Below are 57,671 nucleotides of genomic sequence, written 5' to 3' on the forward strand. Positions count from 1 at the left end.
TAAGCGGACTAAAACCATCGGTCTCTGTCCTGGTAGCCACTGTCCGCGCCTTGAAGATGCATGGCGGTGGACCTGCTGTGGTGCCTGGCCGTCCGCTTCCTGACGAATATACCAAAGAAAATCTGGAACTTTTAGAAAAAGGCTGCGCCAATATGATTCACCTGATCAATGTTATTAAAAAATCAGGCATCAAGCCGGTAATCTGTATCAATGCTTTCTACACCGATACCAAGGAAGAACATGACCTGGTGAAGCGGATCGCCGAACAGGCCGGCGCCCGGGCCGCCGTCTCCCAGCACTGGTTGCAGGGTGGCGACGGAGCCCTGGAGTTAGCGGATGCCGTTATCGATGCCTGTAAGGAAGAAGTCAATTTCAACTACCTGTATCCGCTGGAAATGCCTTTGCGGCAACGGGTGGAGACTATCGCCAAGGAAGTATACGGAGCCGATGGCGTCGATTGGGCGCCGCTGGCTGAAGAGAAAGCCAAGAAGTTTGAAGCTGATCCTGCGTATGCCGACTATTCCACCATGATGGTGAAGACCCACTTGTCCCTGTCCCATGAACCAACATGGAAAGGCGTTCCCAAGGGATGGAGATTGCCAATCAGGGACGTATTGGTTTACGGCGGCGCCAAATTCCTCTGCCCGATGGCCGGTGCTATCAGTCTGATGCCGGGAACAGGTTCCGATCCCGCTTATCGCCGGATTGATGTGGATGTCAATACAGGCAGAGTCAGCGGACTGTTCTAGCGGGTTGATGGAAAAGTAAATCGCGAAGATGTTCCGATCGTGCAACGCGGCAGACTTCGTGAGGAGAGGAGCGTGTACAATGGCGGATGCAGGGATAATCCCTTCTTCCCAATTTGTCGGTGAGGTCCAGACTAAATCCGGTCAAAATATCAACCTTTGTTACAATTGCAAGAAATGTGCCGGAGGCTGCCCAGTGAACTTTGTCATGCAGCCGTACAATGCGGATATCCTGAAGCTGATTCAGCTGGGGGAAAAAGAAGCGGTCCTCAAAAGCAACAGCATCTGGCTGTGTGTGGGCTGCAAGACTTGTGCGGCACGGTGTCCCAACGGTATCGACACCTCGAAAATCATGGATGCGCTGCGAGAAATGGCGCTGGCGGAAGGGTTTTCCGGCTGTGAAACAAAGACTCCGGCTTTCCATCAGTCCTTCTTGATGATGGTTGGGCAAATGGGGCGCGCGTATGAAGCAGGCCTCATCGGCATTTACAAGCTGAAAACATTCACTTTTACTCAAGACATGGGCGTAGGCATCAAATTCATGACTAAGGGCAAACTCAAACTTTTGCCTGACCGTATCAGGCGGGTGGGGGAAATCAAGCAGATTTTCCGCAAGGCGAAGGAGGCGGAGAGAAAATGAAAATGACCTATTATCCCGGATGCTCTCTCCATTCCACTGCCAGCGAATACAATGCCTCGACCGGATATGTATTCAAAGAACTCGGCATCGAACTTACCGAAATCGAAGACTGGAATTGCTGCGGGGCTTCCAGCGCCCATGCGACAAATCATTATTTATCGCTGGCGCTGCCTTTGCGCAACCTTGTCCTGGCGGAACAGGCCGAAAACGATGTTCTGGCTCCCTGCTCGGCCTGTTATAACCTGCTGAAATATACGGATCACCAGATTCGTCAACAGGCGCCCGAAGCCGAAGGCATCAACGGCGACCTTGAGAAGATCGTGGGGAACAAATACGGGGCGACGATTCAGGTCCGCCATCCGTTGGAAATCCTGAGCAGCAAAGAAATGCTGCGAGCCGTCAAAGCTAAGACCATCCGTCCACTTGCCGGCCTCAACGTAGTGACCTATTACGGTTGTTTGCTAACGCGGCCCAAGGACGTAGTGGCCTTCGACAATCCCGAACATCCCCAGAGCATGGATAAACTGGTTTCAGCCCTGGGGGCGGATGTTAAAAAATGGTCTTACAAAACCGACTGTTGCGGCGTCGCCCTCAACCTGCCCCGTACCGAGGTGGTGGAGACGCTGGTTGCCAAGCTCATTACCGAGGCGCAGCGCGCCGGGGCTCAGGCCATTGTAGTCGCTTGCCCGATGTGCCACGTCAACCTGGACATCCGCCAGACCAAAGTGGCCAAAACAATGCCTATTTTCTACTTTACCGAGTTGATGGGCATCGCTTTCGGTGCTCCTGCCCCCCAAGCCTGGCTGCGTAAACATGTGATCGATCCCATGTCTGTACTTCCTGTGGCCGAGAGGGGAGGAAAATAGTATGGCAAAAGTTAGCAGCATCGGTGTTCAAGCACCGCCTGCGTCAACCAAGGAGAAAATCGGCTCCGTCCTCGTCTTAGGCGGAGGAATCGCCGGAATGCAGTCCGCTCTGGATCTTGCCAATGGCGGATATCTTGTGCATATGGTCACAGATGAACCGTCGATCGGCGGGAAGATGGCCCAACTTGACAAAACTTTTCCGACCAATGAATGTTCCATGTGTCTTTTAGGACCGAAGATGAGTGACTGCCTGAGCCATCCTAATATTATCATTCACACTCATTCGGTGTTGGAGAAGCTGGGAGGAGAAGCCGGTAACTTTACCGCCCAGGTGCGGAAAAAAGCGAGATTCATCGATATTGACGAATGTACGGCCTGCGGCGACTGCGTCGACGCCTGCCCCGTTAAGGTGAAGGATGGCTTCAACCAGGATCAGGGTCTTCGTAAAGCGGTATATAAGCTATTCCCGCAGTCGGTGCCAAACCGGTTCATGATCGACAAGCGCGGTGTTCCACCGTGCCGCTCCACTTGTCCGGCCGGAACGAATGTGCAAGGGTATGTGGCTCTCCTTTCTCAGGGAAAATTCGCCGAAGCACTGGAAGTCATCCATCGCCGTCTGCCTTTTGCCGGTATCTGCGGCCGAATTTGCCACCATCCGTGTGAAGCGGAATGCAACCGGCAGGAAATTGATCAACCGCTGGCAATCGCCACCCTAAAACGGGCGGCCGCCGACTATGGCTGGGAGGAACTCGCCAAAGCCGAATCACAAACATATACTCCCACCCGCAAAGAGCGGATAGCGATTATCGGAGGCGGACCAGCTGGGCTGACAGCAGCCTGCGACCTTGTGGAAAAAGGCTATCAGGTTACCCTCTTTGAAGCACTGCCCAGTCCGGGCGGCTGGTTGAAATACGGGATTCCCCAATACCGGCTGCCAGAGATCGTTGTCCAACGGGAAATTGACATGCTTTTAAGGCATGGGATTGAAGTGCGCAATAACACTCGCGTGGGCAGCGATATTACATTAAAAGAGCTAAAAGAGCAATATAATGCAGTCCTTATCGCCGTTGGCGTGCAAAAGAGCCGGGATCTGCCGCTTGAAGGCGCCGGTCTTGCCGGGGTTCTTCCCGGAGTTGGCTTTTTACGGGATATCAAACTTGGCCAAAACCCGCGGGTCGGGAAAAAAGTCGTTGTTATCGGCGGCGGCAACGTAGCAATGGATGTAGCTCGTTCAGCGCTGCGCCAGGGCGGAGAAGAAGTCCATGTCGTCTGTTTGGAGTCCCGCGGCGAAATGCCGGCCCATGTCTGGGAAATCGAAGAAGCCGAAGATGAAGGAGTCATCCTGCATCCCGGCTGGGGCCCGAAAGCAATTGTCGGCAGCGGCGGGAAAGTCAGCGCCGTTGGCTTCAGAGCCTGCAGCGCCGTTTTCGACGCCGAGCGGCGATTTAATCCCCGCTATGACGAAACACGCACCATCCTTCTCGACGCAGACACGGTGATCATGGCTATCGGCCAGGCTGCAGACCTGGAATTTCTGCAGGGCCAAAAAAAAGTCACGACCGCCCGGGGAATTGTTGCTGCCGATTCGCTGACCAAGGCGACCGGTGATCCCGCCATTTTTGCCTGCGGCGACATAGCTCACGGCCCAGCGTCAGTAATTGAAGCGGTTGCGAGTGCCCATGAGGCAGCCATATCCATTGACCGTTATCTAAACGGCGCCCAAATCGCCGCCAACAGGGAAAAGCCACATCAAGACAAACTCACTCTCCCGGAAAACACCCCGGTACACCCCGTCGACCGCCTGTCACAGGCCTTTGCCCCGGCAAGCCTTCGCAGTAGAGACTATCGCGAAGTGGCTCTGGGCATGAGCAAAGAAGAAGCAATCGAAGAAGCAAGCCGCTGTCTGAACTGTGGAATTTGCTCCGAGTGTTTCCAATGCGAAAAGGCCTGTAAAAAACAAGTCATTCACCATGATGATACCGATGAAATGCTTGACCTGTCCGTCGGCGCTCTCGTGCTGGCTCCCGGCTTCGATATTTTCGATGCAAGCCTCAAGGGTGAATACGGCTACGGCATTTACCCCAATGTGTTGAACAGCCTTGAATTTGAACGCCTGTTGTCTTCTACCGGTCCTACCACAGGCCATGTGGTGCGGCCGTCGGATGGTGCTTCTCCCCGAAAGGTTGCCTTCATCCAATGTGTAGGCTCTCGTGACTGCGGTGACAACGGAGCGGAGTACTGTTCTTCCATCTGCTGTATGTATTCTACCAAAGAGGCGCTTATTGCCCGGGAGCACGACGCCAATGTCGAACCGGCCATCTTCTATCTGGATATGCGTTCTTACGGGAAAAATTTCGACAAATATGTTGAAACCGCGAAAAAAGGTGGCGTCCGTTACGTTCGGGCCATGATATCCAGCATAAAAGAGGATCCGGTAACCCAAAACCTTTTCATTAAATATATCAACGAAACCGGCGATATTGTCGAGGAAGAGTTCGAACTTATCGTATTGGCCGTTGGGGTGCGTCCACCAAAGACGGCTGCCCCTCTTCTGGCGACGCTGGGGATAGAAGCTCATCCTTACGGTTTTGCCGATACTGATGATTTCAGCCCTACCGAAACATCCCGCCAGGGTATCTATGTTGCCGGCGCTTTCCAGGGACCGCGGGATATTCCGGAGACGGTCATGACCGCCAGCGCGGCCGCGGCCAAAGCGGGGGAACTGCTGGCGGACGCCCGCAACACTTTGCGGCGTCTCAAAGCCTATCCGCCGGAGCGGGACGTCAGTGAAGAACCGGTGCGCATTGGTGTTTTTATCTGCCAGTGCGGCATCAACATAGCTTCGATTGTCAACGTTCCGGATGTCGTGGCCTATGGACAAAGTTTGCCTGATGTTGTTCACTGTCAGGATAATCTTTATACCTGCTCTCAGGACACCATCAAAAGGATGAAGGAAATTATCGAAGAGAAACAGCTTAATCGGGTGGTTGTAGCCTCCTGCACCATGCGGACCCATCAGCCGCTTTTCCGGGAAATGCTGCGGGAAGCTGGCCTCAATCAATTCTACTTCGAAATGGCCAATATCCGTGACCAGTGTTCATGGGTGCATCGCAGCGAGCCGGTCGGCGCGACGGAGAAGGCTAAGGACCTGGTGCGGATGGCGGCGGCCAAAGTGCGTCACCACGACCCGCTTTACCTGCATCCTGTGCCGGTGATTCCCTCGACGCTTATTATCGGCGGCGGGGTTGCCGGAATGACTGCTGCTTTATCGGCAGCCAGTCAAGGATTTACCGCCTATCTTGTCGAGAAAGAAGCGGAGCTCGGCGGCCATGCCCGTGAGATTTACCGGGATCTGGAGGGGAACGACGTTCAGCAATATCTGCACCAATTGACTGCAGCTGTTGCAGACCATCCCCTGATCAAAGTCTTTACCAATACGCAAATCACGAATTTCTCCGGTCACGCCGGACACTTTATCACCTCTGTGCGCAGTGGCCAAGACGAAACGGCGACGGACATAGAACATGGCACCGTGATCGTCGCGACCGGGAGCGAAGAACGTGTGGCCGCCGGATATCTGGCAGGCGAAGATCCCCGCGTCATTACCGGCAGCTCCTTTGAGAAACTGCTTGCCGCTGGTCAGCCGGTGGAAGCCAAACAGATTGTCATGATCCAATGTGCCGGTTCCCGCAATGAGGAAATTAAGTACTGCAGCCGCACCTGTTGCGGTCAGGCCATCAAAAATGCTCTGCTGCTGAAAAAGCGGCAGCCGGCAACCGACATTTATATCTTGTACCGGGACATCCGCACCTATGGTTTTATGGAGAGCCAGTACAAGGAAGCCCGGGACATAGGAATTCGCTTTATTCCTTATACCGAGCAGCAAAAGCCGGAGCTTGCCAAAGCAGGCAGCCGATTGAGCCTCACTGTACACGAACCGAGTCTTAAAAGGACCATTAATTTAACCCCTGATCTTGTGGTACTGGCGTCGGCCACTGTACCGTCAGACACGGCGCGCAGCCTGGGGACCATGCTGAAGGTACCGGTCAATGAGGACGGCTTCTTTGTCGAAACCCACGCCAAATTAGGTCCAATTGATTTTCCCTCCCAGGGCATTTTCCTCTGCGGTGGAGCACATTCGCCCAAGTATCTCCATGAATGTATCTATCAAGCCCAAGGGGCGGTGGCGAGAGCCAGTACCATCCTGTCTCAGGATAATCTGATGGCAGGCGGGGTTGTGGTAAACGTCGATCCGGATAAATGCGCCGCCTGTCTCACTTGTGTGCGCATCTGCCCCTATAGCGTGCCCCGTATTGGCGAAGACGGCAAAGCCTGTATCGAGGCTGTCCAGTGCCACGGTTGCGGCAGCTGCGCCGGGGAGTGTCCGAACAAGGCAATTCAATTGCAGCACTATAAAGATAATCAGATCTTGGAAAAGGTCCGCGCTCTGTTTAAGGAGGTATCCGCATGAGTACATTTGAACCGAAGATCGTTGCCTTCTGCTGTTACTACTGCGCATACTCGGCGGCCGATCTGGCCGGTTCCATGCGCCTGCAGTATCCAGCCAACATTCGTATGATCGATTTGCCTTGCTCCGGTAAGATTGAGCAGAACCTGCTGCTCACAGCTTTTGAAGAAGGAGCTGACGGCGTATATGTCGCCGGGTGCATGGAAGGAGACTGCCATTTCCTGCGCGGCAATTTCCGGGCCCGCAAGCGCGTGGAGTATGTGAAGAAGCTTCTTGATGAACTGGGAATCGGGGGAGAACGGCTGGCAATGTATAACCTGTCGGGATCCATGGGACCACGCTTCGCCGAAATCGCCAAAGAAATGACGGAACGAATCCGGGCCCTTGGCCCGAGCCCATTGAACCGTGCTGCCGTGGCCATGGCGAGTGAACCGTCAACACCAAGTTTGTCGGAGAAAGGGGGTGAAAGCAGATGATTATTGCTCAGCAAAAACCCATCGGCGAAATAGAGAGTTATATTGGCGCCGCCAAAAAAATATTGGTGGCTGGGTGTGGGGGCTGCGTCACCGTCTGCTTGTCAGGCGGACAAAAAGAAGTAGATATTCTGGCCACCTGCCTGCGGATTTTGCGCAGCAAAGCAGGGAACCCCGTCGAAGTGGTCAGTGAAACGTTGGAACGCCAATGTGACAAGGAATATGTGGAAAAACTGGAAGCTCTGGTCAAAGATGTTGATTGCGTTGTATCTCTGGCCTGCGGGGTCGGCGTACAGTATCTGGCGGAACGCTACCCGGACAAATATGTTGTGCCTGCCCAAAACACCAAATTTATCGGAGGCACCACCGAGCACGGCGTCTGGGAAGAGCGCTGCGGCCTGTGCGGGGAATGCATCCTGGCAAGCACCGGCGGCATCTGCCCGGTGATCCGGTGTTCCAAGAGTATTTTGAATGGTCCGTGCGGCGGGTCCAGTAACGGTAAGTGCGAAATTGACCCGGACACCGCCTGTGCCTGGGCCCTGATCTACGAGCAACTCAAGCGGCAGGGCCGGGAAGCTTCCTTGTGCGAGGTTTTTCCGGTGAAAGACTGGTCTAAATCCCGGGACGGCGGTCCGCGCAAGTATGTTAGGGAGGATGTGCTCCTATGAGTGAGCAGTTGACGAAAGAGTTGACAACCGAGAGCAAGCTGGAAAAGGGTTTTGCCAGAGGGGAATTTATTGTGACGTCAGAAATTGGCCCCTTAAAAGGAGCCTCGGCCCACAATATCATTGAGCATACCGAAGAAGCGAAACTCAAATGTGACGGCTTCAATTTAACCGACAATCAAAGTGCGGTGGTTCGGCTCTCCAGTATTGCGGCTGCTGTGCATGTTCTCAAACATGGCGGCAATCCGATCATTCAGATGACCTGCCGGGACCGGAACCGCATTGCGATTCAGAGCGATTTATTAGGAGCCTACAGCCTGGGAGTTCGCAATGTTCTGTGTTTAAGCGGCGACCATCAGTCTTTTGGCAACCATCCTACAGCCAAAAACGTATATGATATTGATTCGATTCAGCTTATCGCGCTGGTCAAAAAGATGCGCGATGAGCAGCAGATGCTCAGCGGCGAAACAATGAAAGCGGCTCCCAGGTTTTATATCGGAGCCGTTGAAAGCCCGTTCGGCGATCCTGTTGAATTACGGGTCATGCGTTTAGCTAAGAAGGTTCAGGCTGGTGCACAATTCATTCAGACCCAGGCTATTTTTGACATCGAAAAGTTTAAATACTGGATGAGCCTGGTCCGCAAAGCCGGTATCGACCGGCAAGTGAATATTATGGCAGGCGTCCTGCCGGTCAAATCAGTTCGGGCGTTACAATATATGAAGGAAAATGTGGCTGGGATGAGTATTCCGGACGAATTGATCGACCGGATGACAAGAGCTGAAAACCCTCAAATCGAGGGGATCGCCATTGTTATTGAGCTCATCAAACAATTGCGGCAGGTCGAAGGAGTCAAAGGCATTCATATCATGCCTGTGGGCTGGGAAGCCGCTTTATCCGATATTGTGACAGGCGCCGGCTTGCTGCCCCGTCCAATATTGGACTAAGAGCCGCACTCCCCGGGGCAAGGCCTTTTCTCCCGCCGGAAGCCTGCTTGCAGATGTATATACATATATACTTTTCTTGGGAGACTGTAGGATGTCTGGCCGTCCGGAGGATTTCGCGGGATCAATACAGTTAAAGCCCTGGTTTTTCGATACTGATACGAAAGGATAGAGGGCACATGCATGCAAGTGAATTGCGACCGGATAATCTGAAACAAGCCTATCAATCGGCATACACCAAGGCCTGCGAGGATTTCCAGCGTTGGAATCCCGTGGATATGGCAGCAAGCAGCGGAACAAGTTTCGCTTGCGCCACCAGTACCTTCTCCATTGTTTATGCCGGCCAAGGCTATCAGGTCAGTTTTCCGTCAGGTGAGGTTGTCTATGCAGACAGAAACGATGCGGTACCGGTTACAGAAAAGATAATCCTTTTGCATTATTTAATCCGGGCCAGTGGGCAGGCGATAGCGAATTCCTGGATTTCCTTTAAAGAAATCCCTGTGGTCGGCATGTTATATTTAGAGCCTTTTAATAAGCGGGTTACCAACTATCTTATTGGCGTTTTCGGCAATCAACCGCAACTGTTGCTGCAGGCCGGGGAACTGCTGGGAGCAAGCGCGTGCAAGTTCGGCAACTATGGCATTAAGCTGAATGCCCTGCCGCGTTTACCTATCATTTACGCTCTGTGGGCTGGCGATGAGGAATTTCCGCCAAGGGCAACGGTGTTGTTTGATGCCACTGCGCCTTACTACCTGCCCACAGAGGATCTGGTTGTCGCCGCCGGTTTTTGCGTCGGCAAACTGGCCCAGGCGGCAAGAAAGCTGCCTGCTGCCGAGGTACCTGACCTGGGAACAGTATAACTCGGAAATACCCAAGGAAAGTGTTGGATCACTAAAGGAGGTAATCCCCGTGAAAATCGCCGTATCCGGTAAAGGCGGTGTAGGCAAGACAACGGTAGCGGCTAATCTCGCCAGATTGTTTGCCAGCCAGGGCTACAAAGTATATGCGGTTGACGCCGATCCAGATTCAAGCTTAGGGAGCGCCATCGGTCTTGACGATGAGATTATGGCGATCAGCAAACCCCTGATTGAAATGCAGCAGGTTATTGCAGAACGCAGTGGCGGCGGGGCATTTTATACTCTTAATCCTCAGGTGGATGATATTCTTGATGCTTATACCATTCAATCAGGCAATATCCGATTCTTACGCATGGGAGGTATCAAACAAGGGGGCTCTGCCTGCTATTGTAGGGAAAATTCATTTTTACACGCAGTAGTTGATGCGCTGCTGCTTGGCAAGCAGGATGTGGTTGTGCTTGATATGGGGGCAGGCATCGAACATTTGACGCGTGGCACATCCAAAGGAGTTGATGTCATGCTTGTAGTTACGGAACCCACCAAAAATAGTGCGCAAACAGCGAAGGTAGTAAGGCATCTGGCCGATGAAATTGGCGTAAAAAAAGTAAAAATAATCGGCAATAAGATTCGTAGTGAAAAGGAAGAAACTTTTCTGAGGACCCAATTTGAGGCCGGCGAAATTATTGGTATGTTGCCGTTTGATGATTCGATTCTCGAAGCAGCCATGGGCGGGCCAGTGGATGTGACGGACAGCAGTCAGCCGGTTGGCGCTCAAATGCGAATGATGTATGACTGTATTCTTCAAGGGGGGTAAAATAGTCTGACCTGCAGGCAGATTGCCGCTGTAAAATCAAGGCCTCAAAGACTAGTTGTTTATTATCGGTTTACCAACAGTTAGGGGAGGTAGAAGAATGTCGGAATTTGAAAAATGCACAGTCGACCCCGCCGCGCGGGAAATGCTCGTCAAAGCGAAAAAAATAGGATTCCTAACCAGTTTTGACCGGGCCAAGGCTCAAGAGCCCCGTTGTAATTTTGGCAATGCCGGTATTTGTTGCCGGATTTGCCTGCAGGGGCCATGCCGGATTATCCCGAAAAAATTGGGCGCCAATAAAGGGATCTGCGGTGCTTCCGATTATACCATTGTGGCCCGTAATACCGTCCGTTACATCGCCGGCGGAGCGTCGGCCCACTCTGATCATGGGCGGCATATTGCGACAGCGGTGCTTCATGTAGGGGAAGGCCATGCCAAGGATTATAAGATCACCGATTCGGCCAAATTGCTCAAAGTCGCCAAGCGGATTGGCCTGGCCACAGAAGGAAAATCAATTCATGAAGTAGCCGTAGCGGTGGCTTCCGAAGCCCTAAAGGATTTCGGCCGCCAGGATAACGCCCCCTGCACTTGGATTGAATCAACAGTTACCGAGGGTCGCAAGACAAAGTTTAAGGATACTACGATTATGCCTTCCAGCATCAATGGTTCGATTGCTGAATTGTTACATCAGACTCACATTGGTAATGATGCCGATCCTGTAAATATTATTTTCAGCGGCTTGAAAGTGGCCTTAGGAGATTACGACGGCATGCAGCTTGCCACCGATCTGTCCGATGTTTTGTTTGGTACGCCGACTCCGACGGTGACCGAAGCCAACCTAGGGGTCCTTGACCCGGAAATGGTTAACATCTGCGTACACGGCCACAATCCGCTGCTAAGCCAGGTGGTTGTCGATACGGCCCGGGAAATGCAGGAAGAGGCTAAAGCTGCCGGAGCTAAGGGCATCAAATTATCCGGCATTTGCTGCACAGGCAACGAGGTTTTGAGCCGCGCGGGGGTGGCCATCGCTACCAACTTCGCCACTCAGGAATTGGCAATTATGACCGGGCTAGTTGATGCCATCGTGGTCGACGTGCAGTGCATTATGCCCAGTCTGCGCAGTCTGTCCGAATGTTTCCACACCAAAGTCGTTACAACAATGCCGATCAGCAAAATCCCCGGTTCTTACCATTATGAATTTGACGAGGAAAATGCCGTTGAAAGCGCCCGGGCAATCATCCGTCTGGCCATTGAAACCTATAAACGGCGCGATCCGGAGAAAATCGAGCGCCAGGAATACAAAAATAAAGTTGTCGCCGGCTTTAGCCTGGAAGCTATTCTGGAAATCTTCGCTTCTGTCAACCCGGATAACCCCATCAGTGTATTGACTGAGGCGATTAAAGCCGGGGAATTAAAAGGGGTCGCTTTGTTCGCCGGCTGTAACAACCTCAAAGGAACTCACAATCAAAACCATGTGGAAATCGCCAAGAAAATGGCGGCCAACGACGTATTTATGGTAGCTACCGGCTGTGCCGGCCAGGCTTATGCCATGAGCGGTCTTTTGACCCCTGAAGCGGTTGAGGCATATGCGGGTCCCGGACTCAAGGCCTTCCTAAACCGTATCAGCGCAAAAGCCGACTTGAAGACGGCTTTGCCGCTCATCTTCCATATGGGGTCCTGTGTTGACAACTCCCGGGCCACCAATCTACTGACCATGATGGCTAACGAACTGGGAGTGGATACTCCGGACGTACCTTTTGTTGCGTCGGCGCCTGAGCCGATGTCTGAAAAAGCGGTAGCCATCGGCGCCTGGAATGTCGCCATGGGCATTCCGGTGCACATCGGCGTAATAGCGCCAACTACCGGCAGCGACCTCGTCCACGGTGTCGTGACTCAAATCGCCAAAGATGTGTTCGGCGGCTATTTCATCATGGAAACCGATTATGCCAAAGGGACCGACAAGTTGTTGGCCGCGCTGGAGGAACGAAGCTGGAAACTGCGAATTCGCAATGCAGCCAAAGTAAAATATGCCGAACGTGAAACCGCTAATTAAGAGGTCACAGTTTAGGTAACTGGGAGGGGGAATATATAGATGTCAAATGCATTGTTTAAGGCTGCTTATGATGGAGCGATCATCGCCACAAGCTACGCCCAAATACTTCTGGAAAAAGCCATTAAAGAACATGGGGCCGAGACCCCGGTGAAATACCCGGATACAGCTTACCGTTTGCCGGTTATCACAGCATTAAGCGGTGAGGAAGTCAATGTTCTTGGCGATTTACCGCCTATTTTGAACCGTATACGGTCCAGTCACATCCGGGAAGAATTGAATTTCGATAATGCGAAATTGAACGGCGAGGCCACGCATTATGCTGCCGATATCATCGAGGCTCTGCGCTATTTACACGGGGCCAAACCGGAGTCGGCTCCCTGGACCGGATTTCTGTCTGATCCTATTTTGAGGAAATTTGGTGTGCCGCTGGTTGACAACACTATACCGGGTGTTGCGGTTATCATCGGTAAGGCCCGTACCTCGAAAGAAGCGGCTAAACTGATCAAAAACCTGCAATCCAAAGGTATGATGCTGTTCTTGGTTAACGAGATTATCGAACAGTTGCTGGAGGAAAATGTAAAGCTGGGTATTGATTATATTGCTTTTCCTCTCGGTAACTTCACGCAGGCCATTCATGCTGTCAATTTCGCCTATCGCGCCGGCCTGGCCTTTGGAGGGATAAAACCCGGCCAACGCCAGCAGCAGCTTGATTACCAAGCCCGTCGGGTATTCGCTTTCGTGCTGGCGCTGGGTGAACTGGATGAAGTCAGAATTGCCGCCGAAATGGGCGCTATTGGCATGGGCTTCCCGGTAATTACCGACCAGACGCTGGTGGAAGAAATTCCTGATTGGTTCGTTTCCGAGCCGGATTATGACAAGATGGTAAAACTGGCGCTGGAATTACGGGGGATTAAGATCAAAATTGTCGATATTCCTGTTCCCATTACCGTGGGTCCCGCTTTTGAGGGTGAAACCATTCGCCGCGCCGATACCTATCTTGAATTTGGCGGCGGCAAGACAACTGCATTCGAATTGGTGCGGATGGTTGGTCCTGACGACATCGAAGATGGCAAGATTACCGTCATTGGTCCGGAAATAACCGACATAAAAGAAGGAGACCGCCTGCCGCTGGGGATTATGGTCAGTATCTACGGGCGGAAAATGCAGGAAGATTTTGAAGGAGTGCTTGAACGCCGCATTCACTATTTCGTCAACTATGGTGAAGGCTTGTGGCATGTGGCTCAGAGAGACCTGGCCTGGCTGCGGATAAGCAAAGGCGCGGCTGAGGCCGGCTTCAAGATCCGCGATTATGGTGAGATCCTGATCGCGAAATTCAAGTCAGATTATCCGTCAATTGTTGACCGGGTTCAGGTAACGCTGATTACCGATCAAGCCTTAATAGACGAGAATTTGAAGCTCGCAAGGGCAAAATATGCTGCCCGTGATGACCGTTTGCGCGGACTGACCGACGAATCGGTGGAAGATTTCTATTCCTGCATCCTGTGCCAGTCCTTCGCGCCGAATCATGTATGTATAGTTACCCCTGAACGGGTTGGCTTGTGCGGCGCTGTCAGCTGGCTTGACGCCAAAGCCTCCAATGAGATCACTCCTACCGGGCCGAATCAGCCGATTGCCAAAGGGGCTTGTATTGATGCGGAAAAGGGCATGTGGCAGAACGTCAATGAATATCTCTACAACAATTCAAACCGGACATTGGAAGAGGTCAACCTCTATACCCTGATGGACCGTCCGATGACTTCCTGCGGTTGCTTTGAGGCTATTATCGCCATTGTGCCGGAAGCTAACGGCATCATGATTACCACCCGGGAATTCAGTGGTGATACTCCTTGTGGCATGTCATTTTCGACACTGGCCGGTTCGGTTGGCGGGGGATTGCAATCTCCGGGCTTTATGGGCATTGGCCGCCGTTATATTGTAAGCAACAAGTTTATTCCGGCTGACGGCGGTATCGGACGCATTGTCTGGATGCCGAAGGAGTTGAAAGAATTCCTCCGGGCGGATCTGCTGGAGCAGGCCAAGAAACAAGGCCTGGATGAAGATTTTTTTGATAAAATCGCAGACGAAACCGTTGGCACTACGATCGACGAAATTCTTCCTTTCCTCGAAGAAAAACAGCACCCGGCATTCGCCATGGACCCCATGATGTAAGTTGTAGACGACTTTGATCAGGGAACTGCCGATTGGGCAGTACCAATATTTATCTACACAAAAGAGAAAGGGGACAACAGTATGGCTTTAACAGGATTAGATATTTTCAAACAACTTCCCAAAAAGAATTGTAAGGAATGCGGGGCTCCAACCTGCCTGGCTTTCGCTATGTCGCTAGCCGGAGGAAAAGCGTCGCTGGAACAGTGCCCATACGTATCGGAAGAGGCGAAAGAAAACCTGGGTGCAGCAGCAGCTCCCCCCATCCGGCTGGTTACTGTGGGTGTCGGTGAAAATGCATTAGCCCTGGGAGATGAAACGGTTATTTACCGGCATGACAAAACCTTTTGTCACCCCACCGGCTTTGCAATCACCGTAAATGACACTCTGCCCGCCGGTGACGTAACAGCCAAAATCACCAGAATTAACGATCTAAAAGTGGAAAGGGTCGGTCAGCAACTGGCAGTTAGCGCTATCGCCATTATCAATGCGTCGAAGGATGCCGCGACTTTTAAAGAAGTCGCCGCCAAGGTCGCCGCCCAAACAACCTTGCCGCTGATTCTTGTCAGCGAAAATGTTGCCGCCCTTGAAGCGGCACTGCCGGTCATTGCGGACAAGAAGCCCCTAGTCTACGCCGCGACAGCCGACAACTATCAAAAAGTGGTCGAACTTGCCAAAGCCCATAGCTGCCCGGTTGTTGTAAAAGGCAGTACTCTGGCGGATACGGCTGACCTGGTGGAAAAAATTGCACCCTTGTACAAGGAATTGGTGATCGACACAGGAAGCCGGGGCACCTCCCAAGTCCTAGCCGACCAGACTCAAATCCGCCGGCTGGCGATCAAAAAGAAATTCCGGCCCTTCGGCTATCCGACAATTACCTTCACGACTTCCGAGGACCCCCGGGAGGAAGTCATCCAGGCCAGTGTTTATGTAGCTAAATTCGGCGGCATTGTTGTCTTGAAGGCCGATGAAAAGTCGCAGATTTTGCCTCTTCTGGCATGGCGGCAGAATGTTTATACCGACCCGCAAAAGCCTATTGCGGTCGAGGCCAAAATTTATGAAGTTGGGGCAGTGAATCCCGACTCTCCTGTATATATCTGCACGAATTTCGCCCTTACCTATTTTGCGGTCGAAGGAGAAGTTTCCGGCAGTAAAATTCCCGGATACATTTTGCCTGTCGATACTGACGGTACCTCTGTCCTTACTTCATGGGCCTCAGGTAAATTCAGCGCCGACTCTATTTCAGACTTCCTGGAAAGCTCAGGAATTAAAGCGAAAGTGAACCATAATACTTGTGTTCTTCCCGGGTATACCGCGGTACTCAGCGGCAAACTCAAGGAAAAATCCGGGTGGAATGTACTGGTTGGACCACAGGAAGCTGCAGGTATTCCTGCTTTTGCCAAATCTCATTTCGTATAATAATAACAGGACAAATCTGCGGCAGCAAAATACGAAAAGTATGTTAACACCAATGTAGTATTTGTGACCAGCCAGAACCCTTGCCTTTGGGCAATTATTAGAGCGGAGGTTCTATCAGTGAAAAGATCTAACGCACCAGTGCAAAGGTATAACATACTCTTTCAACCCGATAATATTTTGGTTGAAGTGGACGCCGGTGTTGACTTACTAACAGGGGCCCGAAAAGCAAACATTGAGATACAATGCAGCTGCGGCGGAGGCGGTACATGCGGTAAATGCTTACTGCGAGTGGTAAGCGGGTCAATCAAATCCAAGGGACATTCAACCCGCGACGGGTGGTCGGTTGCCTGTCAGACCTGTGTCGCGGGGGATGTAGTTGTTGAAATACCGGCGTCTTCCCGGGTTGCTTCGTCTCAGGTGTTACTTGATGACCACTGCGATATGCTGACAGACGGGCCTGATTTACAGTCGGCGTTTCCTTTTGATCCATTATGCAAAAAGGTTACGCTCCAGATACCTCCCCCCAGCATTGTGGATCCCAGCAGTGATGCCAGCCGAATGCTGTTTGCTCTACAAAAAGCCACAGGACTGAAAAACGTTCAACTGGAGCTGGAGCAAGTGCGAACCCTGGCTGAAACTCTGCGCGGCTGCAATTGGTGCATTGATGTAACCTATGCGTCCGTCGGGGAAGCAGTCCGTATCATCAGCATTGATGCTCCAAATGGCAACAGCCGGCTCTGGGGGATTGCGGTAGACATCGGCACTACAACGGTAGTGGTCTATCTGGTAGACCTGCTTTCCGGAGCGGTAACCGGGAAAGCGGGAACGCATAATAAGCAAGCGCAGTTTGGTGATGATGTGATCAGCCGTATTATCTATACCGATGAAGAAACGGATGGGCTAGAAGTGCTTCAACAGGCCGTAGTAGATACAATCAACGGCCTGATAGCAACCCTTGTCGCTAAATATCGCATCGAAGCAAGTGACATCCGCGCCGTGGTTGCGGCGGGAAACACAACGATGGCCCATCTGTTTTTCGGTATTGATCCGCGGTACATCCGCCTGGAGCCGTATGTTCCGGCCGTCAGCCAGTTTCCGGTAGTAAAAGCCAGGGAACTGGGTCTAAAGGTTCATTCCGAGGCGGTGGTCTATAACTTTCCGGCGGTAGCAAGCTATGTCGGCGGCGATATCGTAGCCGGGACACTGGTCAATGGCATGGCCGAAGAGGACGCTGTGACCCTTTTTATCGACATAGGAACCAATGGAGAAATGGTATTGGGGAACAAAGAATGGTTGGTAAGCTGTTCCTGCTCCGCCGGTCCTGCCTTTGAGGGGGCAGGCATTACCAACGGTATGCGGGCCACCCAGGGGGCCATTGAACGTGTTGTCATTGATAAAAAGACCTATGAAGTGACGTATTCGGTTATCGGCCAAGGGAGGCCACTGGGCATCTGTGGCTCGGGACTAATCGACGCTCTGGCCGAAATGCGGGAAGCCGGAGTGATTGACCGGGCCGGCAAGATGCAGGAACTGCCTACACCGCGTATCCGCAAAGCAGAGGATGGCATTGAGTTTGTGCTGGCTTGGGCCGATGAGGCCGATCGCGGCCTGGATGTAGTGATAACCGAGGCAGACGTAAAAAACCTGCTGCGGGCAAAAGGGGCGGTATACGCGGGAGTGCGTTGCCTGTTAAAGACCGTGAATATGGAGCAGTCCGATATCGAACAGATTTACATAGCCGGCGGGTTTGGCAGCTATTTGAACATTGCGGATGCCGTGGAGATCGGGATGCTGCCTGATATCGGGACTGCTAAATACCAATTTTTCGGCAATGCATCGGTTAAAGGGGCCTATGCCGCATTGACGGCCGCATCCGCGATAAAAGCTGCCGGAAAACTGGCTGAGCACATTACTTATGTCGAGCTGTCGGCAGGTAATGTATTTATGGAAGAATTCATTTCGGCGCTGTTTCTGCCGCATACCGATTTAAGCTTATTTCCGTCGGTCGGCAGTTGACAAAACCAGGAGGGATACATTGTGACAAAGCAAATCGCAGTAGCCGGAAAAGGTGGAACCGGAAAAACTACCTTTACTTCATTATTAATACGCTATTTAATTGAACACCAAAAGCGCCCCATCTTGGCTGTTGATGCCGATCCGAACGCCAATCTGAACGAAGCGTTGGGAATGGGGTTGGGTGAAACCATTTCGGATATCATTGCCCGGACCAAAGACCCTCATGGCCTTCCGGCAGGCATGACCCAGGAACCTTATATTGAATACAAGCTTCAAGCAGCCCTCGAGGAAACGAAGGATGTCGACTTGTTGGTTATGGGCGGGCCTGACGGGCCGGGATGTTATTGTTTCCCTAACAACATTCTGCGCAAACACCTGGAAATTTTGGCAGATAATTATGCTTATGTCGTTATGGATAACGAGGCCGGCATGGAGCATATCAGCCGGCGGGTAACAGGCAATATTGATATCTTGTTTATCGTGAGCGACGCCTCTGCGAGAGCCATTCGTTCCGCAGGCCGGGTTCACGAGCTGGTAAAAAAATTAAACTCGCGGATTAAGGAAATCTATCTTATTGTGACCAAAAATCACGCGGGAGATATCGAGACCCTGCAACAGGAAATAGCCGCTACGGGCTTGGACCTGATCGGGACGATTCCCTATGACGCCGAAGTGGCCCGCTATGATGTGGAAGGCAAGCCTCTCATTGAACTGCCAGCCACTTCCGGCGCGGTGGTTGCCGTCAATCAAATATGCAGTAAAGTAAACGTATGATAAAAGAAAGGAGCGGTATTATGGCCTTGCAAATTATCAAAGAAAGAAACACCGGGAAAATCAACACAGTGACTATCGGGGCAACGAAAGACGCAGGGGGAACCCGGACCAGTGTCGTAACCGTTGGGGGAGATACGGCATTGCCATTCTTGCATTTTGAAGGTGACTTTCCCTATAAACCGGTCATCGCCATGGAGGTGCAAAGCCGCCTGCCGGAAGAATGGAATGCAACAGTGAAGGCGCCCTTTGCCGATGTGCTCGATAATCCGGCTGCCTGGGCCAAAAAATGCGTAGAAGAATTCGGCGCGGAGATGATCTATCTCAAACTTTCCGGCGCTGATCCCGATCTGGAGAATCATTCGCCCGAAGAATGCGTCAAGATCGTAAAAGATGTGCTGGCCGCAGTAGGTGTTCCGCTTATTGTCGCTGGATCAGGCGATGAGGAAAAAGACAATCAGGTTATGCCACTGGTGGCCGAGGCGGCAGCCGGTGAGAAATTGCTGATTGGTGTAGCCGAACAGAATAATTACAAATCGATCGTGGCTGCTGCCATGGTTCACAACCATAATCTAATCGCCTTAACCCCGTGTGATATTAATATCTGCAAACAACTGAATATTCTTATTACCGAAATGGGCCTTCCCGTGGACAGAATTGTAGTCGATCCCGGTGCGGGCGGCTTAGGGTATGGCATAGAGTATACGTACTCAATCCTCGAAAGAGGACGGCTAGGCGCGCTGCAGGGCGACAAGATGCTTTCCACGCCGATTATTGTCACTGCCGGCTATGAAGCCTGGCGCGCCAAAGAGGCCAATGCGCCTGAGACCGATTTTCCCGCATGGGGAAATCAGGCTGAACGCGGCATTCTCTGGGAAGCAATGACTGCTACCGCCCTCTTGGAAGGTGGCGTCAACATCATCGTTATGCGCCATCCGGAAGCCGTCAATCTGGTGCGGAAGAATATCGCGGAACTAATGATTTCCCAGGCAATATAAGAACCTGATACCGAAATAGTAGGAGGAAAGCATATGATTATGATTGGCGAAAGAATTAACGGTATGTTCAAGGATATAGGCAAAGCCGTCGTAGAATGGGATCCTAAGCCGCTGCAGGAATGGGCGAAAAAACAGGAATTGGCCGGTGCTCATTATTTGGATATCAATACCGGCCCTAATGCCGAAGATCAGGTCAAATCCTTAAAATGGATGGCTGAATCTGTCCAGGAAGTGACGAACTTACCTCTCTGTCTGGACTGCACTAACTTTGACGCCATTGAGGCTGCGCTAAAAATACTCAAACGGCCGGGGATGATTAATTCATGCAAATGTGAACAAGCGGAAATCGACCGGCTGTTCCCCCTTGCCGTCGAATACAATGCAGCCCTTATCGCTCTTTGCATGACCAATAAGGGCGTTCCCAAAAGTGCGGAGGACCGGACCGCTTTCGCCATGGAACTGGTGGCTAACGCCGACGCCTACGGATTGCCTTTCGAAGATCTGTATCTTGATCCTATCGTTCTGCCGGTCAATGTAGCCCAGGAACACGCCGTCGAGGTATTGGAAACGATTCGCCAGATTAAAACTCTTTCCAATCCGGCGCCCCGGACAACGGTAGGCTTGAGTAATGTATCCCAGAAAACGCCTCATCGGCCGCTGATTAACCGGACTTTTGCCGTGATGGCAATGGCAGCCGGCCTGGATTCCGCCATTATGGATGTCAACGATGAACTTATGGTCGACGCCATCGCAACCGCCCGGTTGGTCCTGAACAAGGACATTTATTGCGATTCCTATCAAAAAGTGTTTCGGCAGCACTCCTGCTGATTGTAAAAGGTTACGAGAAAGTGGGCTTCGTCCGCTATTAAATATAACCCGGTCATTTCGGCCGGGTTATATTTAAAAATCGGTCATTGCCGGGGATTTTTACGATTCGATTGGCGGTTTCTAGCCGGCTTACGGAGGAGATTGATATCATGAAGGTCGCTGTAGTTGACGGTCAAGGAGGCGGCATCGGAAAAGCTATTACCGAGAAATTGCGCAAAGAGTTCGGAGAGAAAATTGAAATTTACGCTTTTGGTACAAATGCTCTGGCCACGGCGGCACTGCTTAAGGCTGGGGCAAACGAAGGCGCTACAGGTGAAAATGCTATCATTCAGAATATGTCTGAAATGGATATGATTGTCGGTCCGTTAGGGATCATTGTCGCCCATTCCATGTTGGGAGAACTTACACCACGGATGGCGGAAGCTATTGCCAAGAGCAAGGCGAGGAAATTGCTGCTGCCGATTAACCGTGTCCGCATTGACGTGATAGGGGCTAAGGCAGAGCCGCTGCCCCATTTAGTCAACGAATTGCTTATGCAGGTTAAAACGGTATGGAAGGATTAAAAAGGGAAAGCAAAGCGCGCTTCATGGAAATGAGAGGAGGAATTTATCATGTGTGAAGTAAACGCATACCGGTATGAGAACGGAAAAGTGGAATTCATTTTGGAAAGTGTCGATAAAGTAGTTTTCACCGACACAGGGTTAGATTTGAAAAATAGTTTCGGTCAGAGAAAAACGATTGATGGGAAGATCATGGAGTTTGCAATGGTCGGTCATCGTATGATCTTCTACATGCTGAACCGACTGGATGAGAAGTAACAAATGATAAAGATCTGGAGGAATTACTATGTGTGAAGCAAACGCATATCTGGTTGAGAACGGTCAAGAGAACTTGATTTTGGAGAGTGTTGATAAAGTAGTGCCAAGCGGCACGGAAGTATATTTGCAAAATATTTTCGGCCAACAAAAAACGATAAAAGGGAGAATTAAGGAGTTATTGCTGGTAGATCACCGTATCATCCTGGAACGTTTTACACCGCAAGAGTGAGTGGCAGCAGCTTCAACTGCAGGGGGGGATTTGGGTGACCTATGAACAAGCACTGGAGTATCTTGCTTCCTTGAATAAATTCGGCATCAACTTCGGTTTGGCGCGGATCGAAAAATTGCTTAGCCTTATGGGCCACCCTGAACGGCGCTTCAAAGTTGTCCATATTACTGGCTCCAATGGCAAAGGCTCGACATCAGCGATGCTGGAAGCCATTTTGCGGGCCTCGGGGATAAAGACAGCCTTGTATACTTCGCCGCACTTGGTCGAATATACCGAGCGCATGGTGGTTAACGGTCAACCGATAGACCGGCAGGACTTCGCCGCTGCAATCGAGTATACCGGAAATTTGGTCACCGCAATGGCATGCTCCGGCAGCGAGCATCCTACTGAGTTTGAAGTGCTTACTGCTGCAGCTTTTCACTATTTCGCGGCGGCGGCGGTGGACTATGCCGTGATTGAGGTGGGCTTAGGAGGGCTGCTTGATTCGACTAATGTTGTTATACCTGAGGCAGCAGTGATCACGAATGTGACCCTGGAGCATACTGACCGATGCGGCAGCACGGTGACGGAGATTGCCCGGCATAAAGCCGGCATAATCAAGCAAGGCGTGCCAGTGATTACTGCAGCGAAAGGCGAGGCTCTGGAAGTGATTCAGGCGGAAGCTGTTGATAAAGCGGCGCCGCTTTACAGCTTGGGACAGGATTTCTCCGCAGCGGTTGCGCGGCAGGAAGGATACCGGCAAGCCGTGGCTGTCACCACCAGCCGATACGGCGACTTTGGTCATTTCACCACCAATCTTCTTGGGTGGCATCAAGCGGAGAATAGTGCGGTAGGAGTAATGACGTCCCTGATTCTTGCTGAGAAGGAACCGAAGATAACGCTGGCCGCAATTCGCGCAGGTCTGGCTGAAGTTTATTGGCCCGGGCGGTTTGAAGTGGTAAAAGATCAGCCGATGGTAGTGATTGATGGAGCCCATAATCCGGACGGCGCCAGGGCCCTAAGAAGGACCCTGGATGAAGTGTTTTTCGGGAAAAATATCACTTTTCTTCTTGGGATTCTTGCTGACAAAGATATAGGCGGTATTACCGGCGAACTTATCCGATCCAGTGACGACGTCGTTATTGTGCGACCGCTATCTGACCGGGGGGCGGAACCGGAGGAGGTCGCCACGCAGCTTGGGGGTAGGGCCAAAGCGATAGCATTGGCAGCTTCCATTGGCGAAGGATATAAGAAAGCGCGCTTGTTGGCCGGGCCGGGCGGGGTGGTTTGTGTGACAGGGTCTCTGTACCTGATCGGGCCAGCCAGAAAGGTGATCTACGAGGGCATTGGAGGAACGGCAGGATGACACAGGGAGCATTGCAGGAAGAAAAACAGCGGCTGCGCCGGGAGATGAGGGAGAAAAGACGCAGTCTTTCTGCTGCGGAGGTGGCTAGCCGGAGCGCACAAATTGCCAGTCATTTTTGCCGCTGGCCATTCTACCAGGATAGCGGGACGGTTATGTTCTATCTGTCCATGTCGGATGAAGTCCAGACTGAATTCATAATTCAAGATGCCCTTAAACGGAAAAAACGGGTATGTGTACCACTTTTAGGGGAGAAATACGGTGAAATGACTGCAGCTACTATCACAAGTCTCGATGACTTGGTGATAGGTAAACTGGGTTTAAAAATGCCTAAACCGGGTAAGACCGGAATTGTTTCGCCTGCTGATATCGATGTGGTGGTGGTCCCGGCGGTTGCTTTTGATCGCGAAGGGAACCGTCTGGGAATGGGTGCGGGGTATTATGACCGGTTTTTAGCTCAGGCTCAGGGATGTCTGTCGCTGGGAGTCACATGGGCCTGTCAACTGGTGGATAAAATCCCTGCGGAGGAGTACGATATTCGGATGCAATGGTTACTGACGGAAGAGGGGTTCTGGTCTTGCAGCGGTGAATAAAGCTTATCTTGTACTATTGGTTTTAACTTTTAGTATTCTATGATATTATTATAATAATATGGATTTTTATGGTTAAGATGTAAGCAAGGTGATGGCATATGGAAAAGCCGGATTGCCAACGGACGGGGGCGGCGGATGGTTACCAGTTGGTAGTTGAAGGGGTTGAGCAGTCGCTGCCTTGTTCCGCTGCTAAGACCGTTTTACAAGCCTTGAGCGATGGCGAGATATTCGTGGAGGCCAACTGTGGCGGTAGAGGCGTCTGCGGTAAATGCAAAATACAGGTGCTCCATGGTACGGTTACCGGTCTGGATCACAACCCTGCTAAGCCGCTGCAGCCAAATATATATTTAGCATGCCAGATCCGGCCGGAGGGGAATCTTTTTGCGAGACTGAAAAGGGCTGAAGTCAGCACCAAGGGCAATATCGTCGAAAAGTTCGCCGTTGAGGGTCAGCCGGTCCTGGAAAAGAAAGTATTGACGCCTGATCCTCAGATGATGGGCCAGCCTTTTTCTTTGCGCGAAATGGTTGACCGTCTTTTGCCAACAGCAACGTCTGTCTCTGATGAGCTACGGATTCGTTTGGCTCAGATTATGGAAACCGCTCCCAAGCAGTTGACAGTCGTGATGGTTAATAACGAACCCATTATCATTGAAGCGGGTGACACGTCCCAATCTTTATTTGGATTGGCGTTTGACATAGGTACAACAACAGTGGTGGGGATGTTGATTGATTTCAATGAGCGAAAAGTCATCGCTGTTTGCTCGGAAACTAATCCGCAAGCTGCCTTTGGAGCGGATGTTGTTTCAAGGATTACGGCCACTGAGAAACCCGGTAATCTCAGGGCTCAAGCCAGAGCCATCAGACAATGTCTGAACCGGATTATCCAGGAGCTGTGTGATTCAACTAAGGTTCCTCTTAATGAGATCTATGCGTTATCCATCGCAGGCAACTCTACCATGGAGCATTTATTGATGGAGGTATCTCCGTTGTGCCTTATGCGCAAACCTTATTCAGCCAGTTTTCAATACATAAAACCATTTTCACCTAGAGAGTGCGGCCTGAATATCAACTGTGACGGAAAAGTACTGTTGTTGCCTAATGCCACCGGTTTTATCGGAGCGGACACAATCGCGGCGGTTATTGCAGTCGATCAGGATATATCGCCAGAGCTGTTCCTGATTGTGGATCTTGGAACCAATGGTGAAATGACATTGGGTAACAGCGAGAAAATATTTGCCTGTTCTACAGCTGCCGGTTCCGCCTTTGAGGGGGCTCATATCCGGGATGGCATGCGGGCCTCTACCGGCGCGATTACCGATGTGTCTATCGACGACGAGGTCCGGGTTAAGACGATCGGCGGCAGTAAGCCTTTGGGAATATGCGGCGTAGGAGTCGTTAAAGCCATAGCGGAACTGCTGAAGCAAAAGATTATTACGTTCAGCGGTCGGTTTAACCGGGATTTTGGCACAATGCCACTCAGCCTGAAACGTCGCCTGAAACATAACAACGACCAATGGGAGTTTGTCCTTGTTGACGCAGCAGATTCTGCAACCGGTTACGATATTTCGATTACCCAGGCGGATATCCGAAAAATTCAACTTGCTAAGTCGGCTATCTGTTCGGGAATACAAATACTGCTGGAAAAAGGAAAACCGATCGACGGAATGCCGGTCTTACTTGCTGGGGCCTTTGGCAATTATATTGATATTGAAAGTGCACTAGTTATCGGCATGCTGCCCGGCTTTAACCGGGAGCAGGTCAGGCCTATCGGCAATGCGGCCGGGATTGGGGCAGTTCACACGTTGTTATCCAAAGAGAAATTGGCGCGGTGTATTCGTATATCCAGTCAGATACAATGTATTGAATTGGCGGCTCATCCCGACTTTCCCCAAAAATTTCTAGCAAATTTAGCCTTCCCTGAGGTGCTGTAATGAGAAAGCTGATGCCCATGTACTATCGTTTAGCCTACGATATAAAACTTGATATTGAATCCGGCAAGCTAAAAGAAGGGGATATGATTCCTACCGAGGAGCAGTTAGGCGAAATGTATGGAATCAGCCGGATGACTGTGCGTCAGGGAGTAGCCCTTTTGACTGAAGCGGGGTTAATTGAGACGATAAAAGGGAAAGGGAGTTTTGTCCGGCTCCCCAAATTGAATCAACTTGTTATCAATTTTCATAATGCCTCCTCCGCTGACGGCGAGCAGTTTCGCTATAAGCTGCTGAGTGCCAAGATGGTCCACGACAACCATAGTTATGCTCAACAACTGGGACTTGCGCCGGATGATAAGGTGATTCTATTAAGGAGCCTGCTTTATAAGGATGATCTGCCGAGTGCTATAGAAGATAAATACATGCGTTATCTCAGGGGGAAGCCATTGCTTGAAACCCAACTGGAATATGCTGCCTTTCCCGAAGTGATTGCCAAGCACCAGGACAGCGTACCGGTGCGGAATGAAATGGTTATATCTGTTGATGTTTTATCGCTAGAGCAGGCTAATTTATTAGAGACAGAACCGTTTCAACCGGTCATGGTCATACAACAAGTCATTTACTCCAAGGATGATGTGCCGCTCGGAATTTCGCGAATGGTCTGCCATAAAGACAGATTTCATCTGAATGCCACCTCATATCTAGGAAGGCTGTGAACGTGGTCAATACTAACTGCGGGCGGGTGGCTAAGCTGCGGATGTTCATTTTAGCTTGTCGGACCATTCGGGATGAATTGCAATTAGCGATGAAAGAAACAGGAGTAAATTATCCTATCGTTTATGTCGATTCCGGGTCATATCCTGGCAGGGAATCTCTCCATCGGGGTATTCAAGCAGAAGTTGATAAAATAAATGACGCAGATGTTATTCTTATGGTCTTGGGTTATTGTGGCAACAGCCTAATGGCGGTAAAGTCATCCAACTGCAAAATCGTTATCCCGAGGGTCAATGATTGTATTGCATTATTGTTAGGGTCAGCCGATGAGAGAAAGAAAAAGTCTCAGGAAATGAATACTTATTTTTTCACTCAGGGCTGGCTGGAGCATGAGAAAAATATTCTGAGAGAATATGAACGGTGTTTGACTCTTTATGGCCAAGAGCGGACCTTGCGGGTGATGAAAACGATGCTAGGAAATTATCTCCGGTTTATGGTAATTAATACAGGGGCCTATCCTCTTGACGCTGTTGTGCCCAAAGTCCAGGAATGTGCCCAAAGATTAAGCATGCTTTACGAGATTGTCCCGGGGTCGCTGCGATTATTGCATAAATTGTTGCTGGGACAATGGGATGAGGAGTTTATCGTACTTGAGCCGGGACAAGAAATCACAATAGACGATATTTGTATGGCGAAGGGGCCTGGCTCGAGTTGAGCCAGCCCCTTTTTATTTATTAGGCAGGGAGTGAATATTAAACCATCTTTGCTGTCAACTGAATAGGATGAGATAAGCCTGACCCCATAAATATATGCTGATTAAGGGTGATGTTATGAACCGTTACACAAAGAAAGAATTAGAAGAAGCCCTACGAATTATTTCTTCAATTATTATTAGATGTGAAAAAGCACAACCCAAATTTGCGGAGGGTACCTCACATCATACACTCCTTACGAATAGGATAAACGCAATGTATGTTTCAAAATCATTAATAACAGATGGAAATGGTAGAGACAAATATACAAAAGACGAACTGGTAGAAGCACTACGTCCCATATATTCGGTTATCAGCAAATGTGAAAAAGCAAAGCTAAAATTTGCGGAGGGAACTTCTCATTATACTCGCTTTAAGAAAATGCTAAACGCAATGTATATTGCAAAATCATTAATAATTGATGAGATTAGCAAAATAGGTTAATATCCGGTATGGCTCTTTGAAAGGAAACGCCGGCTAGGGTGGTTTTGGTAAACCATCTTAGCCGGCGTTATTTCATTTATTGGAATAAATTACCACACCCATTGAGATTTACATAGAACATATGTTCTGGTATTATGTGAATGGAGGTGGATAGTGATGAGCGAACATACGATAAATTTACTAAGTATCCCTATTTACCAGCAGATGATCCGGATATTTTACGTCGACCGGTGTATGGTAAAGTGGGCGGGAATGCTGCTGTCAGAGCATAACGAGCAGATGAAAGAGAACGAAGGCAAAAATGATGGGACTCGTTGATTTTTCCTGTTTTCCCCGCAGGAGCATATTATGTATCGATGCAAAGTCCTTCTTTGCGTCCGTAGAGGCAGTACGACGGGGGCTTGACCCGCTGGAAGCCTATATTGCCGTAGTATCGGATGTAAGCAGAGCGGGGGCGATTGTACTGGCCAGCAGCCCAAGGGTGAAATCGGAATATCATATTAAGACCGGGAATCGACTCTTTGAAATTCCCAAGCGTTCGCCGATTATGGTAGTAGAGCCGAATATGGCGTTATATATCGATGTGAACCAGGCAATACAGAATATATTCCGCCGGTTTGTAACAGATGAAGATCTGCACGTTTACAGCATTGATGAGTCCATATTGGATGTTACTGCATCGCACACTTTGTTTGGACCTGCAGAGGCGATTGCAGAAGCTATCATAAAGATGGTGAAAGATGAGTTGGGCCTTATCGTCACAATAGGTATTGGCGATAATCCGCTGCTGGCAAAACTGGCACTAGATAATGAAGCGAAAAAGCGTCCGCCGTGGATTGCAAAATGGACGTATGAGATGGTACCGGAAACAGTATGGAAGATACAGCCGCTGACGGCGTTTTGGGGCATATCCAGAGGATACGACCAGAAGCTCAAGCGAATGGGAATTTATACAATAGAGGCGTTAGCCCACGCCAATCCGCTGTTATTGCAAAAAACTCTGGGCGTAATAGGGCTGCAGTTATATTACCACGCATGGGGCTTGGATGCGAGCATCATCAGCCAGAAGGAACGGCCGAGAAGTAAATCCTATAGCAAAAACCAGATATTAATGCGGGATTATTACCTACAAGCGGAAATTCTAATGATCATCAAGGAAATGGTGGGAGATGTATGCGCCAGGCTGCGTAAGCACCAGGAAAAATGCCAAGAGGTATATGTAGGAATAGGATATTCGGACCGGAGTTTACAGCTGGGGTTTACTGCACGAATTAAACTAATTCGCCCGGAACACTCAACAGAAATCATTAGTGAAGCGGCACGCCAGGAATTTAGTAAACGGTGGCAGGGTGAACCGGTACGATCGGTAAATATTACCGTTGGGAAACTCGTGTCACAGGAGCTTGAGCAGTTGGAACTATTTTATGAAGGAGAGGACAAGAAACACGCCATGGACAGAGCAGTGGATGATCTTCGGAAGCGATTTGGCAAAAAAACGATCTTTTATGCCGGATCAATGGCGGGGGGAACCTTTCTTGAACGGGCGGATTATGTGGGCGGACATAAAGGAAAAAGTGAATGATGTAAGAGCATCAGTTGCCGCATTCACCAGTGAGGTTATGCGTATAATGGCATGGTGCAGACAGGTCTATCATAGGCCAGATGGTGCATATGCAAACTTATAAATTTGCCTAAAGTAAGATTTTATTTCATTGTTAATTGCGGAATTTTGAACCTTATCAAAAAAAGGTTTAGAAATGCCAGTTGTATAGTGCAGCTCATTTATAAAATCGCTAAACAAGTCAAAATCTTTTGAGGTTAAATTATTCAAAGAACTGCCCGCTTTTTTATTAATGCTTTCTATCATTTTTTGTGAGGAGAAGCTATCGTTGTTATCATCAATATAATCCATTCCATTGACAAGCAATTGATAAACTGAATTGACTATATTTGAGGCAAGCAGCGTATTTTTATCTTTTATGCCGTCGGGAAGAAAAGTGTCAAATGAATACTTCACGATAGACGATGTTCTGGCCAATGCATCGCCTGTTGCTACAATCAAACAGCCTTTTAGACTATTCGTTGCTTTCTCTTTTTCTGTATTAGTCATATTGGATTCTAAAATTTTATTAAGCTCATCTTTATAAAGAGTTAGTGCATTCTCAATACCGCCTGACTTTAAAGTGCCCTCGGAGCTCGCCATATTTGAATTTCCTGTAATAATTGTTGATACATTTTTTAATTTCTGAATGAGTTTTTCATCAAAGTTCATGCTCTTAGTATCTAATCTCAGAACATCTTGCATAAAGCTGTAAGGGTTAAGCCCCGGTAAAAAGTCATAAGGCGTAATTGCATGAGCTTCGAGCCGTGGAGCTTCTAACCCTTTTTGATATCTGTCCCAAAGTACATCAACACTGCCAAAATTAAATTTTAGATCTTTAAGATTAGCAATAGCATGATTTTCGCTATTCATAATGATTTCTTGACTTCCATCGGCATATTTTGGGTCTTCAAGTTTTTCTTGGGCTGCTTTTGACAAGGTCAAAACCACAGCTTGATCGTTAGTGTTGCTGGTATTATCTTGTATATTTGTCTTAAGCAAGGGTGGTGTGATGTTAATAGCCTTTTTTGTAATTTTGTTGGAATGTAGCGCAGTGACATTAGACACGTCCATGACAAATGCACCTCTTTATTATTGTTTCTAAAATAATTATCGAAGGAATTTCCAATTTGATTAACGGATAATTAAGAATTAGGGCTTACTAGAAGTTTCTACCATTCGGAGTAACATAATTTTTTCGGACAATAAAGTAAGTTGCAGTTTTAGTTGTGATAGGCGATCTACTAAAAAAATAAGCTGTCGACTATTTATTTATCGACAGCTTATTATTATTTAATTAATAACCGAGGATATAAAACAAGGTGTTTTCAGTTGCAGTAGTTGCGAGATGGGTGTTGAAATTATCATTTGCAGTATAAATATAAAGTTCACCGTGGTCGTAAATATGCAATCGAACTGTATAAACACTATATAACCCATACGCTACAGGAGTTTGCATACCTACTTGAAAATCACCGTTGCCATCTGTTGATACTATATTAGAGCGGCGTTTGAAGAGTACACTATTATTCCCATGATCGGGAGACCAAGCTTCATCTACTAATTCAACGCGAACCTGTTCAAAAGGAACGCCCCGGCCTAAACTGTCTATAATGCGGCCAGAAACAATAAAATTCGTAAATCCTGACACAAGATAACGCATACCAGCATTCCAATTAACTCTTTCAGGTTCACTGTACGAAAGATCGATAAATGTAGCTTTTGCCGGTATTCTTGTTTTGGTGAACTCTAAGGGATAAGAAGCAATTGGTACAAAACTGCTTGCATCACCATAATATCCAACAGTAAGGTAGTAAACTGCAGTATTGAAGCCATCTATTCGGTATATTTCGTTTGTCATCGGTAGTGTTAATATGGGGTTTAAATTCTGATCATACAAATGAATTATAAAATTACTTCCTAATGGAGATGCAAGAACATAAGAACCGGACTCGGATAAAGTAATTTTAAAATATTCCTGATCACAAATATAATTGATTTTTCCAGTAACAGACAATGCGTCTGTAAACTCTCGTGCGTTATAAAAGTTGCTGCCAATTAAATCATAATTATTGTGTAATTGCAAATAGAATTCATACGGATTACTATTAGCTGGGGCAAGTGGTATAACTCTTAAAAAATACACTCCGGTTGAACTATTATCAATATAATTAATCGTTTCGTTTTCTCCTGAAGTTCCAAAAGCTACAACCGATAAAGTAGCTAAATCACTCTGTAATTGGTATAAAGCTACAATGCAACTTTGACTAGCAGCTTGTATAAATCGATAATTAATTTTTACCTTAGGCGATGTTGATGGAACGTAGAAATAGTACCAGTTTTCAACTCCATTTGCAACAATGCTATCTAATTGGGGTGAATTAAGATAGGAAGCATCAAGATAGAGTGCAGTATTGGGGTCATGGTTCCCCTCAACTCTAACATCAATTTGTTCAGTAGATTTTGTTTTATCTTTTATATTATCTAAATTTACTTTGAATTTACTTTCTTTCAATGCTATTTGTCTTTGGTTGCTTGCATTTTGAATCATTTTTTCAACTATTGGCAAACTTTGTTTAATCATTGCGCTCATATAAACGGCCACCTCATTTTACGGTTTAGGTTGCTTCTACCAGGATTTAACTCACTCCCGACTAAAGAGCTTCTTGTTCAAGGAGTTCTCTGTTAAATGCTTAAATTAGATGTTAGTTGAGCTGAGGGTTTTTATTTATCAAAATAAAGATTTCTGTTAGTGACTTAAAAGTTGTAAAAGGCCTCCTCTTTCTTTATATGCATCTTATTGTATATTTGTTTAGTAAAATGTGAAAAAGTTTTATTTTTTGCTCAGAGGTTTATAATAGACCGCAATTGTTGTTATTAAAGATAAAGAGCAGAGACCCGGTAAAAATGTATGGATTTATAGCATACTAATAGGAAGAATTTTGAAGGGGAAATCTTGTGTGCAACTAGATGCTATCAGGAGGAGATGGCAGCCTTAAAAGAGAATAGTTTCCTAAATCCAAGGCAAGTGGGGTGGAAAAAATGGCGATAAGTGACGATGTACTCTCCTACTTAAATCAGGCATGTGATAACTGGGTCCTAACCCAAATCATTGATAAGTTTCAGGAAGGAATTATCGCCGTTGATGCTGATGGCCGCATCTTCTATGTCAATGAAATGTACTCAAGGATTTTAGGTGTCGCAAAAGACCATGTTTTAGGAAAGCAAATACAAAAAGTTGAACCTGGAGCAACTATACTTGACGTTGTAAAATTAGGCGAACCGGTATTAGGAAAAGCTGTACATATTAAGTCACTAAAAAGAGATGTTGTAGTAAACATTCATCCCATAAAAAAGGACAAAAAAATAGTCGCTGCAGTATCAATCTTCCGCGACGTAACTGAGACGAAAAAACTAAGTGAAGCTCTTAACCGGGCTGAAGGCTTGGCGGAATACTTTCGGAATCAATTAGAAGAACATGATTATTTATTAAGTAAGTCGATTATTGGTAAGCATCCCGCCTTTCTCAAAGCGTTATTACAAGCTATGATCGTTGCTAAAACAGATGCCTCGGTATTAATTGGCGGGGAGAATGGCGTTGGGAAAGAAATCATTGCTAAAGCGATTCACCAAAATAGTAGTAGAGCCAGTAAACCATTGATTAGTGTAAATTGTGCAGCCATTCCCGAAACCCTGCTGGAAAGTGAATTGTTTGGCTACGAGGAAGGTTCATTTACCGGGGCTAAGCGGGGTGGAAAACTAGGCAAATTCGAATTAGCTGAGGGAGGAACAATCTTCCTTGATGAAATCGGTGACATGTCACCGTTCATGCAGTCAAAGCTGCTTCGTGTTTTGCAGGAAAAAGAAATAGAGAAGATTGGACGTACCCAGAGCATTCCCATTGATGTGAGAGTCATAGCCGCCACGAACAAGTCGCTGGAACAAATGATTAAGCAGGGCCAGTTTCGAACTGATTTATACTACCGGTTAAATGTTGTGTCTATTAAAATGCCACCGTTACGTGAGCGCGGTGAAGATATTGGATTGCTGTCTCAGTATTTTCTGCACCAAAATAACGAAAAGTACAAAAAAGCCCGAACTCTTTCTGCCGAAGCCATCCGCTTTCTTTCGACTTATGAGTGGCCTGGCAACGTTCGAGAGCTGCAAAACTGTATAGAATATGCGGTAATTATGTGTGCTGAGCAAGAGATCCGTATTGAGCATCTACCTGCGCATATTAGTAATGAGGCAGTTTCGCAAAGTGTATCGTCATTACCCGGAACGCTTTCTACTATGGAGACACTAAGAATAAACAAGCAGGCGGAAGAACGCGAGTTAATTAAACAAGCATTGGATGTTTGCAATAATAATAAGACTCAGGCTATGAAGATGATTGGAATAAGCCGCAGAGCTTTTTATAAGAAACTAAAAAATTACGGATATATGTAGATACGGTATACATATGTATACGTTTGGCGCAGGGTTTTCTCGTTGAGAAAACCCTGCTTTGTTTACCACAGTATACAATGATAGGTGGAATTATCGTCAAATTATCTTGAATATTCAGCAAAATCAAGGGTTGTAATGATGTAGAAATGCTTGGCATGAATATTGCAAATTTAAGCTACATGAAAATCAGTTCAGGGAGGAGGAATATTATCGACTAAGCACAAAGCGAAGTGAGTGAAGCTGAAAAAGTATTTGAGGGGGTATATGTATGGAGAAAAAGCCCTATGCCGATGTTTGGGGAGATACAGTCGACCTCAAGCATCTTGCAATTGCAATGGGAATTGGAATTATTATCAGTCTATCGTTTTATATCCTGGGCCTCAACTATCTACAAGCGAACTTCTCTAAGCTGGCAGCAAATTTAATGACTGCTTATGCACTGCTAATAGGAATAGCAGGATGTCTTTTATCGGCTATCATTTCAGCAAAGCTGTTTAAACCAAAGCGGAAATTGAACGAAGAGGAATTTTCTGAGGCAGACCGTCTTGCTGCCTTGGAAGAATTGAAAATTGATATAGATAAAGAAGCAGAAGAGCTTCAATCTGTAGGGCCAAAAGTTATACAAGAAATGAAAGATTTGCAAATATACGACTTGTTTGCTCAGAAGAATGCTAAAAGCAAGGTAGGTGAAGTACAAGATGGACGCGCTGTTTCTCAATGATCTATTGTGGGGGTTAGGGGCTGCTCTTGCGGGAGGTATCATTTTTTCCGGGATTGGGTTGATATCAGGTACCGATGAAACGGCGACTATTGCACCGTTAACCCTGCTAGTAATCTTACTGGGATTTCCACCTGTAGCAGTTTTTGCCTGGTTTATAGCCGCTGCTGTTTCCAAACATATGACACACGCCATACCAACAGCGCTGATGGGGGTTCCGGGTGATACCATGGCAGTTCCTATGCTTCAGGATGCCAGTATTCTTCGGCGCTTAGGCGTACCACATATTGCTCTGCGGAAGATGATTTCGGGAGGTATTATAGCTGCTTTTGTTGCTCTGCCAATCTCTGTTGGCTTTGCCACGCTGTTAGCTCCTTTTGCTGAAGCAGTTAAATCGTGGGCTCCGATTATCTTTACCATCGCTGCTGTTATCATCGCTTATACATCTGGTGGCAAATGGGCCAGTGTCTTTGTTTTAATACCCTTTGCATTCTTAATCCAGGGACTAAACAAAATGGCTATTGCGGCGTTAGGTAAAGGGGTCTTCATCAGTATCTTTTTGGGTATAGCCATAGGCCCAATGTTTGCTGATCTGGTGACTCTGCTTTCACCAATATCAAGACACTTGCTTACTCGCAGTCAGCCCCGGGAGTTCTGGCTGGCACCTGAACTAAAAAGCTGGAAAGGGTATTTCCCCAATCCGCTTGCTATTTTATCAGGTGAGCAGAAGATGTATACTGCCGCAGCTGCTACGGTGTCGGCCTTAACCTTTACATTTAGTCCTGTCGGGATGACTGTTATGGTAGGGGAGATTATCTCATCCCGGGTAAAGAGCTTATATCAGAGACTAACTACTTCGTTGGCTGCTATGAACGGAGTGACAGAAGCGACGTATATTGCTGAGACTGTCATTCCATTGATGGCCTTTGGTATACCGCTCAGCCCCATGGCGCTTGGTCCGGCCGCTCCGTTATTTAATGCTCCACCTGTATTTACCTCTCAACCGATTCATAACTTGCACAACTTAATGGTTCCCTATCAATACCTGTTGTATGGCTTTATAGGGATTATTGTAGCGTCTTTGGTAGCCTATCCGTTTTCGATGAATTACGCCCGTAAAGCGAGCGTCTGGGTATTGCAAACAGTTAGCCAGGAAGCGATTATCAGCATGTTTACTGGGCTCATTATTGTTCTCTCCTATTATGAAGCTGGCATTGTGGGTATCGGTATTTCCATAACTATCGCGATTCTCGGGGGTATTTTAAATCGCTTCTTTGGCATTCATACAGGAGTGCAGTATATGACTTACTATGCATCAAGTTACATAGTTCTTACGTTATTCGGAATCAAGTAAATACAACAATGTTTTCTGTAATGTTACAAAGGAGATGATTTTTTGAAAACAGTACGTATTGGTGGTGGGCAAGGCTTCTGGGGTGATATTAACGATGCTGCAATTCATATGGTCAAGACAGGTGATCTTCAATATCTAGCGTGTGATTACTTAGCCGAATTAACCTTATCCATTATGCAGCGGCAGCGTCAGCGTAACTCTGAGCGAGGATTTGCCCAGGATTTCATTGATATGCTGCGGGTCATTCTAAAGGAATGCCTGGATAAGAATATCAAAGTTCTATCTAATGCCGGCGGAATGAATGTGCAAGGAGCGGTCAACGAAATTAAAAAGCTTGCTATTAGCCAACAAATTAGTAATTTTAAAATAGGGTATGTAACGGGAGATGACTTGTTAGAGCAGTTGAGGGATTTGCAGTCACAGGGAATCACAATGAAAAACTTAGATAACGGCCGGGATTTTAACGAAATTAAAGACCGGATTGTGAACGCTAATGTTTACTACGGTCATGAGCCTGTCCTATCTTGCTTGGAAATGGGGGCAAACGTAGTGGTAACCGGTCGTGCCACCGATTCCAGCTTGTTCCTTGCACCTTTAGCATATGAGTATGGCTGGAAGCCGCAGGATTGGAATGACTTGGCGAAAGGTATTATAGTAGGGCATCTTCTGGAGTGCGGTGGCCAAGGCAGTGGCGGGAACTTTGATTATGGTTGGCGTGAAGTACCAGATCTTGACTCACTCGGTTATCCAATTGCGGCAGTGAATGAAAATGGGGAGATTATTATTACAAAAGCCCCCGGTTGCGGTGGTTTAATCTCTGAACAAACCTGCAAAGAGCAGCTCCTTTATGAAATTCATGATCCGGCTAATTACATTACACCTGATGTTAGTGTCGATGTAAGTAAAGCAAGGCTGACCCAAACCGGCAAGAATCAGGTTCGTCTTGACGGCGTGTTTGGCAAAGCGCGGCCTGAACAATTAAAGTTATGTATTGGCTACCAGGCCGGTTATAAAATTGAGGGCTATTTACCTTTTGCCTGGCCTGATGCTTATGAGAAGGCACAATGTGCAGCGGAAATATTGAAAAAGCGGCTGGCTAAAAAGGGACTCCAAGCAGAGGAAATACGGGTAGATTACTTAGGGGTAAATGCTCTGCATGGACCGATAGCTGCCCCGCTTACTAGCGAACCGAATGAGGTTGTCATGCGGATGACAATAAGAACGAAGGATAAGAAGGAGGCTCAAAAACTAGCACCGGAGATTGCTCCCTTGCAACTAAATGGACCACCGGGTGCATGCTTCTTCGGTGGAAGACCTAAAGTAAGCGAGATTATTGCACTTTGGCCTACGCTTATTCCTCGTGATGCTGTGAAATTGACACCACATATTTTGGAGGTGAAGTAATGGCTAAGTGTTTACTTAAAGATGTGGCCCACGCCCGTTCAGGGGATAAAGGAAACATCAGTAATATTTGCTTATACGCTCGTGATCCGAAGGATTATGAACTGTTACAAGAACAAGTTACAGCAGAGAAGGTAAAGGAGCATTTTAAAGGGGTAGTATTGGGCGAGGTAATTCGTTATGATGTTCCTACATTAAGCGGGTTTAATTTTGTGATGAAAGAGGCTTTAGGAGGGGGAGCCACTCAGTCCTTACGACTTGATACACTGGGAAAAACAATGGCATCAGCGTTGTTACGAATGGAAATTGAAAAATAGAAAGGGGCATAGCAAATGAAAACGAGTGAGTTTAAGGGGTTCTATAAGCTGTCACCGCAGCAGCGTCTTGAGGAAGTTGCTAAGTTTAGTAACTTGTCTGAAGAAGAAGTTTCGTTACTTGCTGAGACAGGTGCTCTCAGCATAGAAGCGGCAGACCATATGATTGAAAATGTATTTAGTGTTATGCCACTGCCCATGGGGATAGCCGTTAACTTTATGATTAACGGCAAGGATTATCTCATTCCAATGGCAGTTGAAGAACCATCTGTTGTTGCCGCGGCGAGCAATGCTGCTAGGATGGCTCGGATAAAAGGCGGATTCTTTACAAGTAATACAGGTCCAATTATGCGGGCTCAAATTCAAATTGTGAATGTAGCAGACCCGTATGCAGCTCGTTTTAAGTTATTTGAAGCTCGTGAAAAACTCATGGAAATAGCAAATTCTCAGGACCCAATGCTTATTAGCCTGGGCGGCGGGATGAAAGATCTGGAAGTACAAATAGTACCATCACCATTAGGTACAATGGTAGTTATGCACCTGATTGCGGATACCCGGGATGCTATGGGAGCAAATACAGTAAATACTATGGCTGAGGCGCTAGCTCCTTATATTGAACAAATTACTGGTGGCAAAGTCTATCTGCGTATTTTGTCTAACTTGGCTGATAAACGACTGGTTCGCGTACGGACCGTGATAGATAAAGAGACACTGGGAGGAGAGGATGTCGTTGACGGTATTGTATGGGCCTATACCTTTGCCTCTGTAGACCCTTATCGCGCCGCAACGCACAATAAAGGAATTATGAACGGCATCATTCCTGCCGTGACTGCCACAGGGAATGATACACGCGCTATTGAGGCAGGTGCACATGCCTATGCAGCTCGCAATGGCCGGTATACTTCTTTAACGGTATGGGAAAAGAATAAAGATGGTGATCTAGTAGGTACGATCGAAGTGCCGATGGCAGTTGGCTTAGTCGGAGGAGCAACCAAGGTTCATCCTGTGGCGCGTTTAGCAGTAAAGATTCTTGGTGTTAAGTCAGCAGTTGAGTTAGGAGAAGTTATTGCGGCTGTTGGATTAGCGCAGAATCTCACTGCATTAAAAGCATTAGCTACCGAAGGAATTCAACGCGGCCATATGTCCCTCCATGCAAGGAACGTAGCAGTGGCAGCAGGTGCTACTCCAGATATTATCGATCAGGTTGTAGCGGAAATGGTGAAAGCACGTAAGGTAAGGCAAGATTATGCTGAAGAGCTGGTTAAACAGGTAAAGAAATAAATATGAGTATGCCCAATTTAAAATTTATGGTTCCTGTGCATCGAACTAAAATTAAAGACAAAGAACAATGACCATGCTACAATAATAAATAACAATATATTTTCTCATTTTCAAGCTTGGAAAAGGTAGCTAGGGTTCCGCCTCTTACGAGGGCTGCGACCGAGCGCTACAGCCCGCTCTCGCGGGGGCACCTATTGGCACAAAAAGCCCGAGGGGGATAGCTTGGCGTATTTAAGTGCGTCAAGATATCTCTCCGGGCTTATTTTTTTTGAAGGGGTTGTTGTTTATGATTGCCGATCAATATGACGTTTTTCTTTTTGACCTTGATGGTGTGATTTACCTCGATGATGCTGTTTTAGCAGGAAGCAGAAGATGTATTCGAAAACTCCGGGCAATGGGTAAAACGGTTTATTTTGTTACGAATGATCCGCGGCCAACCAGACAAGAGCTGTGCAATCGCTTAAATTCCATGAAAATTGTAGTATCACCGGAAGAAATTATTACTTCCGGGTGGGCCACCGCTCAATATCTTGCGAAAAACAATATTTCCAACGTTTTTGCAATTGCCACTGCAGGGTTTACCAGCGAACTGGAGGCCGTTGGCATTAAAGCTAACTTTGACGGCTCTTGCCAAGCGGTTGTGGCAGGTTACAATGAAAACACAAATTTTGTGCAAATTCAGCAGGCGATACGACACTTAGAGGCAGGAGCCCGATTTATTGCCACAAATGGGGATCAATCATTTCCGGGACGAGATGGCCGGTGTATTGCGACAGGGGCCATGGTGGAGCTGATTCGCAAGGTTAGCGGGAAACAACCACTTATTATTGGCAAGCCGTATTCTTATTTATTTTCAGCTGCTTTACAGAGTATTACTCCAGGTTCGCGGATCGTAATGATCGGCGATAGTCTGGAGACAGATATTCTGGGTGCGCACAGACAGGGGATTGATGCGATTCTTTTATCCAAAGATAGGTGCTGCTTTCCGTCAAAACACGATTACCGGATGCCTGACAAGATTATCACTCATTTGTGGGAGCTGTTTAAACCCACTGAAGAGGTAAAACCTTGGAGAAACCCAGGTTTTGTATGGCCGGATGCTGTAAAACCCGGTGTAGCGGCAGTCATATTTAATGGTCAGCGGCAGGTACTGTTGGTTAAACGTAAGGATAATGGTTTGTGGAGTCTTCCGTCGGGGCACCTGGAAATTGGCGAAACAGTTACCGACGCAATTAAACGGGAAATACAAGAAGAAACAGGGCTGATAGTAGAGGTAGAGAAGTTAGTAGGCGTCTATTCCGATCCGGTTTCGCAAGTCTTTTCTTATCCGTCCGGTTCAGCCACTCACTTCATCACTTTGAGCTTTTTATGCTGCATAATCGGTGGAGAACTGCAGGCAGATGATCGTGAAATTGCTGAAGCTGCTTTTTTTGATACAAGTCATCTGCCGGCTAATATTCTAAAAATGCATCCCCAATGGTTAACAGACGCATTGGCGAACCAAAGTTTTTCTTTTCTCCGGTGAATGTTTTGTTATTGACAATGCAAAACTAATTATCATATAATTGACCCCGGTCAGTATGGGTTTGAGAAGCGACAGTATAAGTTTATTTTTAGTCAGGGAGTTGCTGCAAATATGAGAGTCCGAAAAGATCCCGAAGTCCGGCAATCAGAGTTAATTGATGCGGCTCTAGAGTTATTTATTTCTGTTGGCTATGAAAAAACAATGGTTGTTGATATTGTTAAAAAAGTCGGTGTAGCCAAGGGGACGTTCTTTTACTACTTTCCAACAAAGGAAGCTGTTTTAGAAGCGATCTGCACGCGCTGGGCTGCTGAAATGGCGACCTCCTACCAATTAAAAAGCCGCCATCATACGGCAATCAACAAACTGCACACTTTCATTTCCGAGCTATTACTTCCCAGTCAGGTTGATGTTCTTATTGACAGATTATGGGATGAGAAGCAATTCAATTTAGTTTATAGTAGCTGGCAACAGCATGTCGAAACCGTATTTAACCCTCTTTTGGAAGAGATTATCCATCAGGGAAATCAAGAGGGTACCATGCATGTGGATTATATAAAGGAAACGATTGCTTTTTTCTGGAGTACAATAGACTGCTTATTAGAAGTTGCATATTCAAAAGAACCCCAGGAAACCTATCGTATTAAAACAAAAATTGCCGAATCCGTGCTGGAACGAATTTTGGGAATTGAGGAGGGTATGCTCGAATTATCGATTCCCTAAGTTTTAATTGCGTACTATGCGCAGTTTTTTTCTTATTTAACTGACCCGGGTCATTAAATAGAGTTCTACAAGTCGTCCTTACTTTTGGCGGCATGCCCAAATTAATTAAAAGGTGGTATTTATTGTGATGAGCATTGAAACCGAAAGACTAATGATAAGAAAATTTCAGGAGCAGGATGCAGCGGGATTATGGGATTATCTCTCCAACCCGCGCGTCAATTGCTTTTTTGATGAAAAACTCAACACCTTTGACGATGCTGTTGCCGAGGTGAAGAAACGAAGTAGTGACGAAACCCAGTTCGCTGTATGCTTGAAAGAAACTGATGCAATTATTGGGAATTTATTCTTAGCAAAAGATGAACCTGATACGTACAGTGTTGGTTGGCAGTTTAACGAAAGATACGAAGGAAAAGGATACGCAGGCGAAGCAGCAAGAGCCTTTCTGGATTTTCTGTTTAATGATAAGAATGCAAGACGGATTTATGCTTATACAGAAGATTACAATGTTCGTTCACAAAAACTATGTGAGCGGCTCGGTATGCGCAGAGAAGCATATTATATAGAGTTTATATCGTTCATAAAAAATCCAGATGGAACACCGAAGTACGAAAATACGTTTGAGTATGCCATTTTGAAGAAGGAATGGGAACCCTGCAGGGGGACAGCCTGTCAGGTTAACCTTTAAAGGAAGTATCCGCACTGGCCAAGAAGTATAATAGTAAAGTGATGTTTGCAGGTATGCATCTTAAATACTCCGGTTGAGCGGGGCGGCAATAATGTTTAGTAGAGAATATGATAAATGAAGTGTTGTCATTACCAAAGAAAGTCCCTGCAGAAATGGCACTCTGCAGGGATCTAAAATTTCAGCAAATAATTTAGTCATTAATCAATATGTACATAGGTGCTTCACTTACGGTTTGATTTTTTACCACAGTTAATCTTTGTTTGGTTCTCTAACGGCACATAGAAGTTGTAGGTGCCTACAAGTAGAGTGGTAATACGAGGATCTGGCCTGTGCGGGTTGATGAAAATCAGTCCGTACAATGTAGGTCGTCTAGCGTATTTCTCGACTTTTGCTAGTAATTATGGTATTATATCTCCAGCAAAAACTGATACCATTTCGTGTTTGGTACTGTCGTATGACAATTACCGATTGACCTAGGATGCTGGTATTTTTATAGGCTGGTTGCGGAACAGAAGTATATTAAGTAAGGATTGAAAGCATGAATAATAAAATTTCAAAGATTATCAGTGAGAGTATTGCCGAAGAGCTGGAAATAGAGGCTGGCGATAAATTAATCAGCATCAATGGAACTGAGATTAAAGATATAATAGATTATAAGTTCTTAATGGCAGATGATTACGTAGAAGTTGAAATAGAAAAGCAAGATGGAGAGATTTGGACTTTTGAAGTTGAAAAAGACTATCAAGAGGATTTAGGAATTGAGTTTGAAAATGGGATTATGGATGATGCGCGAAGCTGCCATAATAACTGCCTTTTTTGTTTTATTGATCAATTGCCTGAGGGAATGCGCAACACTCTGTATTTCAAAGACGATGATTCAAGATTATCGTTTCTTCAAGGTAATTTTGTAACCTTAACCAATATGACTGATGCTGATTTAGATCGGATTATTAGATATAGAATTAGTCCTATCAATGTTTCGGTACACACGACGAATGCTGAACTTAGAAAAAAAATGTTGAATAACAGGTTCGCAGGAAACATTTATGAGAGACTTGAAAAGCTAGCCGATGCAGGCATTACAATGAACTGTCAAATCGTATTATGCCCTGGATACAATAATGGAGAAGAATTAATTAAAACAGTCAATGACTTATATAAATTATATCCATCAGTAGAAAACGTAGCAGCAGTACCCGTTGGCGTTACTAAATTCAGAAAGAATCTAAAAGAAGTCACGTTATACGATGCTGATAGTGCCAAGGCAGAACTCGATAATATTAGTAGGTTTCAGCAAAAGGCCCTACAGAAAATTGGTACTCCCTTTGTGCGATTATCAGATGAATTTTATGTGTTATCGGGAAATGAAATACCAGCTACTGAATTTTATGGAGATTTTGAGCAAATTGAAGATGGTGTGGGAATGATCCGCTTTTTTAGAAATTGTATTACTAAGAATCTAAAAAAGCTAAACAAGAAAGGTAAGGGGTCCTTTACCTTAATCACAGGTGTTTCCGCATACAGCGAAATCGTATGGGCTGCTAGAGAAATTGAGGGAAAAAACAACAAAATCAAAATCAATGTTCATCAAATTGTCAATGATTTTTTTGGTCCAACCATTACTGCCGGTGGCTTGCTAACCGGACAGGATATTATGAAACAGATCCAGGTAGACAGTGTTTTTGATTATATTATTATGCCTAAAAATATGTTTAAGAGTGGCGAAGATATCCTGCTTGATGATGTTACTGCTGTTGAACTCAAAGAATATTTTAATAAAGAAGTTTTAATATGTGACTTTACGGGGGAAGACCTGATCCAGCTCATTAACGAACATATAGCGCCTTGATTTTATAGCGGAACTAAACAATAGTTCCGTTATTTTTTTCATACAATTGAGCCAGTTCCGTTAACAAGCGATAAATGTGTCTAGCCAGTTTCTGCTCAAGCATACCTGTGCCGCAGCTAGGCGTCCAGATAATATTCCGGCGCAGCAGGTTGACATCCAGGCTGCAGGCCTGTAGAACAGAGCACTGTTGTTCAAACAATTGTGCTAAATCGGCAGCGGTGGTTTGCCAGGCTTCTTCAGATGTGGGGATCAGGCCCCAGGCCAGCTTTCCGCCGCGGAGCAAAAAGTCTTGCAAATATTGTGCTTGTTCTTTCATACTATCGAAATAGGTATATGCGTCAAAGCTGACAATATCTAAAGGCAATGCAAATAAGATGGACCAATCAGCCGGGGCACAGACATGAACTCCTACTTTGACGTTTAGTGACTTAAGCGGCTGGATGATTTCCAGAAGAGCGGCGGCCGCAGCTTCACGGGTAAGTGCGTTATGGGCCGGGTCGTCCAAAAAGAAAAGACAAGGGTCATCAATAAAGAGCAGAACAGGCAGACGCGTTGACTGGAGCATACGGGCCTGCAGAACTCCTTGGGCGGTTATGCATTTAACCAGCAGGTCACGCAGCGTCTTATCATAAAAAGCAGCTTGGCCACATTCGTCTTTTATTTGCAGGCCTATGGAGAGTGGTCCGCTGATTTGACCTTTGACTCCCTCTGCTGCAGGAAAACGAGCAGTAAGGTGGGTAAGGAAGTAGTCCAGGCTGCTAAAGGCGTCTGGCTCTAAGGAAAAAAAGTCCAGGGCCTGTGAAGCGTTTTCCTGAAATGCGGCGTACAGTTCATAGAAGTGGGATAGATTACTGCTCCAGTCAGGTGTATTTCTGGCAAAACAGAGATTCTCTGTTTGAAGCAGTCCAGCTTTTACAAGTGGCTGCACGTATTGCATAACAAATCCTTGTTCGTTGCTGCGCTGTGGTAATTGTGGCCAATGAGGCCAATGGGGGAAGGTGCGGGATACCAGCTCAAAGGCGGCTGGTATCTCTGTATGAGGTAAGCTGCCGATGCCAATAGCCCGGTTCGCTTTTATCCAAGTCATTATCTCACTCCTCACAAATGATATTTAGCTAAATTATAGCAGGATACACCAAGATTACTCTAAAAATATTGAAATAGCAGGCCATATAATATGGCTATATGTTGTAAACTAGATTTGAAACGATACATCGTTGTCCCTCAAATAAATAATTGAGAACCTATACTCATGCTGGAACACATGACATGAACATAAAATTTACAAAGATTATCTTAATAATTTTTTATCCTTCTTTACTTGCAGTGAATAGGTAGTCGCATTATGCTGAATATGTAGAAGTATGTATGTCCACATTTTGTGGGCTGCTATTCTACAATACTTAAAAACAATTGAGGAGCATTACTATGAACCAAGAAATTTTTGCTGATGGAATTAGTGCTATCCATGTAACCGGAAACCTAGTTCGTTTAGATTTGATGACTGTGCAGCCGCAATTGAAAAGTGATAATGGGCAGCCCGTTGTCGAAGTTAACCGGAGAATCATTATGCCGCTGGAAGGCTTTGTTCAGTCGCTGGCTACTCAGCAGAATATTGTTAAACAACTACTGGAAGCAGGTATTCTGAAACAGAATAGCGTTGATCCAATTGAAGCGCCATGAATATTTTGTAGAATAGTATAAAATAGATTGATTAATGAAGATAAGAAAATAAATAAAGGCTTACATAAATGCAAATAGAGAAGGGAGATTTCATTATGCTATACAAAGGATCATGTCTTTGTGGTGAAATTACTTTCGTGATTGAAGGAGAGTTTGAGCGGTTCTTTTTTTGTCATTGTGAGCGCTGCCGTAAAGATACAGGCTCAGCTCATGCCGCTAATTTGTTTTCCTCTACAGCCAAGTTAAGTTGGTTGTCGGGCGAAAATAAAGCTAAGACTTTTAACTTTAACTCAGATGGGCATGTGAAAAGCTTCTGCACCACTTGCGGATCAGCACTCCCTAATATTCAGATGGATGGCAAGTTGCTGGTTATTCCAGCAGGGAGTATTGACAGTGAAATACATTTTAAGCCTCAAGGGCACATCTTTTTTGCAAACAAGGCTAACTGGGATAACGACTTAGAGAAAGTACCAAAGTTCGATCAACTCCCAGAAGGGAATTAACATATTTAAATAATAGCGCCTAGATGTCACAGGTTGAACGTTTACTATCTGAAAAGTGCTGAGACCGTTTCAGTTAAAAGCTGAACGGTCTTTTCTATTCTCACACCATACTCACATAGTTTCGCGCTTTCTCACACCGTGCTCACAGCATTTTTGTTATGATAACTAGTACTTTAGCAACTTTGCAAGACGGGAGGCGATCTTGTGCGCTTATGTATGACCTGCACAAATAGGCCAGGGCTATTGCTGGATATTTCACAGGTGCTGGCGAACCAGGAATGTGACATTGTAGCGCTTGAAGTGGTGAAGGGGGCACTCTATCTGGAATGCTACCTGGCTTTTGCAGAACAAATGCCGGAACTGATACGCGCATTGCAGCAGGTGGAAGATATTCATCATGTAAGTGAAGTCGCTGCTATGCCTTCAAAGGAACGGGCTGAACAACTCGAAGCTGTTCTAAGTTCATTACAAGATGGCTTATTGTCCATCAATCTGTCAGGAATAATAGAGAAATATAATAAAACAGCGATTAATATCCTGAATTTGAAGGCAGATAGTCTGGAACAGCCGCTGCCAGACGCGCTGTTGGATATTCTTTTTATTTCCCGGACAATAAGAGAAGGTCATTCCTTTCGCAATCAGGAGGTATTTATTGCGATGACCGGCAGATATTGTACAGTCAGTACCCGCCCTATGCGAAATGAAAACGGCAAAGTTACCGGTGCGGTTATTGTGCTTTGTGAAAGTCAGGGATCGTGGGCATCTAAACCGAAAACTCTGCCGTTCAAGAAAAATCAGAGTCTGTTTTTAACCGGGCAGACTCTCGAAGCGAGCCTGGGAGCGGTAGAACGGGAGATATTGCAGGCCACTATCCGCAAATTCCATTCCTCCCGGCAGGCAGGTGCAGTTCTTGGTCTGTCACATACGGCAATTCTAAAGAAACTAAAAAAACATGGCCTACAGTCTGGCAGTTATTGAAATGAAACAAGGCCATTGCAGTATTTGCAATGGCCTTGTTTGTTACTATATAGTTACTTTTATAAATCAAAATGACCGCTGGCCTCAGGCTGAAAGATGATTTTTTCTACTTGCAGCAGAACGACTCCGCCGGGCGTAGTCCATTCGACCCTGTCGTTTTCCCGGTAGCCTAAAATAGCCATGCCGATGGGTGCCAATACGGAAATTTTACCTTCCAGCATGTCGGCTTCGTCAGGATAAACCAGTGTGCAGTTCATTTCTTCGCTGCTGCTTAGATCTTTTAATAAAACCTGTGAGCGCATGGTTATGACATCAGCGGGAATAGCCTGCGGTTCTACAACCACAGCCCGCTTTAGTTCGGACTTCAATTCTAACAGATGTGTTTTGCTGCCTGGTACAAATTCTTCTTCAGTCTGAATTAACTTCTCCAGTCTCTCCAGGTCAGTACAGGTAATAAAAATGGCTCTCGACACGCTGATTTCCCCTTTCGTTCAATTTATATTATATAAATCAGAGACGTAACTCCTATGCGCGGAATACAAGATTGTACTTTTATCTGGGTATTGCTATACTGAAAAACAGAAACATTGAGGCTGTTAGGTAGTAACTAGTACATTCGCCTTGCAAGCCTGCAAAATATTCTTTGTGAGATAAGGGCAAGCGTATTGGTTACAGGCAATAACAGATATTTTAATAGAGCAGGCAGTGTAACGGATTTACTAATTTTTTCTTCCAGGTAACGTAAATATCCAGAACTAGCCGATACGAGGATCACATTCACTTCGGCTTCTTCGAGAAGTTTGGCAATAGAGCTTATTTCTATGATACTTAAATCATCTGTTCTTACGATGATGGGATATGCAGTACCTGCTTGGTTCTTTATCTCCTGAATAATGGGGATAAGGAGCTGGTAATGCGCAAGGATTTCGATTGCATCGACCCCGGCAGTCCGGCATTTTCCAACGGCAGCCGCCAATTCATGAACAAACGTGTCCCGTTTTTGTTCCATACCGTTTGTTATGCCTGAATAGTGAAGTTGTACCAAGACCTTGGCACCATAGTTATGGTATTCAGCAACTGTGCTTTTTAATTCGGCAAGCTGATCATCCGGCAACACGCCTGTATGGCATACTGCATTGTCTGCCGAAGGAGCGACGGTGCAAGCTTCAATGGTAAGCAACCGGAATCCGGCTTGGGCCATGGCAATCTGATAATCGGTTAAACTTTGCAATGGAAGACGCCTCCCTTCCGTCAAAAATCCGGCAGGTTTTTTGCCCCTTCATCAATTCGCTCAATGAAAGTTATTATAGCAAAAATGCTGTGAGTACGGTGTGAGAAAGCAGGAAATCGTGTGAGAGAATTGTGAGGAAGCTTAAATCTAAGAAAAGAAGGCATAAATATGTTTAAACGCATGAAAAGCATTACTGCTTATGCCAAACAAAAGGCAGCAGAAGCCCGGGAAAAAGAAGCAGGAACAAAAATTCTTTATACTTTGACGAATCACCTTACAGATGCAGCAGACATTCGGGATATTGCGGGGATAGCGACGAACGCCATTGGTAAAATGCTGAATAGTAATGTCGGCTGCCTGTGGCTTGACGCGAATGGCAAACAGGAGCAGATTGCTGCTAATTTTGCTGATGGAATGGAGTTTTATGACTGGCCCATCAATGGACGCGAAACGACGCTGGGGATTATCCGGGTTCCTCAAAAAGCTGCAAAAACCATGAGTGAGTCACAAACCCGTATGCTGCATGCCATGATTGAAAGCACGGCTTTGGCAATGGACCGTTTTCGCGCTATTGAACAGCGGATAAAATTTAATGAGGAAATTGCTCAAGAACGTTTTCGGGGAAATCTGCTGCGGTCGATTTCTCATGACTTGCGCACCCCCCTTTCTGGTATTATCGGAACATCGGAAATGCTATTGAATATGACGGCAGAGGACGATCCGCGATACCTTCTTATGGCGGGAATTCATAAGGATGCCAATTGGCTGCATTCTCTGGTTGAGAACATTTTGAGCCTGACCCGTCTGCAGGACGGGAAACTGGTACTTAATAAACAGGAAGAAGCCGCTGAAGAGGTCGTAGGTGCTGCCATTCGTCATATTTCACGGCATTATCCGGAGCATGAAATCGCTGTATCTGTGCCGGAGGAATTGCTGCTTGTGCCGATGGATGCCAAGCTGATCAGACAAGTATTGATCAATTTGTTGGATAATGCCATCAAGCATACGACTCTCGAGGATGAAATCCGCGTTGCGGTGACAGAGGATACAGAAAAAAACTGTGCCGTATTCTCGGTGCGTGATGGCGGTGAGGGGATTGCAGCTTCCGAGCTGCCCAATATCTTTCAGATGTTTTATACGTCGAGGGTTAAGCATTCCGATGCGCAGCCAGGCATAGGTCTGGGGCTCCCCATATGTGATGCAGTGGTAAAGGCACATGGCGGCAGTATAGAGGCCCATAATCGCTCAAATGGGCCAGGAGTGGAGTTTATCTTTACGCTCCCATTGGAGGTGAAAGAGCATGCAGCAATATAGTACTTACATCCTTGCCGTTGAGGATGACAGGCAGATACGCAATTACATCTGCTACTTACTGAATGCAGAAGGCTACAGGCATATTGCCGCAAGCACTGGTGAAGGAGCCTTAAGCCTGCTGGTATCGGAACCGATTGATGTGATGCTGCTGGATTTGGGACTGCCGGATATTGACGGTATGGAGATCATCAGAAAAGTGCGCGAATGGTCGGATATGCCGATTATCGTTATTTCTGCCCGTGATCAGGATAAGGAGAAGGCAGCTGCCCTTGATTTGGGAGCCGATGATTACTTGACAAAGCCCTTTTCAGCAACAGAGCTTTTTGCCCGGATACGTGTCGTGCTGCGCTATTTGTATAAGCAGAATAACGGCAGCAAGGTGCAGAGTATTCTCCAGGTAGGCGGATTGCAGATTGACCTTGACAAGCGGTTGCTTTATGTTGATGGCGGCGAAACTCATGTTACGCCTATGGAATATAATTTATTGGCGCTCTTTTTTAAGAATATAGGAAAAGTGCTGACTACTAAGCAAATTTTGAAGGAAATATGGGGAATCGGATACGGCAGTGATACGCAGGCTCTCAGGGCTCTCATGGCTGGACTCAGGCGAAAAATCGAAAAGAATCCGGCCAAACCACGGTATATCCTGACCGAAATAGGGGTGGGCTACCGCCTTGTTGATGAGTAAGGAATTGGAAGAACTGACACATAAAAAAGAAGCCAGGCAAAGCCGGCTTCTCAGCGTGTAGACAAACGTACCAGAAAAAGAGATTACCGCGTCGTTTTACTCCTCGCAATGACAGTAAAGTCGGGTGTCATCGCGAGCGTAGCGTGGCGATCTCTTTTGCTGGTTCTTTTATGATTGACTTTAATGATCAGATTTTAAGCCCGCACCGCACATAGGAATCAGACAATCAACAGTTTTTCCTTTCTGTTCACAATACTGCAAATAGGCGGCGTAAGTAGCGGCAGTCGTATGCTCACAGTAAATGCCTTTGGTGGCAAGTGCCATTCTAGCCTCGAGAATACGATCCTCCGGGGCGGTAATCATTTCAATGTTGTGTTTATAAGTGTATTCCAGAATTTCCTGACCACGCATAGGAACACCGATGGCGATTCCTTCGGCCATTGTTGGCACAGGCGTTACAGCAGCAGGCAGTTTATCTTTGACCAGTGCGGCTTTGACGAAAGGATCACAATACTCACTTTGGACGGCTACGATATGGGGCATTTTTTCAATAATGCCACTTGCTAGAAACTCTTCCAGCGCTTTTACAATGCCAATGAACAGAGTGCCATTACCGAGGGGAACAAAAATGGTGGCGGGAATTCTGTGCAATTGTTCATAGACTTCATAGATATAAGTTTTCGTACCCTCATAAAAAAACGGGTTGTACACATGGTTAGCGTAGTATTTTCCTTCTGTGTCTACTTTGGCGCGGCAGGCATCGGCACAGTTGTCACGTGAGCCGGGAATAATATTGACCTTTGCCTGATGAGCCTTTATCATATCAATTTTTTTCGGTGATGTCCCTTCGGGTACAAAAATTTCACACTCAATACCGGCTTTGGCGCAGTAAGCAGCTACGCTGTTTCCGGCATTGCCGCTGCTATCCTGGACTACGGAATGTATTCCAATTGCTTTGCAGTGGGCGATCAGTACAGCAGCACCTCTGTCTTTAAAAGACAAAGTTGGCATAAAGTAATCCATTTTAAGCAAAACATCTTCAGTAAACTGAATGACAGGTGTCATGCCTTCGCCCAGACTGATATTTTGCCACTCTTCTCCTTCTAATGGCAGAAAGGCCCGGTAGCGAAAGATGCTCCATGTGGCCTGGTCAATTAACGACAGGTCAAATTTCGGAGGGGTATACGCCAGTTTCCATAGTCCGCTGCACGAACATTTGGCAGCCAGTGTGGTAGTTTCTTCTGTTTTGCCGCATTTTGAGCAGATATAATTCATACTTTATCAACCTCCGCAACTGCTTCAATTTCCACAAGACAACCAAAATGGAGCTTTCCTACGGGAATGACAATCCGTGCCGGCTTATGTTCACCGAAGAAATCGGCGTAAACCTGATTGACGGCGTCCCATTGGTCAATATCCGACACATATACTCGGCACTGGACAACGGAATTCCGTACAAGCCCGGCAGCTTGTAAAACACGGTCCAGATTTGCTAAGGCAAGACTGGCATGAGTTGCGATATCGCCTTCCGGAACTTTACGGGTATCAGGATCAATGGATAATTGTCCCGATATATACAGCATGCCATGAGAAATCACTCCCGGCGAATAATGCCCGGTATTAGGGCTGGCGTAATCTGGTGAGACCTTTTTCATCATTCTGTCCTTTCAGCGTCATTTTGATTATTAGTATACTTTTTTGGGTAGATTTTGACTGTTGTGTAAAAAAATATATAATAGACTCTACATACTTCCCCTATACCCTATATTTTATATGAAAAAATAGGGGTAACAAGTGTTTCCTCTATTTTTTATAAAACAATGACTCTTGAAGTGGTAATCAAAGAGCTATCTGAATGAAATTCGAAAAGATTTAAGGGGGGCATACAATGCTTCATGAAATGAGAAGAAAGAAACAGTTTTTATCACAAGAGCTCACGGAGGAGATACTCGATAGGGGAGTGACTGGCATTTTGGCTGTCAGCGGTGCAGGGGACTATCCCTATGCCGTACCGCTAAATTTTGTCTATGAAACTGGGAAGATTTATCTTCATTGTGCCAAGGCCGGGCACAAGCTGGACGCGATCCGGCAGAATAATAAAGTCTCGTTTTGTGTTATTGATAAAGATGACATTATCCCTGAGAAATTTACGACTAATTTCCGGAGTGCTATTGCGTTTGGTACGGTAAGAGAGCTTGAAGATGATGCGGAAAAGCTTCGGGTCATGCGGCTGTTAAACAGAAAATACGCTCCCGGGTTAGAGCTAGAGGGCGAAAAGGAAATTCAAAGCGCCTGGAAGGCTTTAGCAGTACTAGAAATACAGATAGACCAGGTTACAGGTAAAGAAGCAATGGACCTGGTAAAAATGAGAAACGGGCACAGCTAAAATGAAACTGTTAGACAGAGCGTTTTATAACCGAGATTCATTAATTGTTGCTCAGGCACTCCTTGGCAAGGTGCTTGTCCGCGAAATAGACGGGCAAAGGCTTTCGGCAAAAATTGTTGAGACAGAAGCTTATATGGGAATTGAAGATAAGGCTGCTCATTCTTATGGTGGCAAGAGAACGCAAAGAGTAGAGGTTATGTATGGCGGGCCAGGATTTGCTTATGTATTCCTGATTTATGGCATGTATAACTGCTTTAATGTTGTTACAAGGGAAGAAGGAACTCCCCAAGCCGTTTTAGTAAGAGCTGTTGAGCCAATGGAAGGCTTTAATTTAATGTCTCAAAATAGATTTAATAAGCCCTCTAATCAGTTAACAAAAACTCAAAAGAAGGGGCTAACGAATGGTCCGGGTAAATTGTGCAAAGCATTGGTAATTGATAAATGCTTAAACGGTGAAGATCTGTGTGGCAATAGGCTATATATAGAAGAAGGCGATTATGAGCCGTTTACGATTGTGGCTGCAAAACGGGTAGGCATTGATTATGCGGAAGAAGCAAAGGACTTTAAGTGGCGATTTTATATAAAAGATAATCAATATGTTTCTATAAAATAGTTAATCATAGGTGAATGCTATTCACTCCCATTTCATGTCGCGAACCTGAAAAAGGGAGATAAAAAATTAAAAAATGGTTTAAATGAAAACTAGAACATCTATCTAAAGGTGTTCTAGTTTTATTCTCAATCGGTGATGTACCGTTGAGATTGCTTTACGTTTCATAGCCAAAGAGCGTAAGTTTGTTCATACCAGTAACGCAAACTTCCACTTCTACTGCATCCAGCTGAATAGAATTACCTACTCCCAAACCGGTATGAAGTCCTGTAAAGGAAGTCTGCATATTGGCGATTACATCCCAGGGATTGGCTGCTGCCAGTACGGATGCAGTTATATCCTGTGTAAGAGGAGTGGTTAAATAGTCCTGCGTTCCGATCAGGGAAAGGCTTACCTGCTGAAGCTGGAGCCAATCAACCGCTGAGGATGGCCGCCAGTAAAGGGTCATAGTACTAGTTCCCACAGCAAGAGTTAGGGCAAGCCGGCAGTAATATTTAAGAACAACACTTTTAATCTGGAATTGATTGACGTCTTCCATAGACATGCTGTATGTTAACACCATTCTGCCGCCGGTTTGGTTGAGCAGGGCTGAACTCAATGTGGCAACCTGCCCGTTGTCAAGACCGACGGCATTATTTACATTAGTAAAATCACTTCTGCTGTTAAAGGCAACTTGGGTGGCAGTAGCGCCGCCAAATGTATTACAGGCAGTTTGTTCATCCGATGTGCGGACGAAAATCGAATTGTCTTTAGCAAGTCTGTAGGCGGAGGGGAGACTTAGGTTTTTAGTGGCCGCTGACTGGCTGAGACTGAAGGATAAAAGTTGGGTGCTGCCATTGCGGCTTAAGGTAATTGTTACTCCGAGAGGAGCCGCTGCCTGTACTGCCGTGAGAGTAATGGTTTTTTGAGAAGCTGGTGTCCAAACTGCAACAGGCGAAGACAGGACGTTAAAGGTCGAATATTTGATAGTGTCTGCTGTCTTTTGTCTGTTGAACGGAGGCTGCTGCCCGGAAGGTAAAATGTTCTGATTTAATCTAGTATTTTCCGTTGTTAAGCACTCCTTTGCTGACGTTTTACTTTCGGTCAGACCTCATAGCCAATAAGGGTAATATACATCGTACCTGAAGCGTTGGTACTAAGGGAAATCCGTTCATTTGCTGCGAAAATAACAGGTGATGGGAAGCTTTCGCTAAAAGCAGACATTGTTGTTGTTAAAACCACTGAGAGGAAGGGAGCGTTACCTGTTCTGGTCAGGGTAACCACTAAGGCGGCAAGAGAGGATGCCTCTATCGCCGTCAGGCAGATTCTCTTGCCGGCAGCAGGCGTCCAAAGAGCAGTATTGGTTTGCGCGGTTGAAAATGTGTTATATAGGATTGTATTGGAGGTTTGTTCGCGGGTGAATAAAGGGCGCACTTCATCATTAAAAACTTTGTAGTTTGCGCGAATCTTTTTATGCATTACATATATACTCCTATCTTGTGTTTTGGTTTATATATATTTATATGAATTTTTTATTTTTTATGTGAAGATAACGTAAAAACAAATCGTAATACTAAAAAAGTTCTTGCTTGCTTTTGCTCTGGTAATATGATATTTTAAAATCAAACAGGAGATGATCAGATGTTTAAAAATATAGAACACAAAAAACTTGGTGATCATGTCATTCATCAGCTTCAGGAAAAAATATCATTAGGCGAACTCAAACCAGGCGATAAAATTCCCACGGAAACAGAGCTGATGGCAATGCTTGGCGTAGGGCGTTCTACAGTCCGCGAAGCGGTGCGCGTTTTAGCAAAGGCGGGTTTGCTGGAAGTACGTCAGGGAGACGGTACTTATGTGCTAGGCAGAACGAATAATCTGGAGCCGTTAGAGCATCGGCTGCGTCGGGCATCTATATTGGAAGTGTATGAAGTTCGCCGCGCTCTCGAACTGGAATCAGCGAAATTGGCAGCCCGGCGCAGATCAGAAGAAGATTTGATTACGATGCGTGAAAGTTTAGCCAAACGGCGCGAAGCAAGAAGCTTAAATGACAATCGTTCCTATGTAGAGACAGATCTTCAGTTTCATCTTGCTATTGCATCTGCAAGTAAAAACAGTGTGTTAACAGATTTATATTTTAGTTTTTCAAACACAGTACGTGATGCGTTAGATAAATTAATTTCCGATCAGGAACTGTACAAAAACCAGATACCGATTCACGAACAATTGCTAGCTGCTATTGAGCGACAGGATGAACAGGCTGCTGTGTATTGGGCAGCACAGAATCTCGATAAGACGATGGCAGACTTACAAGTGTTATTAGGTAAAACTTATTAAGAGCCGACAGCATACATTCTAGCGAATGTTAACTATAAACATCAGATGATATGTTCAATTCGGGAGGATAACATGAAAAATCGTTTTATTTGGTTACTGTCATCAGGGCATATGTGTACAGATTTAAATCAGGGAGCCTTAACGGCAATATTACCTTTTCTTATTATGGAGAGAGATCTTAACTATACAGCCGCGGCTGGTCTGGTATTTGCTGCAACCTTTATCTCATCGGTTATTCAGCCAGTTTTTGGCCACTATGCCGATAAAGCATCGAAGCCATGGTTGATGCCGGTTGGGTTGTTAATGGCAGGCTTAGGGCTTGCTGCGACCGGCTTTTTGACAGACTATTGGTCTCTTTTTGGTGCTGTAACGATTAGCGGTATCGGAATTGCTGCATTTCACCCTGAAGCAGCCCGGATCGCAAACCATGTTTCCGGCACTAAAAAAGGAACTGGCATAAGTATTTTCGCCGTTGGCGGGACAGTTGGCTTTGCATTAGGGCCGGTTGTCGCAACAAGTGCTCTATTGATTTGGGGCATGAAAGGAACTTTTGTATTAATCATACCGGCAGTTTTGATGGCAGCCGTCCTTATGCTTGCCGCGAAACATATGCAAGAATTTCAGCCAAGTGCCAAAACCGCAGATCATAAGGCTAAACCTGTGACTACTCCTGATGAATGGGGACCGTTTTCTAAGCTTACCATCATTGTATTCTGCCGTTCGATCATTTTTTACGGACTGAATACCTTTATTCCATTATATTGGATTCATATATTTCAGCAATCTAATGCAGCCGGTGGAACAGCCTTAACAATTTTATTTGGCATTGGGGCTGTGGGAACCTTGTTTGGAGGTCGTCTGGCAGATCGCTTTGGTCATATTAAAATGATTCGGATTGGCAGCGCAGCATTACTGCCCTTATTGCTGCTTTTTTCCTACATTGAGAATGTCACAATGGCGACTTTGCTTCTAATCCCAATTGGGCTGGCTCTCTTTGGGCCTTACAGCCCCATGGTGGTGCTAGGGCAAAAGTACTTGTCAAACCGTATTGGCTTGGCTTCAGGTGTTACCCTGGGGTTAGCTGTAAGTGTGGGTGGAATCGTGACACCGATGCTAGGCTGGTATGCTGATCACTATGGTCTTCCTGCGGTTATGCAGTTATTAGCATATGTCCCCATAGTTGCCGTAATTATGGCATTTATTTTACCCGCCCCCGGACGAGCTGCGGCAGCAAAGCAGTAATACAGCATAAAATCGAAGACCTCCATCCTGCAAAGGATTGGAGGTCTTCGATTTCACAAAGATATAAATTAAAATAGCTTTTTATACAGGAGAACAGGCAACTCTTTTTCGAATTGAGACAGTTGTTGTACTAAAGTAATGAAATGAGGAGTTTCCGTATGTCTTTTTAAAGCTTCGAGGTCTTCCCATTCTTCAATCAGTGTAAGGTTGTTTGGGTTGTCTAACTCTTGAAATAATTCATAGGAAAAACAACCTTGTTCTTTTACAGTTTCCTGCACTAATAACTGATAGAGATGAAGAGCCTCAGGTAAGTAGTTTTCTTTTATTATGCTGCGGGCAATTACTTTTATCATTGAAATCTCCTTGGTGGCAATTCCGCTAAGAATCATTTTTTAAATATGTTATCGTAAAAATATCTTACATCCCATGCCGAATAGCAAAAGACCGGTAATAGCCTTAATCGATATCTGGATGTTGGGATGGAGAAGGCGTTCCCGTACTAAGGCAATCAGAAAAATGAGCAGTGCATACCAGGCAAAGAGCAAGCCGATAAAAATTCCAGTTAACAAAAAGGATTGGATAAATAGACTGCTTTGTTTGTTCATATATTGCGGGAAAATCGAGAGGAAAACAAAAGTGGTCTGTACGTTAAGTATATTGGAGATGAAGCCTTTTTTAAAGGAGTGGGAAAAAGTCTCTTCAGTAGCGATAGCCGTGATGCTCGTTTCCGGCAAAATAGTTTGGTTTTCTTTATAGAGGCAGTAGGCGTTTTTCAAACTTCTGAGAGCTAAGTAGAGAATATAAGCAGCACCCAAGCTTTTAATCACTCCTTGCAGCCCCGGTGACTGCATGATAAGAAGAGAAATACCCAAGCCTGCAAACAGTGCGTGGAGAAACATAGAACCAGCAACACCCAGAACATTATAAGCTGCCGCCCGATGTCCCAGGACCATTCCGGACTGTAATATCAAAACCTGATTAGCTCCGGGAGAAATGATCATTAATAGAATAATTACCATAAACGAATATAGCTCTGGACCTTGTATGAATATAATAGTCACCTCCCGTCGGAATTCGTACTCAGGTTAAACATGTTTGCTTTTTTTAAGCTTATAATAAAACCAGCGGTTACAATCAGTCCAGATGGCAACAACAACAAAACCGCCGATAAAAAGTCTTTCCCATCTAAGTCCGCTATAGAACTGGTCAATGATTAAGAAGACTACACCGATCAGACAAACAAAGCTACAAGCACGCATCAGTTTCATCCCTTCCATGTTAAT

General features: G+C 46.3%; 58 protein-coding genes (1 of these 58 only partly in view). 46 read left to right on the forward strand and 12 right to left on the reverse strand.

Annotated elements, in window-relative coordinates:
• The 27 genes from RTR76_RS04500 to RTR76_RS04630 all read left to right on the forward strand — a co-directional run.
• Positions 1-749, forward strand: the end of a protein-coding gene (locus tag RTR76_RS04500) for a formate--tetrahydrofolate ligase (protein WP_312517136.1). 1,012 nt of this gene lie to the left of the window's left edge; only the last 749 of its 1,761 coding nucleotides appear in the window; its start codon lies off the left edge, out of view; its stop codon occupies positions 747-749.
• Positions 750-828: 79 nt separating this feature from the next.
• Positions 829-1,386: a 4Fe-4S dicluster domain-containing protein gene (locus tag RTR76_RS04505; RefSeq protein WP_312517138.1), complete on the forward strand. Its 558-nt coding sequence runs from the start codon at positions 829-831 to the stop codon at positions 1,384-1,386.
• On the forward strand, positions 1,383-2,252 hold the full coding sequence (locus RTR76_RS04510; RefSeq protein WP_312517140.1) for a CoB--CoM heterodisulfide reductase iron-sulfur subunit B family protein: 870 nt from the start codon (positions 1,383-1,385) through the stop codon (positions 2,250-2,252). The genes RTR76_RS04505 and RTR76_RS04510 overlap by 4 nt, the downstream gene beginning before the upstream one ends.
• Before the next feature lies 1 nt (position 2,253).
• Complete coding sequence (locus tag RTR76_RS04515) at positions 2,254-6,723, forward strand: FAD-dependent oxidoreductase (protein ID WP_312517142.1); 4,470 nt, start codon at positions 2,254-2,256, stop codon at positions 6,721-6,723.
• Positions 6,720-7,196: a hydrogenase iron-sulfur subunit gene (locus tag RTR76_RS04520; protein WP_312517144.1), complete on the forward strand. Its 477-nt coding sequence runs from the start codon at positions 6,720-6,722 to the stop codon at positions 7,194-7,196. Before RTR76_RS04515 ends, RTR76_RS04520 begins: the two co-directional genes overlap by 4 nt.
• Positions 7,193-7,861: a methylenetetrahydrofolate reductase C-terminal domain-containing protein gene (locus RTR76_RS04525; protein ID WP_312517146.1), complete on the forward strand. Its 669-nt coding sequence runs from the start codon at positions 7,193-7,195 to the stop codon at positions 7,859-7,861. Before RTR76_RS04520 ends, RTR76_RS04525 begins: the two co-directional genes overlap by 4 nt.
• Complete coding sequence (locus RTR76_RS04530) at positions 7,858-8,802, forward strand: methylenetetrahydrofolate reductase (protein ID WP_312517148.1); 945 nt, start codon at positions 7,858-7,860, stop codon at positions 8,800-8,802. Before RTR76_RS04525 ends, RTR76_RS04530 begins: the two co-directional genes overlap by 4 nt.
• Positions 8,803-8,978: 176 nt before the next feature.
• A complete protein-coding gene (locus tag RTR76_RS04535; RefSeq protein WP_312517149.1) occupies positions 8,979-9,659 on the forward strand; it encodes a DUF3786 domain-containing protein in 681 nt (226 codons plus the stop codon).
• A gap of 49 nt (positions 9,660-9,708) precedes the next feature.
• Entirely contained in the window at positions 9,709-10,470 is a 762-nt protein-coding gene (locus RTR76_RS04540; RefSeq protein ID WP_312517150.1) for a P-loop NTPase, read from the forward strand.
• A 97-nt stretch (positions 10,471-10,567) separates the two neighbouring features.
• Positions 10,568-12,520 carry an anaerobic carbon-monoxide dehydrogenase catalytic subunit gene (gene cooS, locus RTR76_RS04545; RefSeq protein WP_312517152.1) on the forward strand — a complete coding sequence of 651 codons (1,953 nt, stop codon included), beginning with the start codon at positions 10,568-10,570 and terminating at the stop codon, positions 12,518-12,520.
• 39 nt (positions 12,521-12,559) lie between these two features.
• Positions 12,560-14,689, forward strand: a complete 2,130-nt coding sequence (gene acsB / locus RTR76_RS04550; protein ID WP_312517154.1) for an acetyl-CoA decarbonylase/synthase complex subunit alpha/beta — start codon at positions 12,560-12,562, stop codon at positions 14,687-14,689.
• A gap of 81 nt (positions 14,690-14,770) precedes the next feature.
• Positions 14,771-16,105: an acetyl-CoA decarbonylase/synthase complex subunit gamma gene (acsC, locus tag RTR76_RS04555; RefSeq protein ID WP_312517156.1), complete on the forward strand. Its 1,335-nt coding sequence runs from the start codon at positions 14,771-14,773 to the stop codon at positions 16,103-16,105.
• Between the two features lie 117 nt (positions 16,106-16,222).
• Positions 16,223-18,121 (forward strand): ASKHA domain-containing protein, encoded by a 1,899-nt coding sequence (locus RTR76_RS04560; RefSeq protein WP_312517158.1) that lies wholly within the window; start codon positions 16,223-16,225, stop codon positions 18,119-18,121.
• Positions 18,122-18,142: 21 nt separating this feature from the next.
• Complete coding sequence (locus tag RTR76_RS04565; RefSeq protein WP_312517160.1) at positions 18,143-18,895, forward strand: AAA family ATPase; 753 nt, start codon at positions 18,143-18,145, stop codon at positions 18,893-18,895.
• 20 nt (positions 18,896-18,915) lie between these two features.
• Positions 18,916-19,890 carry a CO dehydrogenase/acetyl-CoA synthase subunit delta gene (gene cdhD / locus RTR76_RS04570; RefSeq protein ID WP_312517162.1) on the forward strand — a complete coding sequence of 325 codons (975 nt, stop codon included), beginning with the start codon at positions 18,916-18,918 and terminating at the stop codon, positions 19,888-19,890.
• A 33-nt stretch (positions 19,891-19,923) separates the two neighbouring features.
• Positions 19,924-20,718 carry a methyltetrahydrofolate cobalamin methyltransferase gene (locus tag RTR76_RS04575; protein WP_312517164.1) on the forward strand — a complete coding sequence of 265 codons (795 nt, stop codon included), beginning with the start codon at positions 19,924-19,926 and terminating at the stop codon, positions 20,716-20,718.
• Between the two features lie 149 nt (positions 20,719-20,867).
• On the forward strand, positions 20,868-21,281 hold the full coding sequence (locus RTR76_RS04580; protein WP_312517166.1) for a DUF3842 family protein: 414 nt from the start codon (positions 20,868-20,870) through the stop codon (positions 21,279-21,281).
• A gap of 48 nt (positions 21,282-21,329) precedes the next feature.
• Positions 21,330-21,536, forward strand: coding sequence for a CooT family nickel-binding protein (locus tag RTR76_RS04585; RefSeq protein WP_312337418.1), 207 nt, complete (start codon positions 21,330-21,332; stop codon positions 21,534-21,536).
• Positions 21,537-21,564: 28 nt separating this feature from the next.
• The gene (locus RTR76_RS04590; protein ID WP_312517168.1) at positions 21,565-21,765 is read left to right on the forward strand and encodes a CooT family nickel-binding protein; all 201 of its coding nucleotides are present in this window, start codon (positions 21,565-21,567) and stop codon (positions 21,763-21,765) included.
• A gap of 97 nt (positions 21,766-21,862) precedes the next feature.
• Positions 21,863-23,110: a folylpolyglutamate synthase/dihydrofolate synthase family protein gene (locus RTR76_RS04595; protein ID WP_312517170.1), complete on the forward strand. Its 1,248-nt coding sequence runs from the start codon at positions 21,863-21,865 to the stop codon at positions 23,108-23,110.
• On the forward strand, positions 23,107-23,700 hold the full coding sequence (locus RTR76_RS04600) for a 5-formyltetrahydrofolate cyclo-ligase (protein WP_312517172.1): 594 nt from the start codon (positions 23,107-23,109) through the stop codon (positions 23,698-23,700). The genes RTR76_RS04595 and RTR76_RS04600 overlap by 4 nt, the downstream gene beginning before the upstream one ends.
• A gap of 98 nt (positions 23,701-23,798) precedes the next feature.
• The gene (locus RTR76_RS04605; RefSeq protein ID WP_312517174.1) at positions 23,799-25,631 is read left to right on the forward strand and encodes an ASKHA domain-containing protein; all 1,833 of its coding nucleotides are present in this window, start codon (positions 23,799-23,801) and stop codon (positions 25,629-25,631) included.
• A complete protein-coding gene (locus tag RTR76_RS04610; protein ID WP_312517176.1) occupies positions 25,631-26,347 on the forward strand; it encodes a GntR family transcriptional regulator in 717 nt (238 codons plus the stop codon). Before RTR76_RS04605 ends, RTR76_RS04610 begins: the two co-directional genes overlap by 1 nt.
• A gap of 2 nt (positions 26,348-26,349) precedes the next feature.
• Positions 26,350-27,060, forward strand: coding sequence for a DUF1638 domain-containing protein (locus RTR76_RS04615; protein ID WP_312517178.1), 711 nt, complete (start codon positions 26,350-26,352; stop codon positions 27,058-27,060).
• Positions 27,061-27,175: 115 nt separating this feature from the next.
• The gene (locus RTR76_RS04620) at positions 27,176-27,541 is read left to right on the forward strand and encodes a hypothetical protein (protein WP_312517180.1); all 366 of its coding nucleotides are present in this window, start codon (positions 27,176-27,178) and stop codon (positions 27,539-27,541) included.
• A gap of 153 nt (positions 27,542-27,694) precedes the next feature.
• Entirely contained in the window at positions 27,695-27,859 is a 165-nt protein-coding gene (locus tag RTR76_RS04625) for a hypothetical protein (RefSeq protein WP_312517271.1), read from the forward strand.
• Entirely contained in the window at positions 27,843-29,123 is a 1,281-nt protein-coding gene (locus tag RTR76_RS04630; protein ID WP_312517182.1) for a Y-family DNA polymerase, read from the forward strand. Before RTR76_RS04625 ends, RTR76_RS04630 begins: the two co-directional genes overlap by 17 nt.
• A gap of 69 nt (positions 29,124-29,192) precedes the next feature.
• Here RTR76_RS04630 and RTR76_RS04635 read toward each other — a convergent pair whose 3' ends face one another.
• Together RTR76_RS04635 and RTR76_RS04640 are read right to left on the reverse strand one after the other, a co-directional pair.
• Positions 29,193-30,215, reverse strand: coding sequence for a hypothetical protein (locus RTR76_RS04635; RefSeq protein ID WP_312517184.1), 1,023 nt, complete (start codon positions 30,213-30,215; stop codon positions 29,193-29,195).
• A gap of 223 nt (positions 30,216-30,438) precedes the next feature.
• A complete protein-coding gene (locus RTR76_RS04640) occupies positions 30,439-31,734 on the reverse strand; it encodes a hypothetical protein (protein WP_312517186.1) in 1,296 nt (431 codons plus the stop codon).
• Between the two features lie 449 nt (positions 31,735-32,183).
• Between RTR76_RS04640 and RTR76_RS04645 the strand changes: the two genes are divergently transcribed.
• The 10 genes from RTR76_RS04645 to RTR76_RS04690 all read left to right on the forward strand — a co-directional run bounded on the left by RTR76_RS04645 (position 32,184) and on the right by RTR76_RS04690 (position 43,437).
• Complete coding sequence (locus RTR76_RS04645) at positions 32,184-33,590, forward strand: sigma 54-interacting transcriptional regulator (RefSeq protein ID WP_312517188.1); 1,407 nt, start codon at positions 32,184-32,186, stop codon at positions 33,588-33,590.
• Positions 33,591-33,858: 268 nt separating this feature from the next.
• Positions 33,859-34,311 carry a hypothetical protein gene (locus RTR76_RS04650; RefSeq protein WP_312517190.1) on the forward strand — a complete coding sequence of 151 codons (453 nt, stop codon included), beginning with the start codon at positions 33,859-33,861 and terminating at the stop codon, positions 34,309-34,311.
• Positions 34,289-35,662 carry a tripartite tricarboxylate transporter permease gene (locus tag RTR76_RS04655; protein WP_312517192.1) on the forward strand — a complete coding sequence of 458 codons (1,374 nt, stop codon included), beginning with the start codon at positions 34,289-34,291 and terminating at the stop codon, positions 35,660-35,662. Before RTR76_RS04650 ends, RTR76_RS04655 begins: the two co-directional genes overlap by 23 nt.
• 42 nt (positions 35,663-35,704) lie before the next feature.
• A complete protein-coding gene (locus RTR76_RS04660; protein WP_312517194.1) occupies positions 35,705-37,066 on the forward strand; it encodes an acyclic terpene utilization AtuA family protein in 1,362 nt (453 codons plus the stop codon).
• On the forward strand, positions 37,066-37,380 hold the full coding sequence (locus RTR76_RS04665; RefSeq protein ID WP_132079807.1) for a hypothetical protein: 315 nt from the start codon (positions 37,066-37,068) through the stop codon (positions 37,378-37,380). The genes RTR76_RS04660 and RTR76_RS04665 overlap by 1 nt, the downstream gene beginning before the upstream one ends.
• A gap of 15 nt (positions 37,381-37,395) precedes the next feature.
• The gene (locus RTR76_RS04670) at positions 37,396-38,658 is read left to right on the forward strand and encodes a hydroxymethylglutaryl-CoA reductase, degradative (protein WP_312517196.1); all 1,263 of its coding nucleotides are present in this window, start codon (positions 37,396-37,398) and stop codon (positions 38,656-38,658) included.
• A 286-nt stretch (positions 38,659-38,944) separates the two neighbouring features.
• Complete coding sequence (locus RTR76_RS04675; RefSeq protein WP_312517198.1) at positions 38,945-40,183, forward strand: HAD-IIA family hydrolase; 1,239 nt, start codon at positions 38,945-38,947, stop codon at positions 40,181-40,183.
• Positions 40,184-40,294: 111 nt separating this feature from the next.
• Entirely contained in the window at positions 40,295-40,903 is a 609-nt protein-coding gene (locus tag RTR76_RS04680; protein ID WP_312517200.1) for a TetR/AcrR family transcriptional regulator, read from the forward strand.
• A 127-nt stretch (positions 40,904-41,030) separates the two neighbouring features.
• Positions 41,031-41,588 carry a GNAT family N-acetyltransferase gene (locus tag RTR76_RS04685; protein WP_312517269.1) on the forward strand — a complete coding sequence of 186 codons (558 nt, stop codon included), beginning with the start codon at positions 41,031-41,033 and terminating at the stop codon, positions 41,586-41,588.
• 538 nt (positions 41,589-42,126) lie between these two features.
• Entirely contained in the window at positions 42,127-43,437 is a 1,311-nt protein-coding gene (locus tag RTR76_RS04690) for a DUF512 domain-containing protein (protein WP_312517202.1), read from the forward strand.
• 13 nt (positions 43,438-43,450) lie between these two features.
• Here RTR76_RS04690 and RTR76_RS04695 read toward each other — a convergent pair whose 3' ends face one another.
• Positions 43,451-44,524 carry a hypothetical protein gene (locus RTR76_RS04695; protein WP_312517204.1) on the reverse strand — a complete coding sequence of 358 codons (1,074 nt, stop codon included), beginning with the start codon at positions 44,522-44,524 and terminating at the stop codon, positions 43,451-43,453.
• 341 nt (positions 44,525-44,865) lie between these two features.
• Here RTR76_RS04695 and RTR76_RS04700 point away from each other — a divergent pair, with 341 nt between their 5' ends.
• The 3 genes from RTR76_RS04700 to RTR76_RS04710 all read left to right on the forward strand — a co-directional run bounded on the left by RTR76_RS04700 (position 44,866) and on the right by RTR76_RS04710 (position 46,601).
• Complete coding sequence (locus tag RTR76_RS04700; RefSeq protein ID WP_312517206.1) at positions 44,866-45,120, forward strand: hypothetical protein; 255 nt, start codon at positions 44,866-44,868, stop codon at positions 45,118-45,120.
• 95 nt (positions 45,121-45,215) lie between these two features.
• Entirely contained in the window at positions 45,216-45,623 is a 408-nt protein-coding gene (locus RTR76_RS04705; RefSeq protein ID WP_312517208.1) for a GFA family protein, read from the forward strand.
• A gap of 204 nt (positions 45,624-45,827) precedes the next feature.
• A complete protein-coding gene (locus tag RTR76_RS04710) occupies positions 45,828-46,601 on the forward strand; it encodes a TyrR/PhhR family helix-turn-helix DNA-binding protein (protein WP_312517210.1) in 774 nt (257 codons plus the stop codon).
• A gap of 59 nt (positions 46,602-46,660) precedes the next feature.
• On the opposite strand, the gene rnk is transcribed toward RTR76_RS04710, so the two are convergent.
• Together rnk and RTR76_RS04720 are read right to left on the reverse strand one after the other, a co-directional pair.
• Positions 46,661-47,074: a nucleoside diphosphate kinase regulator gene (rnk, locus tag RTR76_RS04715; RefSeq protein WP_312517212.1), complete on the reverse strand. Its 414-nt coding sequence runs from the start codon at positions 47,072-47,074 to the stop codon at positions 46,661-46,663.
• A gap of 134 nt (positions 47,075-47,208) precedes the next feature.
• Entirely contained in the window at positions 47,209-47,832 is a 624-nt protein-coding gene (locus RTR76_RS04720) for a hypothetical protein (protein WP_312517214.1), read from the reverse strand.
• A gap of 168 nt (positions 47,833-48,000) precedes the next feature.
• Between RTR76_RS04720 and RTR76_RS04725 the strand changes: the two genes are divergently transcribed.
• Both RTR76_RS04725 and RTR76_RS04730 read left to right on the forward strand, forming a co-directional pair.
• Complete coding sequence (locus tag RTR76_RS04725) at positions 48,001-49,146, forward strand: ATP-binding protein (protein WP_312517216.1); 1,146 nt, start codon at positions 48,001-48,003, stop codon at positions 49,144-49,146.
• Positions 49,133-49,834, forward strand: coding sequence for a response regulator transcription factor (locus tag RTR76_RS04730; RefSeq protein WP_312517218.1), 702 nt, complete (start codon positions 49,133-49,135; stop codon positions 49,832-49,834). Before RTR76_RS04725 ends, RTR76_RS04730 begins: the two co-directional genes overlap by 14 nt.
• A 180-nt stretch (positions 49,835-50,014) precedes the next feature.
• On the opposite strand, the gene RTR76_RS04735 is transcribed toward RTR76_RS04730, so the two are convergent.
• Together RTR76_RS04735 and RTR76_RS04740 are read right to left on the reverse strand one after the other, a co-directional pair.
• Positions 50,015-51,109: a threonine synthase gene (locus RTR76_RS04735; protein ID WP_312517220.1), complete on the reverse strand. Its 1,095-nt coding sequence runs from the start codon at positions 51,107-51,109 to the stop codon at positions 50,015-50,017.
• Positions 51,106-51,492, reverse strand: coding sequence for a RidA family protein (locus tag RTR76_RS04740; protein WP_312517222.1), 387 nt, complete (start codon positions 51,490-51,492; stop codon positions 51,106-51,108). The genes RTR76_RS04735 and RTR76_RS04740 overlap by 4 nt, the downstream gene beginning before the upstream one ends.
• A 230-nt stretch (positions 51,493-51,722) precedes the next feature.
• Here RTR76_RS04740 and RTR76_RS04745 point away from each other — a divergent pair, with 230 nt between their 5' ends.
• Both RTR76_RS04745 and RTR76_RS04750 read left to right on the forward strand, forming a co-directional pair.
• Positions 51,723-52,220, forward strand: coding sequence for a pyridoxamine 5'-phosphate oxidase family protein (locus RTR76_RS04745; protein WP_312517224.1), 498 nt, complete (start codon positions 51,723-51,725; stop codon positions 52,218-52,220).
• A 1-nt stretch (position 52,221) separates the two neighbouring features.
• The gene (locus tag RTR76_RS04750) at positions 52,222-52,833 is read left to right on the forward strand and encodes a DNA-3-methyladenine glycosylase (protein WP_312517226.1); all 612 of its coding nucleotides are present in this window, start codon (positions 52,222-52,224) and stop codon (positions 52,831-52,833) included.
• A gap of 154 nt (positions 52,834-52,987) precedes the next feature.
• On the opposite strand, the gene RTR76_RS04755 is transcribed toward RTR76_RS04750, so the two are convergent.
• Positions 52,988-53,428 carry a hypothetical protein gene (locus RTR76_RS04755; RefSeq protein ID WP_312517229.1) on the reverse strand — a complete coding sequence of 147 codons (441 nt, stop codon included), beginning with the start codon at positions 53,426-53,428 and terminating at the stop codon, positions 52,988-52,990.
• Between the two features lie 485 nt (positions 53,429-53,913).
• On the reverse strand, positions 53,914-54,288 hold the full coding sequence (locus RTR76_RS04760; RefSeq protein ID WP_312517231.1) for a hypothetical protein: 375 nt from the start codon (positions 54,286-54,288) through the stop codon (positions 53,914-53,916).
• A gap of 162 nt (positions 54,289-54,450) precedes the next feature.
• Between RTR76_RS04760 and RTR76_RS04765 the strand changes: the two genes are divergently transcribed.
• Both RTR76_RS04765 and RTR76_RS04770 read left to right on the forward strand, forming a co-directional pair.
• Positions 54,451-55,146 (forward strand): FadR/GntR family transcriptional regulator, encoded by a 696-nt coding sequence (locus tag RTR76_RS04765; protein WP_312517233.1) that lies wholly within the window; start codon positions 54,451-54,453, stop codon positions 55,144-55,146.
• A 72-nt stretch (positions 55,147-55,218) separates the two neighbouring features.
• Complete coding sequence (locus RTR76_RS04770; RefSeq protein WP_312517234.1) at positions 55,219-56,388, forward strand: MFS transporter; 1,170 nt, start codon at positions 55,219-55,221, stop codon at positions 56,386-56,388.
• A 68-nt stretch (positions 56,389-56,456) separates the two neighbouring features.
• On the opposite strand, the gene RTR76_RS04775 is transcribed toward RTR76_RS04770, so the two are convergent.
• The 3 genes from RTR76_RS04775 to RTR76_RS04785 all read right to left on the reverse strand — a co-directional run bounded on the left by RTR76_RS04775 (position 56,457) and on the right by RTR76_RS04785 (position 57,647).
• On the reverse strand, positions 56,457-56,741 hold the full coding sequence (locus tag RTR76_RS04775; RefSeq protein WP_312517236.1) for a putative quinol monooxygenase: 285 nt from the start codon (positions 56,739-56,741) through the stop codon (positions 56,457-56,459).
• 48 nt (positions 56,742-56,789) lie between these two features.
• Entirely contained in the window at positions 56,790-57,407 is a 618-nt protein-coding gene (locus RTR76_RS04780) for a LysE family translocator (protein WP_312517238.1), read from the reverse strand.
• A gap of 66 nt (positions 57,408-57,473) precedes the next feature.
• Positions 57,474-57,647: a hypothetical protein gene (locus tag RTR76_RS04785; protein ID WP_312517240.1), complete on the reverse strand. Its 174-nt coding sequence runs from the start codon at positions 57,645-57,647 to the stop codon at positions 57,474-57,476.
• Positions 57,648-57,671 lie beyond the last annotated feature (24 nt).

Origin of the sequence: Anaerospora sp. (genome assembly GCF_032013335.1) — a bacterium.
GTDB lineage: Bacteria > Bacillota > Negativicutes > Sporomusales > DSM-15969 > Anaerospora.

Bases quoted from the DNA above. Each gene is read 5' to 3' on its own strand.
- cooS (WP_312517152.1), top strand. From the start codon at position 10,568: ATGTCGGAATTTGAAAAATGCACAGTCGACCCCGCCGCGCGGGAAATG.
- RTR76_RS04530 (WP_312517148.1), top strand. From the start codon at position 7,858: ATGAGTGAGCAGTTGACGAAAGAGTTGACAACCGAGAGCAAGCTGGAA.
- RTR76_RS04740 (WP_312517222.1), bottom strand. From the start codon at position 51,492: ATGATGAAAAAGGTCTCACCAGATTACGCCAGCCCTAATACCGGGCAT.
- cdhD (WP_312517162.1), top strand. From the start codon at position 18,916: ATGGCCTTGCAAATTATCAAAGAAAGAAACACCGGGAAAATCAACACA.
- RTR76_RS04585 (WP_312337418.1), top strand. From the start codon at position 21,330: ATGTGTGAAGTAAACGCATACCGGTATGAGAACGGAAAAGTGGAATTC.
- acsC (WP_312517156.1), top strand. From the start codon at position 14,771: ATGGCTTTAACAGGATTAGATATTTTCAAACAACTTCCCAAAAAGAAT.
- RTR76_RS04605 (WP_312517174.1), top strand. From the start codon at position 23,799: ATGGAAAAGCCGGATTGCCAACGGACGGGGGCGGCGGATGGTTACCAG.
- RTR76_RS04515 (WP_312517142.1), top strand. From the start codon at position 2,254: ATGGCAAAAGTTAGCAGCATCGGTGTTCAAGCACCGCCTGCGTCAACC.
- RTR76_RS04630 (WP_312517182.1), top strand. From the start codon at position 27,843: ATGATGGGACTCGTTGATTTTTCCTGTTTTCCCCGCAGGAGCATATTA.
- RTR76_RS04505 (WP_312517138.1), top strand. From the start codon at position 829: ATGGCGGATGCAGGGATAATCCCTTCTTCCCAATTTGTCGGTGAGGTC.
- RTR76_RS04580 (WP_312517166.1), top strand. From the start codon at position 20,868: ATGAAGGTCGCTGTAGTTGACGGTCAAGGAGGCGGCATCGGAAAAGCT.
- RTR76_RS04520 (WP_312517144.1), top strand. From the start codon at position 6,720: ATGAGTACATTTGAACCGAAGATCGTTGCCTTCTGCTGTTACTACTGC.
- RTR76_RS04695 (WP_312517204.1), bottom strand. From the start codon at position 44,524: ATGACTTGGATAAAAGCGAACCGGGCTATTGGCATCGGCAGCTTACCT.
- RTR76_RS04760 (WP_312517231.1), bottom strand. From the start codon at position 54,288: ATGCATAAAAAGATTCGCGCAAACTACAAAGTTTTTAATGATGAAGTG.
- RTR76_RS04590 (WP_312517168.1), top strand. From the start codon at position 21,565: ATGTGTGAAGCAAACGCATATCTGGTTGAGAACGGTCAAGAGAACTTG.
- RTR76_RS04610 (WP_312517176.1), top strand. From the start codon at position 25,631: ATGAGAAAGCTGATGCCCATGTACTATCGTTTAGCCTACGATATAAAA.
- RTR76_RS04735 (WP_312517220.1), bottom strand. From the start codon at position 51,109: ATGAATTATATCTGCTCAAAATGCGGCAAAACAGAAGAAACTACCACA.
- RTR76_RS04785 (WP_312517240.1), bottom strand. From the start codon at position 57,647: ATGCGTGCTTGTAGCTTTGTTTGTCTGATCGGTGTAGTCTTCTTAATC.
- RTR76_RS04770 (WP_312517234.1), top strand. From the start codon at position 55,219: ATGAAAAATCGTTTTATTTGGTTACTGTCATCAGGGCATATGTGTACA.
- RTR76_RS04655 (WP_312517192.1), top strand. From the start codon at position 34,289: ATGGACGCGCTGTTTCTCAATGATCTATTGTGGGGGTTAGGGGCTGCT.
- RTR76_RS04670 (WP_312517196.1), top strand. From the start codon at position 37,396: ATGAAAACGAGTGAGTTTAAGGGGTTCTATAAGCTGTCACCGCAGCAG.
- RTR76_RS04510 (WP_312517140.1), top strand. From the start codon at position 1,383: ATGAAAATGACCTATTATCCCGGATGCTCTCTCCATTCCACTGCCAGC.
- RTR76_RS04645 (WP_312517188.1), top strand. From the start codon at position 32,184: ATGGCGATAAGTGACGATGTACTCTCCTACTTAAATCAGGCATGTGAT.
- RTR76_RS04680 (WP_312517200.1), top strand. From the start codon at position 40,295: ATGAGAGTCCGAAAAGATCCCGAAGTCCGGCAATCAGAGTTAATTGAT.
- RTR76_RS04775 (WP_312517236.1), bottom strand. From the start codon at position 56,741: ATGATAAAAGTAATTGCCCGCAGCATAATAAAAGAAAACTACTTACCT.
- RTR76_RS04745 (WP_312517224.1), top strand. From the start codon at position 51,723: ATGCTTCATGAAATGAGAAGAAAGAAACAGTTTTTATCACAAGAGCTC.
- RTR76_RS04635 (WP_312517184.1), bottom strand. From the start codon at position 30,215: ATGGACGTGTCTAATGTCACTGCGCTACATTCCAACAAAATTACAAAA.
- RTR76_RS04620 (WP_312517180.1), top strand. From the start codon at position 27,176: ATGAACCGTTACACAAAGAAAGAATTAGAAGAAGCCCTACGAATTATT.
- RTR76_RS04640 (WP_312517186.1), bottom strand. From the start codon at position 31,734: ATGAGCGCAATGATTAAACAAAGTTTGCCAATAGTTGAAAAAATGATT.
- RTR76_RS04705 (WP_312517208.1), top strand. From the start codon at position 45,216: ATGCTATACAAAGGATCATGTCTTTGTGGTGAAATTACTTTCGTGATT.
- RTR76_RS04535 (WP_312517149.1), top strand. From the start codon at position 8,979: ATGCATGCAAGTGAATTGCGACCGGATAATCTGAAACAAGCCTATCAA.
- RTR76_RS04525 (WP_312517146.1), top strand. From the start codon at position 7,193: ATGATTATTGCTCAGCAAAAACCCATCGGCGAAATAGAGAGTTATATT.
- RTR76_RS04765 (WP_312517233.1), top strand. From the start codon at position 54,451: ATGTTTAAAAATATAGAACACAAAAAACTTGGTGATCATGTCATTCAT.
- RTR76_RS04690 (WP_312517202.1), top strand. From the start codon at position 42,127: ATGAATAATAAAATTTCAAAGATTATCAGTGAGAGTATTGCCGAAGAG.
- RTR76_RS04700 (WP_312517206.1), top strand. From the start codon at position 44,866: ATGAACCAAGAAATTTTTGCTGATGGAATTAGTGCTATCCATGTAACC.
- RTR76_RS04685 (WP_312517269.1), top strand. From the start codon at position 41,031: ATGAGCATTGAAACCGAAAGACTAATGATAAGAAAATTTCAGGAGCAG.
- RTR76_RS04750 (WP_312517226.1), top strand. From the start codon at position 52,222: ATGAAACTGTTAGACAGAGCGTTTTATAACCGAGATTCATTAATTGTT.
- RTR76_RS04730 (WP_312517218.1), top strand. From the start codon at position 49,133: ATGCAGCAATATAGTACTTACATCCTTGCCGTTGAGGATGACAGGCAG.
- RTR76_RS04650 (WP_312517190.1), top strand. From the start codon at position 33,859: ATGGAGAAAAAGCCCTATGCCGATGTTTGGGGAGATACAGTCGACCTC.
- RTR76_RS04725 (WP_312517216.1), top strand. From the start codon at position 48,001: ATGTTTAAACGCATGAAAAGCATTACTGCTTATGCCAAACAAAAGGCA.
- acsB (WP_312517154.1), top strand. From the start codon at position 12,560: ATGTCAAATGCATTGTTTAAGGCTGCTTATGATGGAGCGATCATCGCC.
- RTR76_RS04600 (WP_312517172.1), top strand. From the start codon at position 23,107: ATGACACAGGGAGCATTGCAGGAAGAAAAACAGCGGCTGCGCCGGGAG.
- RTR76_RS04675 (WP_312517198.1), top strand. From the start codon at position 38,945: ATGATTGCCGATCAATATGACGTTTTTCTTTTTGACCTTGATGGTGTG.
- RTR76_RS04665 (WP_132079807.1), top strand. From the start codon at position 37,066: ATGGCTAAGTGTTTACTTAAAGATGTGGCCCACGCCCGTTCAGGGGAT.
- RTR76_RS04780 (WP_312517238.1), bottom strand. From the start codon at position 57,407: ATGGTAATTATTCTATTAATGATCATTTCTCCCGGAGCTAATCAGGTT.
- RTR76_RS04575 (WP_312517164.1), top strand. From the start codon at position 19,924: ATGATTATGATTGGCGAAAGAATTAACGGTATGTTCAAGGATATAGGC.